Below are 55,750 nucleotides of genomic sequence, written 5' to 3'. Positions count from 1 at the left end.
GCTATGCCATCAAATTCCTGGGCTTCAACGCCCCGGACGATGGCATGGACGAATGGGACAACGAGCTCGACAAGGTTTTGCAGAACCAGGCGAGCACCTATGTCGAGTTCGACGATGACGACGATGGTTGTGTCTGGAACGTCCGCGTCGACTGGCAGAACTATGACGAGACCGTGCTCTGGAAGAACGTCAACCTCTGCAAGTTCACGGCGCTTCGGCTGCGCTACGATTCCGGCACCAAGACCACCTCGTTCATTGCCGAGTAACTTGACCTGACATGGCCCGAGGAGGGGCCGCGTGCCCTTCCTCGCCGCAATGCGCAAGATAGCGAATTCGTCCTTTGCAAGCGCAAGCGGCTTTGTTATACGCAGCCGCGCGCGAACGACGAGTTCGCCCTTTTCCTCGGTAGCTCAGCGGTAGAGCATCCGACTGTTAATCGGATGGTCGCAGGTTCGAATCCTGCCCGGGGAGCCATTCCATCGCAAATTCAATGGGTTATGTCCGCGCCTTCGCGCGATTCGTGATCGCGTTGCGACGATCTCTGAACACCATTTCCTCGATCTCCGCGCGGAATCACGTTCAATCAGATGTGTGCGATGGCACGGACGCGCCATCAGGGCGGCGCCAAATCGACTCAATTGGAACCGAGCTTCGCCAGTGCCGGATTTTTACGGAGCTGATTCCCATGCCAGACATCCAGGTCGACCGTTACCAAATGGCTCCCTCGATTCTGCCGGCGGACATCCCTGAACTCAGCGACGATGAATGCCTCGCCTGCCTGGCGCGTGCGGTCGAGACACACGATTCGGCGCGGCTGGATGAAGTCGCCGCATTGATCGGCCGGCTCGCGGTCACGATCGAATAAGCCTCGCGTTCGATGTTGCGAGTTGCGGAAGGCCCCGGTCTGCGGGGCCAACGGCCATGTTGCGTTTTTGCCGGGCATGTTCCAAAGATGCCGCAACTTTCGTCCGCGGCATCGTCCGCCTTGCAGGGTCCGCAAATGTCCGGTTTCTCCACCGCGCGCCTAAAAATGGTCGATGGCCAGGTGCGCACCAGTGATGTCACCGACCGTCGTGTTCTCGACGCCATGCTCATGATTCCGCGCGAGGCCTTCGTGCCGGTGGCCCGGCAGGCATTGTCCTATCTCGACCTCGATCTCGACGTCAGCGAGGGCGGCGCCAAGCGCTTCCTGATCAAGCCGCAGCTGACCGGCAAGCTGCTCCAGGCCGCCGAGATCGGCGAGGGTGACAACGTGCTGGTCGTCGGTTGCGCCACGGGCTACCTCGCCGCGCTGACCGCCAAGCTCGCCCGCCAGGTCACCGCGACGGAATGCGATTCGGCCTTGGCCGCGAAAGCCAAGGACACATTCGCCGCCCTCGGGCTTGCCAACGTCGCCTGCAAGGCTGCGGCCTGCAGCGAGGGCGATGCCGCTGCTGCTCCCTATGATGTTATCGTCCTCAACGGCTCCGCCGAGGTGACACCGGCAGAGCTGCTCGGGCAGCTCAAGGAGGGGGGGCGACTGCTGGGGGTCTCTGCCGAATCCAGGCCGCCGCGCGCCATGATCGTGACCCATACCCACGGGGAATTTGGCCATCGGGCGCTGTTCGATGCCGCTGCCCCGGTCCTTCCGGGGCTGGAACGGGCCGCCGCCTTCGTCTTCTGACGGCCGTTTGGCGGCTTTGGCCTGTTAAAATCCCGTTCTGAATCAGAAGTGTGGCCGGGATGCTGCACGTGAAGAGTTTCCACCGGGAACCACCCTCAGGTAGTTCCGTCGCGCTTGACCGCGTCCTATGTTGCGACGGGGCAACGACTCCACTCGTAGACGGTAACCACGCTCGCGGGCACGAGCTTGGCGTTAGAATGAACGGAATTTTTGGATGCATGGGGTGAAGCTCTTCACCGGAGCTGCGATTTCGGTCCTGTTGCTCGCGCTTGCCGGGCCGGCGCCCGCCTTGGCGGATACGATCGAGGCTGCGCTGGTGCGCGCCTATCAGAACAATCCGCAGCTGAACGCACAGCGCGCCCAGGCGCGCTCGACCGACGAGAACGTGCCGCAGGCGCTGTCAGGTTACCGTCCCAAGGTCAATGTGACCCTCGGCACCGGATATCAATATCAGGAAATCCAACAGTTGCAGAGGGTGCCGCCGATCAATGGCGTCCTTCAGCCCAACAGCGCCAGCCTGACCGTCAACCAGACGCTCTACAACGGCAATCAGACTGCCAACAGGACGCGCGCGGCGGAGAGCCAGGTCTCGGGGTCCCGCGAGGCGTTGCGTGTGCTCGAGCAGACGGTCCTGCTGCAGGCCGCCACGAGCTACATGGACTTCCTGCGTGACTCGGCAACTCTCGAAGTTCAGCGCAGCAATGTGCGCGTACTCGAACAGACGCTCAAGCAGACACGCGATCGCTTCAATGTCGGCGAGGTGACGCGCACCGACGTGGCGCAATCCGAAGCGCAACTGGCTGCCGGCAGGACCCAAGCCCTGACTGCCGAATCGAATCTCACGACGACGCGCGCGAATTTCCGCCGAATCATCGGAAACGAGCCGACGAACCTTGCGCCGGGCTCGCCGGTCGATCGCTTCCTGCCCGCGGGCATTGCCTCCGCGGTTAATCTCAGCCTGGTGGAGAACCCAAGCGTCACGGCTGCGATGTACGGCATCGACGTCAACTATCTCCAGGTCAAGATCAACGAGGGTGCGCTGCTGCCGACGGTCACGGTCCAGGCTGGTGTCAGTACGGCGTACCAGCAGACCCTGTCGGTTTTTCGAACGAATACCGCGTCCGCCATCGCGACAGCTTCCATCCCGATCTATCAGGGCGGCGCGGAATATTCGCTGATCCGACAATCGAAAGAGAACCTGGCGCAGCAGCGCCTGAATCTCGAAACCACCCGCGATCAAACCCGCGCCAACGTTGTGCAGGCCTGGGGTCAGTTGGAAGCGGGCAAGGCGCAGGTGCAATCCGCGCAGGCGCAGGTCACGGCCTCCGAGATCGCGCTGAACGGCGTGCGCGAGGAAGCCAAGGCCGGCCAGCGCACCACGCTCGACGTGCTCAACGCGCAGCAGGCGCTTGTGAACGCGCGCGTTGCGCTCGTCACTGCCCAGCATGACCGCGTGGTGGCGTCCTATTCGGTGCTCAACGCGGTCGGTCGTCTCGCGCCTCAGGTGCTTGGCCTTGCGACCACGGTCTACGATCCCAGCGTGCACTACCAGCAGGTTCGCGATAGCTGGGCAGGCGTGCGTACGCCTGACGGACGCTAAAGTCCCGTAGTCATCCGGTCGGCCTCGCAAACAGCCGAGGCCAACCGGTGCTTTGCTTGCAATCATCAAAACCCCTGACATAGCCTTGCCAAGACGATGCGGGTCGATTCGCTCCGCACCTGATGTCGTGTGCGTAAAGCTTGAGTGCCAAGGGCAGGGGCGCACCGCTGCACGTTGAGCCGTGAACTGGGGACAAGTCGGGCTGCCGCGTCGAAAACGGCGGGTCACCCATCCGGAACCGGCCAATCCTGTCGTGCTTGGTGTAAAACAACGCATGCGAGGGCGTTGATGATGTGGAGTCGGAGATGACGCAGCCTGCAAAGGTCACAGAACCCTCGATGGAGGAGATTCTGGCCTCGATCCGGCGCATCATTGCCGACGATGAGGCCAAGCCGCCGCCGGCTGACGCCGCCAAGCCCGAGAAAGCTGCCGCCCCCGCCGCGCCGCCGAAGCCGCAGGCGATCAGCGACATTCCGCCGTCCAAGGTCGCGCCGGCCAAACCGGCGGCCGAGAAGCCCGTACCGCCTCCGGCCGCAAAGCCGGCACCGGCGCCACCCCCCGCCGCCGCCGCCGCGGCGGATGCATCCAACAATCAGGACGATATCGACGCGCTGCTGGCGGGCCTCGACACGGCCACGGCTGCGCCAGAAATCCGCGCTCCCGAGCCGGAGCCCGAACCTGAGCCCGACGTGCTGGAATTGACCGACGATATGGCGATGGCGATGGAGCCGACGCCGCCTCCGCCGCCGCCGAGCTTCCGCAAGGTCGAGCCGCGCGACGACCTCGAATTCGCCGAATCGCCGCCGCCGCGTCCAACGCCGGCCTCCTATGCGCCCGTGGACTACGATGCGCCGCCAGTGCCGCCCCAACAGCCGATCCTGGCCCAATCGACGGTCTCGGCAGTCGAGTCCGCCTTCAATTCCCTGGCCCACACAGTGCTCAGCAGCAATGCGCGAACGCTGGAGGACCTGGTCAAGGAGATGCTGCGTCCGATGCTGAAGTCCTGGCTCGACGACAATTTGCCCGGTCTCGTAGAACGCATCGTGAAGGCCGAAATCGAGCGGGTATCGCGCGGCGGCAGGTAGATCGGGCCGCAGGACCCTCGTAAAGCCCTGCTTGTGCGTCATATTCGGTCTCCCGACCGCACCGGAAAGCCCTGTTGCCGCCTGGCTTTCCTTTGAGCTTTCCGTTGACTTGGACCCCGCGCGCGGCTTTCTAGCAGCCCCATGATCGAAAAAAATTACCAACCCGCCGATATCGAAGCCCGCATGTCCGTCGTGTGGGAGGACAGCCTTGCCTTCAAGGCCGGCCGCCCCGACCGCCGCGACGCCGTGCCCTTTACCATCGTGATCCCGCCGCCGAACGTGACGGGCTCGCTGCACATGGGCCACGCCCTCAACAACACGCTCCAGGACATCCTGTGCCGCTTCGAGCGCATGCGCGGCCGTGACGTGCTGTGGCAGCCCGGCACCGATCATGCCGGCATCGCCACCCAGATGGTGGTCGAACGGCAGCTGATAGAGCGCCAGCAGCCCAGCCGCCGCGAGATCGGCCGCGAGAAGTTTCTGGAGCGGGTCTGGCAGTGGAAGGCCGAGAGCGGCGACACCATCATCAACCAGCTCAAGCGGCTCGGCGCCTCCTGCGACTGGTCGCGCGAACGCTTCACCATGGACGAGGGCCTGTCCAAGGCCGTGGTCAAGGTGTTCGTCGAGCTGCACCGCGATGGCCTGATCTACAAGGACAAGCGGCTGGTGAACTGGGACACCAAGCTGCTCACCGCGATCTCCGATCTCGAAGTGCAGCAGACCGAGGTCAAGGGCAGCCTCTGGTACCTGCGCTATCCGATCGAGGGCAAGATTTTCAGCCCCGAAGATCCCTCGAGCTTCATCGTCGTTGCCACCACGCGCCCGGAGACCATGCTGGGCGACACCGGCGTGGCCGTGCATCCCGACGACGAGCGCTATCAGAAGCTCGTCGGCAAGCACATCGTCCTGCCGCTGGTCGGCCGCAAGGTGCAGATTGTAGCCGATGACTATTCCGATCCGGAGAAGGGCTCGGGCGCGGTCAAGGTGACGCCGGCGCATGACTTCAACGATTTTGAAGTCGGCAATCGACACGGTCTGCGCCGCATCAGCGTGCTCGACAAGGAAGGCTGCCTCGATCTCCTCGACAACGAGGATTATCTGCGCGACCTGCCGGAAGGCGCCGCGCATTTCGCCGAAGAGTTTCACAAGGTCGATCGCTTCGCTGCGCGCAAGCGCATCGTCGAGCGGCTGGACTCGTTCGGCTTCGTCGAGCGGATCGAGCCGCACACCAACATGGTGCCGCATGGCGATCGCTCCGGCACCGTGATCGAGCCGTACCTGACCGACCAATGGTACGTCGACGCCAAGACACTCGCAAAACCCGCGATGGCGGCGGTGCGTTCGGGCGAAACCACCTTCGTGCCGAAGAACTGGGAAAAGACCTATTTCGAATGGATGGAGAACATCCAGCCCTGGTGCATCTCGCGCCAGTTGTGGTGGGGCCATCAGATCCCGGCCTGGTACGGCCCTGACGGCAAGGTGTTTGTCGCCGAGACCGAGGAAGAGGCCGTCAGCCACGCGCTGGGCTATTACGTCGAGCAGGAAGTCATCACGGTCGAGCAGGGCCGCGAGATGGCGCTCGACCGCAACAAGCGGGACGGCTTCATCACGCGCGACGAGGACGTGCTCGACACCTGGTTCTCCTCGGCGCTGTGGCCGTTCTCGACGCTCGGCTGGCCCGAAGACGCGCCGGAAGTACAGCGCTACTATCCCACCAACGTGCTGGTGACCGGCTTCGACATCATCTTCTTCTGGGTCGCCCGCATGATGATGATGGGCCTGCACTTCATGAAGGAGGTGCCGTTCTCGACGATCTACATCCACGCCCTCGTCCGCGATGAGAAGGGCGCCAAGATGTCGAAGTCGAAGGGCAACGTCATCGATCCGCTCAATTTGATCGACGAATATGGCGCGGACGCGCTTCGCTTCACGCTGGCCGCGATGGCCGCGCAGGGACGCGACATCAAGCTCGCCACCAGCCGTGTCGAGGGCTACCGCAATTTCGCGACAAAGCTCTGGAATGCGTCCCGCTTCGCGGAGATGAACCACTGCGCCGTGCCCGAGGGTTTCGAACCGGCGAAGGTCAAGGAGACGCTGAACCGCTGGATCGCGCATGAGAGCGCGCACACCACGCGCGAGGTGACCGAGGCGATCGAGGCCTATCGCTTCAACGATGCCGCAGGCAGCATCTACCGCTTCGTCTGGAACGTCTATTGCGACTGGTATGTCGAGCTCGCAAAACCCGTGCTGCTCGGTCCCGACAGCCCTGCCAAGGCCGAGACCCGCGCCATGGTGGCATGGGCGCGCGACGAGATCCTGAAACTGCTGCACCCCTTCATGCCCTTCATCACCGAGGAGTTGTGGGAGGTGACGGCCAAGCGCGACGGTCTGCTCGCGCTGGCACCATGGCCGCTGAAGCCGTCCGCGCCGACGCCGGAGCAGCTTGCGATGCTTGCGGCAACGACGGGGCCGACCGATGCGCTCGTCTCTCCGGCCTGGGTGCTGCCGATCTTCGACCATGCCGACTTCACCGATCCCGCGGCCGAGGCCGAGATCGGCTGGGTGATCGACCTCGTCACCCAGATCCGTTCGGTGCGCGCCGAGATGAACATCGCGCCGGCGACTCTGACGGCACTGGTGCTCGCAGGCGCCTCGACCGAGACGATGGATCGCGCGCCTCGCTGGAGCGACGTCATCAAGCGCATGGCGCGGCTGTCCGACATCTCCTTCGCCGACCACGCGCCCGACGGCGCGGTTCAGCTGCTGGTGCGCGGCGAGGTGGCCGCGCTGCCGCTCAAGGGCGTGATCGACGTCGCCGCCGAGCGTACGCGCCTCGACAAGGAGATCGCGAAAGCCGACGCCGACATCAAGCGCGCCGAGTCCAAGCTGGCCAACGAGAAGTTCGTCGCCAACGCGGCCGAGGAAGTCGTCGAGGAAGAGCGCGAGAAGCGTGAGGCCGCGCTCGCTCGCAGGGCCAAGCTGCTGGAGGCGCTGGAGCGGCTGAAGCTGGCCTCGTAGCCCTATTTCGGGAACGGCTTGCTCAGAAACTTCGATCCCCTGACGCCATAGCGCCAGGGCAGCTCGACGGCCTTGGTGATGCCGATCCGGATTCCGGCCACCACTTCCAAATCCTCCGTCCGCGCATGCAACGCGATCGGGGGACGGTCCAGCGGCAGGGCGTTGTGCGCGATGGTGATGCCGAGCGCTTCGGTCAGCTTGCCCGGGCCCGAGCACAGCGCGTGCACATCGACCGCATGGCGGCGGCGGCGCATCGTTGCCAAGCCGTGCGTGGGCTCCAGCGCGCGGATCAGCACGGCAGCGGCCGAGCCTTCGTTCTCGCAGACGAAGTTCACGCACCAATGGATGCCGTAGGAGCGGTAGACATAGGCAAAACCGGGTGGGCCGAACATCACCTGGTTCCGCGGCGTCGGTCCGTTGTAGGAATGCGCCGCCGGCTCGGTATGATGATAGGCCTCGACCTCGACGATGATCCCGCCGACGCCGTCGACCAGCATGGTCGCACCGATCAGGTCGTGCGCGACCTCGCGGACGCTGCGGCCGAAGAAGGCGCGCTTCAGCGGCTTGCCGAGCCGCGGTGTAGAGGCTTTCGAGGTTGGAGCCATTCGAGGTGAAAATCGCCTGAGAACAGAGCAGGATAATGCCCATATCTGCCATGTTCCCTGAAGCAGGGCGAGCCGGGTTGCGATGCCCGGCGAGACCGACTAGGTAGGACCTGAACAGACCGGACACCCCATGGTCGTTATTGTCGATACCATCTCGAACCCGCTGCGCCCGCGTCACCCCGAAAAGGTGAACCGGCCCGATTCCGCTTCGCCGCCGAAGCCGGACTGGATCCGCGTGCGCGCGCCCAATACCCGTGGCTATGCCGACACCCGCAACATCGTGCGCGCCAACGGCCTGCATACGGTGTGCGAGGAAGCGGGCTGCCCGAATATCGGCGAGTGCTGGGACAAGAAGCACGCGACCTTCATGATCATGGGTGACACCTGCACCCGCGCGTGCGCGTTCTGCAACGTCAAGACCGGCATGCCGAACGCGCTCGACGCGACCGAGCCGCAGAACGTCGGCGAGGCCGTGGCCAAGCTCGGCCTTGCCCATGTCGTCATCACCTCCGTCGACCGCGACGATCTCACTGATGGCGGCGCCGAGCATTTTGCCCAGACCATCCGCGCGATCCGCGCCGCGTGCCCCTCGACCACGATCGAGATCCTGACACCCGATTTCCTGCGCAAGGAGGGGGCGCTGGAGGTCGTCGTCGCGGCGAAGCCCGACGTGTTCAACCACAATCTCGAGACCGTGCCGTCGTGCTATCTCACGGTACGGCCCGGCGCGCGCTATTTCCATTCGATCCGGCTGCTGCAGCGGGTCAAGGAGCTCGATCCCACCATCTTCACCAAGTCCGGCATCATGGTCGGCCTCGGGGAAGAGCGCCACGAGGTGCAGCAGGTGATGGACGATCTGCGTTCCGCCGACGTCGATTTCCTGACCATCGGGCAATATCTCCAGCCGACCCGCAAGCATCACGCCGTGATGCGCTACGTGTCGCCGGACGAGTTTTCGTCCTACGAGAAGGTCGCCTACACCAAGGGCTTCCTGATGGTCTCGGCGAGCCCGCTCACCCGTTCGTCGCATCATGCCGGCGAGGATTTTACGAAACTGAAGGCCGCGCGGGCAGCAAGCGCCCGCTGAACCGCCATGCCCAAATTTTCGAGCAAGCGCCGTGTCGATCACAGCGCGTCCGAGATGTTTGATCTGGTCGCCGACGTCGAGCGCTACCCGGAATTCGTGCCGCTGTGCAGCGCGCTGAAGGTCCGTCAGCGCATGGCGAAACCCGACGGCACCGAGGTGCTGGTCGCCGACATGACGGTGTCGTTCAAGCTGGTCAAGGAGACCTTCACCAGCCGCGTGACGCTCGACCGCGCCAATTTGAAGATCCTGGTCGAATATCTGCAAGGTCCTTTCAGCAATCTGGAAAACCGCTGGACGTTCGAGCCCAAAGGTGAGGGCGTCTGCGATGTCGGTTTCTTCCTCGCCTACGAATTCAGGAGCCGCATGCTGGCGCTGCTGATGGGCTCGATGTTCGACGCCGCGTTCGCGCGGTTCTCCCTCGCGTTCGAGAAGCGTGCGGACGCGATCTACGGACGGCGGAAGCTGGCATCGTCGTAGGATCTCCGGCGGGGGCACGAACTCCTCGCTTCAATCCACCGCCTTCACCACATCCGGCGGCTGCGAGGCGTAATACGCGGCGGCCTGCTCGATCTCCTGCGGCGTCACCGCACGCGCAATGTTGCGCATCTGCTGGCTGATGTCGTTGCGGCGCTCGCCGGAAGCGAAGGCCTGGAGCTGCACCTTCAGATAGGCCTCGGACTGGCCTTCCAGCCACGGGCTGCCGGTCTTGTTGTCGAGGCTGCCATGGCAGGCGCCGCAGGGCGCGATGCCGCGCATCGGCGCGCCGTAGATGACGATGCTGGGTTTTGGGAGCTGCGGAGTCGGGTGATAGGCCGGCAGCCGCGGCAGATAGGCGTAATAGTTCGAGAGATCGGCGATCTCCTGGTCGGTCAGGTTGACGGCGAACGGCGACATCACGGCATTGGTGCGCGCGCCGGAGCGGAAATCATGCAGCTCCTTGTAGATCACGGCGGCATACTGGCCGGCGAGATTGGGCGAGTCCGCACGGCTGATACCGGTTGGGCCATGACAGATCGCGCAGCGCTGCGCCAGCGTGGCGCCGTGGCCGATCGCTTCCTGGCTCGGCCGTGACAGCGTGCGCGAGGTCAGCACGACCTCCGACAACCGCTTGGTCTGCTCCGGCGTCATCACGCTGGCGGCGCGCTGCGGTACGCCGGCGGCGCTGCAGATCGCGTCCCAGACGTTGGCGAACTGAACCCAGGGCTGCGCGAAGGGCAGCACGATAAAGCCGGTGACAACAGTCACGATCAGCATGCCGGCGACGATGCCGACGCCTGTCGTGAAGTGGCGATTGCGGAACGTGAAGAGGTCGCGCGCACCCATCACTGCGCTCCCACATAGACGGCCGGCACCGACGTGCCTTCGGTCAGCGCCAGCGTCAGGATCGGGTACCCGTAATTGGTCAGGGTGAGCACGATCATCAGCGCCACCCACAGCGCGTGCGTGTTGAGCGCGACCGGGACCGTCGTGGACTGGTGCACGGCCAGCGCAAAGCGATATGGACCGGCATCGACCTGCGGCGCACGCATGCCGCGGGCCAGAATGACCAGGCACAGGATGCCAGACGCCAGCAGGATGAAGCCGCCAATCACGGAGAGGGTGACCGAGAGCGCCTGCGGCGCGATCGCGGGATCGCCGAAGTCGAAATAGGCCATGCGGCGCGGCATGCCCAAGATACCGACCCAGTGCCAGGGGAAAGTCGTGACGATCATGCCGATGAACCACAGCCATAGCTGGGTGCGGATCAGGCGAACGTCGATCAGCTCTCGCCCGGTCAGATGCGGCCACAGATCATAGGCGATCGCAAAATACATGATCACGATGGCGCCGCCGAAGATCAGGTGGAAATGGCCGGTGATCCACTGCGTGTTGTGGATTGACGCATCGAGCTGGTAGCTCATGTTGATGAGGCCGCCGGCACCGCCGAAGCCGAGCATGATGAAGGAGAAGGCGAGCGCCAGCATCATCGGGTTGTCCCACGGCAGGGCCCTGATCCAGCCGAACATGCCGCGGCCGCCGCGCAGGCGCGCGGCGATCTCGACCGACGCGCAGATGGTGAACACGGTCAGCAGCGTCGGAAGCGCCACCAGCGCGGTGAAGGCGGAATGGATGAACTTGAAGCCGGCGCCGACCTGCGGATCGGCGAAGGTGTGGTGCATGCCGATCGGCATCGCGACCACCAGGAACAGGATGAAGGAGATCCGCGCCATGCTGTCGGAATAGACCCGGCCGCCGATCGCGCGCGGCACGATGGTGTAATAGGCGATGTAGGTCGGCATCAGCCAGAAATAGACGATGGCGTGCAGCGTCCAGGAGAAGAACACGCGGGCAAGGCCGGCGTCGATGGTGGCCTTCAGCCCGGCCGCGACCGGAATGATCTGGAGCAATAGCTCGAGCGCGGCGCCGACCGCAGTCCAGGCCCACAAGTAAGAGCCCGCGACATTGGCGAACATCGCCAGCGGCACCGGCGCGCCGGGATGGGCCTTCCGCCAGACGCGCAGATTGATCGACATCAGCGCGACCCAGAACCACGAGCCGACCACGACCAGCACAACGCCGAGGTAGTAGAAGACGTTGCCGATCAGCGGCGGATAGAACGTGTAGAGCACGGAGGCGCGCCCAAGCCCGACCGGGACCATCGCCATGATCGCGCCGACCACGATCAGCCAGAACCCGGCCCAGGCCCAGCGGACGCCGACCAGCCGCTGCTCCAGCGCGGACTCGCTGATGGCATAGCCAAAACCCATCGCGACCAGGGTCGGGAAGACGTAGCCCATCACCGTGCCGTGCGCGGTGAGCGAACGGTAATAGAGCTCGGGATTGGACAGCCATGTGCCGATCGGGCTGCGGATGAACATCTGCCAGGCGCCGAGCGTCAGCGCGATGCCGAACACGGCGAAGGCCAGCCAGAAATGGGCGAGGATGAGCTTTCTATTGACCAACACAGCTCAGCCTCCCGCCACCCTTCGCGCGATCAGCGAATTCGGTCTTCTCGATCACCTTGACCTTGCCCCACATGCCCTCGTGGCCGAAGGAGCAAAATTCCTGGCAGGGCATCAGATAGTCGCCGGCCTTGGTAAAGCGCATGAGCTGCTCGGAGATGTAGCCCGGCACCAGCATGGTGTTGACGTTGGTGCCCTGGATCAGAATGCCGTGGACGACGTCGGCGCTGGTGGCGCGCAGCGTGATCGGCGTGTCCACGGGCACCACGATGCAGGCCGGCGTGAATGAATATTGCTGCCCGATCGCGCGCACGGTGACATTGCCGTTCGCCTCGAGCACGCTGCCGAGATTGCTCTCGACGAATTCGCCTGAGAGGTGCAGCCGCGACGGATCGGTGGTCTCGACGCGCGGCTGCGGCATGGTTGCGCGATGGATGCCGGCGAACGCCGCCAGCAGCGCCATCATCACGATGATGATCACGGCGACGATGGCCCAGCGCCGCTCGACGCGGGCCGCGACCTCGGCGCTGGCGCTGCCGCTGCTGTGGGTTTGCTCTGTGCTCATTGCAGCGACCCGCGCGGCAGGAAGACGAACAGATAGAAGGCGAGCCACATCGCGACCACGCAGGCCGTGGCGATGCCGGCGATCACGATCGCACCCGATGGTCCCTGGGCAACGACCTCCTCGATGGCCTGTTCGGCGGCGGCTGGGCTGGTCGGCGGATCGGAATTGAACATGGCGGCCCTCAGTTCAGCGGTGCCGAGCGCAGCTCGTTGGCCTCGCGCGCCGAGACCGGCGTGCCGCGATTGCCCCAGGCGGTGCGGATGTAGGAGACGACGGCGGCGACCTCGTTGTCGGAGAGGAGGCCGGCGAAGGGCGGCATACCGTAGGGCATCGGATTGCCCTTGGTGCCCGGCGGATAGCCGCCATTGAGCACCATGCGGATCGGATTGACCGCCGACTGCATCTCGATCGACTGGTTATTGGCGAGCGGCGGCCAATGCGGCGGCTTGCCTTCGCCCTGCGCGCCATGACACCTCGCGCAGTTCTTGTCGTAGACGGTCTTGCCGAGGCTGACCAAGAGGCTGCTCTCGGTGGTCGGCAGTGCCGAACTCGCGGCCGGCGGAGGCGAGGGCTCCGCGATGCTCTTGAGGTACACCGCCATTGCCCTGGTGTCCTCGTCGTTGAGGTATTGCAGGCTGTTATGCACGACCTCGGCCATCGGGCCGTAGACCACGCCCCGCATGGAGACACCGGTCTGGAGCAGATCGGTGATGTCCTTGATGCTCCAATCGCCGAGCCCCGCCTCGCGATTGTTGGTGAGAGACGGCGCGTACCAGTTCTGCATCGGGATCAAGCCGCCCTTGAAGGTGTCCGCTTGCGAGGTGCCGCCGAGCGCATTGATCGGCGAATGGCACATGGCGCAATGACCGAGACCCTCGACCAGATAGGCGCCGCGATTCCATTCCACCGACTTGGTCGCATTGGGCTTGAACTCGCCCTCGCGGAAGTACAGCGTACGCCACCCGAGAATGAGCTGGCGGTTGTCGTAGGGGAAGCGCAGCTCGTGCGGCTTGTTCTTCTGGTTCACCGGCGCGATCGAACGCAGATAGGCGAAGATCGCGTCGCTGTCGGCACGCGTGACCTTGGTGTAGGAGGCGAACGGCATCGCCGGATAGATCAGCCCGCCATCCGGGAAACGGCCATTGTGCATGGTCTTGTAGAAGTCGTCGGCGCTCCACTTGCCGATACCGGTATCCGCGTCCGGCGTAATATTGGAGGTGTAGATGGTGCCGAACGGGGTCGGCATGGCGTGGCCGCCGGCGAACAGGCGGCCTTCCGGCGCAGTATGGCAGGCGGTGCAGTCGCCGGCGCGGGCAAGATACTCGCCCCGTGCAATGACATCGGTGCTCTTGTCCTGCGCCTGCGCGACCGTGGTGAAGGTGGCGAGAGCGAGCAGCGTGGTCCAGAATTTCGAGCCCATCATCCGCCTCGTCAGTTGGGCTGGCTACCGCAGCCGAACGGCAGCGCGTAGGTGCCTTTCGGCACGGGGACCGGGTTTGCAGGCGCCGGCCGCGTCGCGAGCCAGGCCGCGACGGCGGTGACGTCTGCCTCGGTCAGATGACCGGCGACGAGCTGCATGCAGTCGGGTGCCTTCGCGGTGCGGGTGCCGTAACGCCAGGCGCCGAGCTGGGCACTGACATAGGCCGCGCGCAAGCCGAGCAGGCCGGGGATACCCGGCTGCATGCCCGTGAGACCCGAGCCATGGCAGCTCACGCAGGCCGGAATGCCGCGGTCCGCATCGCCGCTGGTGGCGAGCATCTCGCCCTGGGCCAGGACGTCCTTGCTGATCTCACTCGGTGCCGGCTGCGGCAGCGGCGGGTGCTCGCTGGCAAAATATTCCGCCATTGCCTCCAGATAAGGATCGGGCAGAAACTCCAGCAGATAGTTCATCGGCGGGTATTTGCGCCGGCCGCTGCGGAAGGCGAGCAGCTGGTTGTAGAGATAACCGGCCGGCTTGCCGGCAAGCCGCGGGAAATAAACGTCGCTGGTGCCTTCGCCCTTGTTGCCGTGACAGGGCGTGCACGCCTCCACCCGCGCCGCCATGGAATCCGGCGGCTGGTTGGCCGTCTGTGCGGCCGCGCCATGAATAGCGGCGAAGGCGGCAATGGCGATTGCCAGGGCAGTACCGCGAGCGAACACTCTCGTCGCCCTCCAGGAGGCTGGGCCGGGTTGATTCCCGGTCACAACGTAGAGCAGCATTATTGCGCCAATATAGCCGCGCGCAAGATGGCAGGGAGCGATGACGTTTGGTCGCGGATGCAGATTTGCGATCCCGATCGGTTTCGACAAAATTTGCGTGCATTTTGACAAGCAAACACAGGTTTGCAGTCTCGCGACGTTTCTCGCCCGAGCTTTGCTTTTTGCCGTGGCCCTCAGGTATCGGAGGGCACAGGGAAGACCGGGTGCCGGCTGGCACCCACGGTCCACTGTGCGAAGGTTGCGCTACAAGAATCTGCACAGCGGCATACAGGTGAAGCCAAACAACCGGCCTTCCCTGCGCAGTGGCTTTACGGCTTATGCCGAGCTCTCCCCGGGGAGCGATGCACTATTGCCCCCGTCGCCTTGCGGATGGCTGATGCGCGTGCCCTGTTGGGCAACCCACATCACCACAAGACTTGACACACAGACCCCGGGCGTCAGGACGACACGGTTTTGCCGTACGCAGACTGCACCGGTCGTGTGCGCGACGCCCTCGCTCACGGTTTCCCGCCCTGCGAGGCCCTACGCGCCGATGCTGCCTGCGTCCACCACAACTCATCCCGCGTTTCGTGACGATCGCGATACGCCCCTCTGACAGGGATGAGGTGGCGGGACGATGCGACAAATCAGAATTTCTGTAAAGACGAATATTTTGAGGTGAGCCGATTGACCCGCTGTTTGTGTGTTTTGCCCGTCGGGCAACACAACGGATCGTGGCCCGCGGATTGCGCTTCTCCGTCCGCGCTACGGGATTTGTGTTCCCTCTGCGGCAAGGGGATCATTTCGCGCCGCCACGAGTTCTCTTCGGATTGCCCCCGGGGTGAGAACTCATGACCATCAATTTCGACACGCTGAAAGCATCGCTGGTTCTGTACGGGCTGAATGCGATCTACGCGATCCTGCTGCTCGCTGTGGGCTGGTATCTGTCCGGCGCGATGCAGCGCTTCGTCACGCGCGTCCTCAACGTCGCGCATCGGGTCGATCCGCTCGTGACCTTGTTCGTCTCGAGCGTCACGCGCTACGGCGTGCTGGCTGTGGTCGGCATCGCCGTGCTTCAGCTGTTCGGCATCCAGACCGCGAGCCTCGTTGCCGTATTGGGCGCGACATCACTCGCCATTGGTCTCGCGTTACAGGGCACGCTCTCCAATCTCGCCGCCGGCGTGATGCTGCTGTTGTTCCGGCCCTTCCACATCGGTGATGACGTCGAGGTCGCCGGCAAGGCTGGAAAGGTGAAGTCGCTGTCGCTGTTCATGACGGAACTGGTTGCGCCTGACAACACGCAGATCCTGTTGCCGAACGGGCAGGTGTGGGGCGCAGCCATCGTCAACCACAGCGCCTATCCAGGCACCGGCGAGGTCAAGGTGGCGTTTCCGGTCCCGGCAGGCGCCGCCAATGCGCTAGCGGACCGGATCCTGAAGGAGCTGCGCAACGACTCCCGCATCGACGATCAGGCAGAGCCTGCCGTCCGCGTCTCCAAGGTCGTCGACGTCGCCAATCCGGCAGCGCCGATCCTGGAATTGACGGTCAGCGCAAAGGCGAAGCCGTCTGAAGCCGATGCGGTGAAGCAGTGCGTGCTCGACCATGCGAGTGCGCTGCTCGCGGCTGCGTGAGGGGTCTCACCCCCGCGGCGACCGCGGAGTCCTGCGCTTCGCGGCGTGCCGGCGCGGCGAGCGTGTCACGCGAGGGCGCAGGCGGGTTACCGCGGCTTCACGGCGCGGCTTGGCTTGAACTGGGCCGCGGGCGAGGTCCATCAGCATGCGCAGCGCCTCGACCACCGAGCGCTGGCGCACTGCGGTGCGGCCTATCGCACCGAAGCGATGCTCGCGGTGGACAATGCGGCCGTCGCGCGCGGCGACGGCGAAATGGACGAGGCCGATCGGCTTGCCGGGCGTGGCGCCGCCGGGGCCGGCAATGCCGGTGATGGCGACCGCGAGATCGACGTCGGCGCGTTCCAGCGCACCGACCGCCATTGCGGTCGCGGTCTCCTTGCTGACGGCGCCGAAATTGGTGAGCGTACTCGCCTCGACCCCCAGCATCGCGCGCTTGGCGTCGTTGGAATAGGTGACGAAGCCGCGATCGATGACGTCGGACGAGCCGGGGATGTCGGTCAGTGCGCCGGCGACCAGGCCGCCGGTGCAGGACTCGGCGGTCGCGATCGTCAGCTTGCGCATCCGGCATAGATCGAGCAGCGAGCGGGAGAGGGCGCGTGCGTCGCTGCTGCCCATGACCTTACACGCTCCAGGGCAGGCGGATGGTGGCGCTCGCGGTGGCCGCGATGCCTTCTTCGCGGCCGGTAAAGCCGAGTCGCTCGCTGGTGGTCGCCTTCACCGCGACGCGCGAGATGTCGACGCCGGAAATTTCGGCGATACGCGCGCGCATGGTGTCGCGCAACGGGCCGATCTTCGGCCGCTCGCAGATCATCGTGACCTCGAGATTGGCGATGCGGCCGCCGCGCTGGGTAACGCGCTCGATGGCGTATTTCAGAAATTGGTCCGAGGAGGCGCCCTTCCATTTTGCGTCGCTGGGCGGAAAGTGCGAGCCGATGTCGCCGTCGGCGAGCGCGCCGAGGATGGCGTCGACCAGCGCATGCAGGCCGACATCACCGTCGGAATGGGCGAGGAAGCCTCTGGTGTGCGGCACGCGCACGCCGCAAATCATGAGATGGTCGCCGTCACCGAAAGCGTGCACGTCGTAGCCCGTGCCGGTCCTGATGTCGCCGAGCAGGCTGGCCAGCCGCGCTTCCTCGCGCACGAAATCCTCGGGGGTGGTGAGCTTCATATTGGCAACATCGCCTTCAAAGGTTGCGACCGTCAATCCCGCCCATTCGGCAATCGCGGCATCGTCGGTGAAATCGCTGCGCCCGTCCTTGGCCGCGCGACGATGCGCCTCGAGGATGACGTCAAAACGAAAGGACTGCGGCGTCTGCGCAATTCGCAACCGCGCGCGGTCCGGCGTGTCCTCGACATTGCCGTTCTCGCCGGTGACCTTGATGGTATCCGTGACGGGAACAACGGGGATCGCAGCGCCAGTGCGGCTGGCCGCATCGATCGCGCGCGAGATCACGCCTTCCGAGACGAAGGGCCGCGCGGCGTCGTGGATCAGGACGATGTCCGGCTTGTGCTTGGCGAGCGCTTCGAGACCGGCGAGCACCGAGGCCTGCCGCGTGGCCCCGCCATTCGTTGGCGCCTCGTGCTTTAACCCTGCGACCGCCGCGGTGAAGATGGCGTTGTCGTCGGGGTTCACCACCGGCTGCACCGCAAACACGTCCGCATGCCGGCTGAAGGCTTCCATGGCGCGATAGATCACGGGCACACCGCCGATCTCGCGATATTGCTTGGGACCACCGGCGCCCGCGCGCAGGCCGCGTCCGGCCGCGACGAGAACGACTGCGGTGCGCTGTGATTTCGCCATAGGACTCAAATACCCAGTTGGTGATGACGAGAGTTGGGAGTGGGGAGATGCCGCATGCCTCTAGCACGGCAGGCCCGCAAAAAAAGGGGTTTCCCCGGATTGTGGGATTCAGCATTTTGCTGCACTGCACTTGAAAGTTCTGCAGAACTGTCTAAACTGTAGGCATGACGCTTGACTGCACAAGAATTGTGCGCAAGATGGGTCATGGCAGGCGCGATGAGGCCCCTGCCAACGGAACGGAACTCCTGTGACCGGCTCAGCAGTATCAGACTCTAAGCTGTTGAAAATAGGCGATATTGAAGTCGCCACCCCGGTCTTCCTGGCACCGATGTCGGGGGTGACTGACTCGCCCGTCCGCCGGCTCGCCGCCGAGTTGGGGGCCGGTTTGGTCGTGTCCGAAATGACCGCCAGCGATGAGCTCGCCAACGGCCATCGGATGTCCCGGTTGCGCTGCGAAGCCACCGGGATCGGTCCGCACGTGGTCCAGCTCGCCGGTTGCGAGATGCATTGGATGGCGGAGGGCGCCCGGATTGCCGAAGCCGAAGGCGCCGACATCATCGACATCAACATGGGCTGTCCCGCCCACCACGTCACCGGCGGCCAGTCCGGCTCGGCCCTGATGCGCGACCTCGACCATGCCGTCAGCCTGATCGAGGCGACGATCGCGGCGGTGAAGGTGCCGGTGACGCTGAAGATGCGGCTCGGCTGGGATGACCGCACCCGCAACGCACCGGAACTGGCGCGGCGCGCGCAGGCATCAGGCATCAAGCTGGTCACCGTGCACGGCCGCACCCGCTGCCAGTTCTACAAGGGCGAGGCCGATTGGGACGCGATCCGCGCCGTGCGCGATGCCATCTCCATTCCGCTCGTCGTCAATGGCGACATCACCACTTTCGAGAAGGCGCTCGCGGCGCTCGAAGCCTCCGGCGCCGACGCCGTGATGATCGGCCGCGGCGCGCAGGGCCAGCCCTGGCTGCCCGGTGAGATCGGCCGACGCCTGAAAGGCGGGGCGGCGGAAGCCACGCCGTCGCTCGAGACGCAGCTGCATTATGTCCGCACGCTCTATGAAGGCGTCTGCGCGCTCTATGGGCTGCGCGTTGGTCTGCGGCACGCGCGGAAACATCTCGGCTGGGCGCTCGACGTCGCGGCCGATGTGAGCCGTGCGCCGGCCGAGAAGCTGAAATCCTGGCGCCAGAAGATCCTCACCTCGGAGGATCCCCGGCTCGTCCATCAATCACTGCAAGATGCCTTCGAGGACTTCGCATGGAGCGCTGCTGCATGAGCTCAGCTGCTGAACATCGTCGGCCTGTTCCGTCCGACAACGACGCGATTTTGGATGCCTTGCCCAATCCCGTGCTCATGATCGGGCCGGACGGCAAGATCGTCGCCGCCAACATCGCAACGGAAGCCTTCTTCGATATCTCGACGCAGTTTCTGAAGCGGCAGTCGCTGAAAGAGCTGGTGCCGTTTGGCAGTCCTTTGCTGGCGCTGATCGATCAGGTGCGCTCGTCGAACGCGGCGGTCAACGAATACAAGGTCGATCTGGGCACGCCGCGCATGGGCGGAGACCGCCAGGTCGATCTGCACGTTGCTCCGCTCACGGAACGGCCCGGTCATATCGTGGTGATGCTGCAAGAGCGCTCCATCGCCGACAAGATGGACCGCCAGCTCACCCATCGCAGCGCCGCGCGCTCGGTGATCGCGCTCGCCGCGATGCTGGCCCACGAGATCAAGAACCCGCTCTCGGGCATCCGCGGCGCCGCGCAGCTTCTTGAGCAGCAGGCCTCTTCCGAAGACCGCATGCTGACGCGGCTGATCTGCGACGAGGCCGACCGCATCGTGACGCTGGTCGATCGCATGGAGGTGTTCGGCGACGAACGTCCCGTGGTGCGCGGTCCCGTCAACATCCATTCGGTGCTCGATCACGTCAAACGGCTGGCCCAATCCGGCTTTGCCCGCAACATCCGCTTCGTCGAGGATTACGATCCGTCGCTGCCGCCGGTGCTGGCGAACCAGGACCAGCTCATCCAGGTGTTCCTCAACCTCGTCAAGAACGCCGCCGAAGCGCTGATTGACGTTCCCGACGGCGAAATCCAGCTCACCACCGCGTTTCGTCCCGGCGTGCGCCTTTCAGTCCCCGGTCAAAAATCCCGTGTATCCCTGCCGCTGGAATTTTGCGTGAAGGACAACGGACCAGGCGTGCCGGACGATCTCCTGACCAACCTGTTCGATCCCTTCGTGACCACCAAGCAGACCGGCTCGGGCCTCGGCCTCGCGCTGGTCGCAAAGATCATCGGCGATCACGGGGGCATCATCGAATGCGAATCTCAGCCGCGCAAGACCACGTTCCGCGTGCTGATGCCGATGTATTCCACATCGGTGAAACATGCCGATCACAGCAGTCGCGACGGCTCTGCCGGGAAGTCGTCGTCTGCATCTCAGGGGGCAAAATGAGGATCAACGATGCCCGCAGGTAGCATTCTCGTAGCTGATGACGACACCGCCATCCGCACGGTTCTTAATCAGGCCCTGTCGCGGGCCGGATACGAAGTCAGGCTCACCGGCAATGCCGCGACGCTGTGGCGCTGGGTCAGCCAGGGAGAGGGCGATCTCGTCATCACCGACGTGGTGATGCCCGACGAGAACGCGTTCGACCTGTTGCCGCGGATCAAGAAGATGCGGCCGAATTTGCCTGTTATCGTCATGAGCGCACAGAACACCTTCATGACGGCGATCCGCGCCTCCGAGCGCGGCGCCTATGAATATCTGCCAAAGCCCTTCGACCTGAAGGAGCTGATCGCCATCGTCGGCCGTGCGCTGGCCGAGCCGAAGGAACGGGTCTCGACGCCGAACGAGGACGCCGAGATGGAGGCGATCCCGCTGGTCGGCCGCTCGCCGGCGATGCAGGAAATCTATCGCGTGCTGGCGCGCCTGATGCAGACCGACCTCACCGTGATGATCACGGGCGAGTCCGGCACCGGCAAGGAGCTGGTGGCGCGCGCGCTGCATGATTACGGCAAGCGCCGCAACGGCCCGTTCGTCGCGGTCAACATGGCGGCGATCCCGCGCGACCTCATCGAGTCCGAACTGTTCGGCCATGAGCGCGGCGCCTTCACCGGCGCCAACACCCGCGCCTCCGGCCGGTTCGAGCAGGCCGAAGGCGGCACGCTGTTCCTCGACGAGATCGGCGACATGCCGATGGAGGCGCAGACCCGCCTGCTGCGCGTGCTCCAGCAGGGCGAATACACCACCGTCGGCGGCCGCACCCCGATCAAGACCGATGTGCGCATTGTCGCTGCCTCCAACAAGGACCTGCGCGTCCTGATCCAGCAGGGCCTGTTCCGCGAAGATCTGTTCTTCCGCCTCAACGTCGTGCCGCTGCGGCTGCCGCCCTTGCGCGAGCGCATCGAGGACCTGCCGGATCTCATCCGCCATTTCTTCGCGCTCGCCGAGAAGGACGGCCTGCCGCCGAAAAAGCTCGACACGCTGGCGCTGGAGCGGATGAAGCAGCACCGCTGGCCGGGCAACGTGCGCGAGCTCGAAAACCTGGCGCGGCGCCTCGCGGCGCTCTATCCGCAGGACGTGATCACCGGCTCCGTCATCGACGGCGAGTTGGCGCCACCCACGGTCAGCCCGGGTGCCGCAGTCCAGCATGGCGTCGACAATCTCGGCGGCGCGGTGGAGGCGTATCTCTCCTCGCACTTCCAGGGCTTCCCGAACGGCGTGCCGCCGCCGGGCCTCTATCACCGCATCCTCAAGGAGATCGAAGTGCCGCTGCTCACGGCCGCGCTCGCCGCCACCCGCGGCAACCAGATCCGCGCCGCCGATCTGCTCGGCCTCAACCGCAACACGCTGCGGAAGAAGATCCGGGATCTCGATATCCAGGTTTATCGAAGCGGGGGCTAGCCTTCCGGGAACGGACGGTGGCTCAGCTCCCCCTACCAAAGAGAGCTGAGCCTGTCCGGATCGCGCTGGCCGTTATGGCTGACGCGGTGGGCAGAAGTCCTGATTGGACTGAAATGTTCCGCTGGAACATTGAAAATGGTCATTCAACCGCGGGACGCGGCCTCACACACTATCTGACAAGCCGGCCTGTCATCGGCATCATGCTGGCGACATTCGCCGGCGGCACCTGCAGACCGGGCCCGTTGACCAGAAGGTCAGCGGCCACAATCAGCAGCAGCACGGCCGAGACCATCATTGCGAGATAGAACTTGTCCATGCCCGGTTAAGCCGCTGGGCCGGAAAACCGTTCCCGCAAGGAGGTCTTGCGACAGCGGCCTGTGGATGCGCCGGTCGGTTGCGGCCTGGACGCCGCGGAATTGTCGCAATTCGGCAACAATGTGGTACGAATACATCAGTATCCGCCCGCGGCGGATCCCGTTTTCAGCACCCATTGCCGGAATGACCAGCGCAGAGACCTCGGCCGCATCCTTTGACACGGCCCCAGCGGAAGAGCCCCGGCGTTGGTCGGCGCGACGCTGGCTGGCGCCGTTCGCCGTGGCGCTGGCGCTGCTGTCGGCGTTCCTGACCTTCATGGTCCTGACCGGCCTCACGTCAATCGAGCCAACGCCGGCGGTTGTCCGCTCGTTCTATCTGATCAATGCGGGCACGATCCTGCTGCTGGTCGGCATCATCATCCGCGAGCTCTGGCAGCTGATCCTGGCGCGGCGGCGAGGCAGGGCGGCGGCGCGACTCCATGTCCAGATCGTCAGCCTGTTCTCGATCGTGGCGGTGCTGCCGGCGGTGCTGGTCGCCGTCGTCGCCAACGTCACCATCGAGCGCGGCCTCGACCGCCTGTTCTCCGGACCGACCAAGGAGGTGATCCAGAACTCGCTGACGATCGCGCGGGCCTACATGCAGGACCATGCGCAGCTGATCCGCGGCGACATCCTCGGCATGGCCAACGACATCGCCCACGCCCGGCCGCTCTACGATCAGGATCGCCGCTCGTTTCGCGAGCTGCTGACGTCCAGCGCCGCCTCGCGCAACCTGCCGGGCGCGATGATCATCGACAAGAACACCAACATCCTCGAATCCGCCGACACCGGCATGCGGCTGGCCTATTCGCCGCCGGCGCCGGACTTCCTCAGCAACGTCAACGAATCCGAGCCCGAGATCGCGGTGCTGCCCGATGCGAGCTTCGTCGCCGCGGTGGTTCGCTTGCGTGCCTTCAGCGACACCTTCCTCTACGTCGCGCGGCCGCTCGATCCGAACGTCGTCAACCAGCTCAAGCAGACCGAGCTCAGCGTCGCCGAATACGCCCAGATCGAGTCGCGCCGGCTCGGCATCCAGGTCGCCTTCGCACTGATGTTCGCGGTGATCGCGCTGACCATCCTCATGGCCTCGGTGATCATCGGCCTCAACTTCGCCAACTCGCTGGTCTCGCCGATCCGGCGGTTGATGAACGCGGCCCAGACGGTCTCGACCGGCGATCTCCATGTGAAAGTGCCGGTGCACCAATCGGAAGGCGACCTCGCCCAGCTGGGTGAGACTTTCAACAAGATGACGCAGGAGTTGCGCAGCCAGCGCGACGAGCTCGTCAATGCCAGCGACCTCATCGACAGCCGCCGCCGCTTCATCGAAGCCGTGCTGTCCTCCGCAAGCGCCGGCATCATCGGCGTCGATACCTCAGGCAGCGTCGGCATCCTCAACCGTTCCGCCGAAAAGCTGATCGGGCACTCCGAAGCCGAGACGCTCGGCCATCCGCTCTCCGACGTGCTGCCCGAGCTCGAAGAGATGATGAAGACGGCGCGGGAAGGGACCCAGCGCCTGGTGCAGGGCCAGATCACGATTACGCGTGACGGGCAGGAACGCAATCTGTCGGTCCGCGTCAGCGCCGAGAAGACCAGCCAGCCGCACGACAGCTACATCATCACGCTCGACGACATCACCGATCTGGTCTCGGCGCAGCGCACCTCGGCCTGGGGCGACGTCGCGCGCCGCATCGCCCACGAGATCAAGAACCCGCTGACGCCGATCCAGCTCTCCGCCGAGCGCATCCGCCGCAAATTCGGCAAGGACATCACCGAGGGCAAGGACAAGCAGATCTTCGAACAGTGCACCGACACCATCGTGCGCCAGGTCGACGATATCCGCCGCATGGTCGACGAGTTCTCGCGCTTTGCGCGGATGCCGAAGCCGGTGATGGAGGGCGAGGACGTCGTGGACACCGTGCGGCAGGCGGTGTTCCTGATGAAGGTCGCCCATCCGGAGATCGATATCGAGGCCGAGTTCAAGGAAGACCCGCTGCGCGCCCAGTTCGACCGGCGGCTGATCTCGCAGGCGGTCACCAACATCGTCAAGAACGCCACCGAGGCGATCGAGCAGGTCCCCCTGGAGGAGCTCGGCAAAGGCCGGATCGACGTCGTGGCGTCGCGCGAGGGCGAGGACGTGCTGATCGACGTCGTCGACAACGGCATCGGCCTGCCCAAGGTGGCGCGCTCGCGCCTCCTCGAGCCGTATGTGACGACACGCGCCAAGGGCACCGGCCTTGGGCTCGCGATCGTCGGCCGCGTGCTGGAAGACCATGGCGGGCGCATCGAACTGAAGGACGCTTCCGACTTCCGCGAGGGCCAGCGCGGCGCCTGGATGCGGATGCGTTTTGCGGTCTCCGGCACTCCCGCGAAAAGCGAGGGGGCCGAACCGGTGGCCGAGGCAACGACCAAGCCGGACATCAGGGAAACGGTCACGGAATCCGTCAAGGATCTGGAAACAAAAGAGCCGGGCACCGAAACCAAAGAGCCGGCTGAAAAGACCAATGATTCAACGAAAACCGAAGCCTCAACAGGCAGCTGAGAAAACAGGCGCGACCCATGGCAAGTGAAATTCTGATTGTCGATGATGAGGCCGATATTCGGGATCTCGTTGCGGGCATCCTCGAAGACGAGGGGTTCGTGACCCGGACCGCGCGCGACAGCGATACGGCGCTCGCCGAGATCGCCAACCGCAGGCCGCATCTGGTGTTTCTCGACATCTGGCTGCAGGGCTCCAAGCTCGACGGCTTGCAGTTGCTGGAGCAGGTCAAGAAGGACAACCCCGATCTGCCGGTCGTGATGATCTCCGGCCACGGCAACATCGAGACCGCGGTCGCCGCGATCAAGCGCGGCGCCTACGATTTCATCGAGAAGCCGTTCAAGACCGACCGGCTGATCCTGGTCGCCACCAGAGCGCTGGAGAACTCGCGGCTCAAGCGCGAGGTCAAGGAGCTGAAGCAGCTCGCGCCGAGTGCAAGCTCGCTCGTCGGCCGCTCGCCCAGCATGAACCAGCTGCGCCAGACTATCGAGCGTGCGGCCAAGGCCAACAGCCGCATCCTGATCGTCGGCCCCGCCGGTGCCGGCAAGGAACTGACCGCACGCACACTGCACACGGCCTCGGGCCGTGCCGAAGGCCCCTTCGTCGTCATCAACGCCGCCGCGATCACGCCCGAACGGATGGAGCACGAGCTGTTCGGCATCGAGCAGTCCAACGGCGAGCACGCGCGCAAGTCCGGCGCGCTCGAAGAGGCCCATGGCGGCACGCTGTTCATCGACGAGATCGCGGACATGCCGCGCGAGACCCAGAACAAGATCTTGCGCGTGCTGGTCGAGCAGTCGTTCCAGCGCGTCGGCGGCAACGGCAAGGTGCAGGTCGACGTCCGCATCATCTCCTCCACCGCGCGCAATCTGGAAGAGGAGATCGCGGGCGGCCATTTCCGCGAGGACCTCTATCATCGGCTCTCGGTGGTGCCGATCCGCGTGCCCGCGCTGTCGGAGCGGCGTGAGGACATTCCGGAGTTGATCGACTATTTCATGGAGCAGATTTCGGCGGGCAGCGGCCTGCCCAAGCGCCAGATCGGGCAGGACGCGATGGCGGTGCTGCAGTCGCATGTCTGGCCCGGCAATGTGCGTCAGCTCCGCAACAACGTTGAGAGAGTCATGATTCTGGCCGGGGGCGGCCCGGAGGTCATCATCACCGCCGACATGCTGCCGCAGGACGTCGGCTCCATGGTTCCGGCGATGCCGACCAGCAACAATGGCGAGCACATCATGGGCCTGCCGCTGCGCGAAGCGCGCGAAGTGTTCGAACGCGACTATTTGATTGCACAGATCAGCCGTTTTTCAGGAAATATTTCTCGCACGGCCGAGTTTGTCGGCATGGAACGCTCGGCGTTGCACCGGAAATTGAAGGCGCTCGGTGTCGGCTGACGCCAGAACGTGGCGGAGATAGGCGAGGAAAATCATCGATTTCCGTAGTTTTTCGGGGCCATACGGCGTGGGCTGGCGCGTGAAGCGGCTTGCCTAATAAGCCCACCTGTCCTCTAATCGCACCGCTGTTCCTTCCGAGGGGGATCTCATGAGGGACGGCAACCGGGAGAGGCGCCGAATTTCAGAAAGAGGGCCGCAACCGGCGCAATAACAACCGGCGCAATAAAAAGAAACTCAAAGCGAGAAAAAAACAATGGCGGCAGACCGCGCACAAAACCTGCAGGACACCTTCCTTAATCACGTTCGCAAAACGAAAACGCCACTGACGATCTTTCTGGTCAACGGAGTGAAGCTCCAGGGCATCGTGACCTGGTTCGACAATTTCTGTTTGCTGCTTCGGCGCGACGGTCACTCGCAGCTCGTCTACAAGCACGCGATCTCGACCATCATGCCGGGCGCTCCGATCCAGTTGTTCGAAGGCGGCGAGGAGCCGGCTTGAGAGTGATCTGATTGGAACCCCGGAATTTCGACGGGGATGCCGACCGTCCGCGGTCGGCAGGGGCCAAGCAAACGGGGCGGGTGCTTGTCATCGGCCCCTACTTGCGAGTGCGCGCGGGTAGTGCCGAAGCGCAATCGGAAAGCCATATCCTGCGTGACGCCCAGGCCCGGCTCGATGAAGCCGCCGGCCTCGCGCGCGCGATCGATCTCGTCGTTGCCGACGCCATCATCACGCCGGTCAACCAGATCAGGCCCGCGACTTACATCGGCAAGGGCAAGGTCGAGGAGATGGCCGGGCTGATCAAGAGCCTTGATGTCGAGCTCGTGGTGATGGATTGCGCGCTGGCGCCGATCCAGCAGCGCAATCTCGAGAAGGAATTGCAGGCCAAGGTGCTCGACCGCACGGGCCTCATTCTGGAGATCTTCGGCCGCCGCGCCAAGACCAAGGAAGGTTCGCTCCAGGTCGAGCTCGCGCATCTCAACTACCAGCGCTCGCGTCTCGTCCGCTCCTGGACCCATCTCGAGCGCCAGCGCGGCGGCTTTGGATTCATGGGCGGTCCCGGCGAGACGCAGATCGAAGCTGACCGCCGCCTGATCCAGGAGCGCATCTCCAAGCTCGAGGGCGACCTGAAGAAGGTGCAGGCGACGCGGCGTCTGCATCGTGCAGGACGCCAGCGCGTGCCGTATCGCGTGGTCGCGCTGGTCGGCTACACCAATGCCGGCAAGTCGACGCTGTTCAACCGCCTGACCCGCGCCGATGTGCAGGCGGCCGACATGCTGTTCGCCACGCTCGACCCGACCCTGCGCGCGCTCACCCTGCCGCACGGCGGCAAGGCGATGCTGTCCGATACCGTCGGCTTCATCTCCAATCTGCCGACGCAGCTCGTCGCGGCCTTCCGCGCCACGCTGGAAGAGGTGCTGGAGGCCGACGTCATCCTGCATGTGCGTGACATCTCGCACGACGACGCCGAGGCGCAGCAGAGCGACGTCGACGCCGTGCTGCGCCAGCTTGGCATCAATCCGGATGACTCAGGCCGCATCATTGAAGTCTGGAACAAGATCGACCGCTACGACGCCGAGCAGCGCGAAGAGCTTTTGAACATCGCTGTGCGCAGACCGGAAGACCACCCGGCGATGCTGGTCTCGGCCGTGTCAGGCGAGGGCGTCGACGCACTGCTCGCCGCGATCGAGGAACGGCTCGCCTCAAAACGCACCACGCTCGACCTTTCGATCGACGCGGCCGATGGCGCCGGCATCAGCTGGCTGCACCGCAATGCCGAGGTGTTGGTGAAGGAGCTGCACGACGGCCGCTTCGACATGACGGTGCGGGTGGACGAGACCAAGCGGGACATCGTGGTGAACCGGTTCGACGCCGTGCCGCGCGTGGCGTGATTTCTCCCACGTCGGCCCGGACAAGGGCGCCCCAAGCGCGCGCAGATCCGCGGCCCTTATCCACAGGAAGCAATTTGGTGCGCGGCATCAGTCGCGTCGTATCTCGAACGATGTGCGATCCCAAACACGACATTGGACTTAGCGGCTGGCTTCCTTGCGTCCCTCTGACGCCGGCTTCTCCTCGGCCTTCGCCGCATTCCACAGCGCGTCCATCTCTTCCAGCGACGCCTGCTCCAGCGCTCGCCCCTGCGCTTCCAGCGCCCGTTCGATATAGGCAAAGCGCCGCTCGAACTTCGCGTTGGTCGCGCGCAGCGCGGCCTCCGGGTCGGCATCGACATGGCGGGCGAGGTTGACCAGCGCAAACATCAGGTCGCCGGTTTCCTCCGCGATCTCATGCTTGTCGTTGCGGTCGAGGGCGGCCTCGATTTCGTCGGCTTCCTCGCGGATTTTTGCCAGCACCGCGCGCGGGTCGTTCCAGTCGAAGCCTACAGTAGAGGCCTTGCGCTGAAGCTCCATGGCGCGCGTCAGCGCCGGTTGGCCGGCCTTCACGCCTGACAACAGCGATTTGTGCGAAATCTCTTCCGGTGGCCGGCGTGCGGCGCGCTCGGCCTTCTCCTCGTCCTTGATGCGGTCCCAGACTTCCTTGACGTGGGAGGCGGCGAGGTTGCCGTCCTTGTCTACGAAGACGTGAGGATGGCGCCGGATCATCTTGCGGGTGATGGCCTCGACGACATCTCCAAAAGCAAATGCGTTCTGCTCCTCGGCCATCCGGGCGTGGAACACCACCTGCAACAGGAGGTCGCCGAGCTCTTCGCAGAGATCGTCGAGATCGCCGCGGCCGATGGCCTCGACCACCTCATAGGCTTCCTCGATCGTGTAGGGCGCGATGGTCGCAAAATTCTGCTCGAGGTCCCAGGGGCAGCCGGTCACCGGCGTGCGCAGCGCCGCCATGATCTCGATCAGGCGTGAAATGTCGCGGGAAGGGGTCATTGCGGGGCAGTCTCCTAGCTTTCAAGCCTTATGCCAAAAGCGGGCCGCCGTTCCCAGCGTAGCGCGGCGGAACAGGCCGATTTCCACCGATTGGCGGCCGAGGTGCGCAATGCTAAAGCGCGGACCATGAGCGACGCATTTTCATCAGAAACCGCGCTGGTGCTGTTTTCCGGCGGCCAGGATTCCACCACCTGCCTCGCCTGGGCGCTGAACCGCTTTGCGCGCGTGGAAACGCTGGGGTTCGATTACCGCCAGCGCCACGCCATCGAGCTGGCCTGCCGCGACCGGCTGTTCGACGGCATCAAGGGCTTGCGCGCGGATTGGGCCGCAAAACTCGGCGAGAGCCACACGCTGTCGATCCCGACGCTGGCGGACGTGTCCGAGACGGCACTGACGCGCGATGTCGCGATCGCGATGGGTGCCGACGGCCTGCCCAACACCTTCGTGCCCGGTCGCAATCTGGTGTTTCTGACTTTCGCCGCGGCGCTGGCCTACAGGCGCGGCATCACCCACATCGTCGGCGGCATGTGCGAGACCGATTATTCCGGCTATCCCGACTGCCGCGACGACACCATCCGCGCCATGCAGGCCGCGTTGTCGCTGGGCATGGCCCGCAAGTTCGAGCTGCATACGCCGCTGATGTGGATCGACAAGGCGGCGACGTGGCAGCTCGCGCACGATCTTGGCGGCGAGGGGCTGGTCGACCTCATCCGCGAGCAGTCGCACACCTGCTATCTCGGCGAACGCGGCGCGCAGCATGATTGGGGATACGGCTGCGGCGAGTGCCCTGCATGCAGCCTGCGGGCGAAGGGGTGGCGGGAGTATATGGCGGGAGGGTAGCGCGTCTCGCCTCCTCTCGTGCCCCGGACGCAGCGCAGCGCTCCCTCAGCGGTGCGCTGCAGAGCCGGGGCCCATCCATCATAGCTTATCGTGTTGCCATCTGGGTCCCGGCTCTGCGCCGCAACGCTTAGGCGTTGCAGCTTGTCCGGGACACGAAGTCCTCGCAATGACGGGTGTGGCGCGAGCTAGCCAAAATCTTCCTGCTTTAGCTCGATCGGCTTGCCGTGAGGCGTGCGATCCGCAGCGTGATCCCAGGCATCGCGGTAGCGGTGCAGCGTTTCCGCAGACGCAACGCCCTTGCGCGCAACCAGTCCTTCCAGCGTGGCGAGCCAGTGCAGATAGTAGGTCTCGCCGGTGTCAGGATCGCCGGCGACCTGGGCGCGCTTGATTTCGGAGGCCAGGGCTGCGGCCCATTCGGGCCAAGTGAACACGCCGCGGTCATGCAGCGTCAACGCCATGGCGAAGGCGTGCGCCTCCCAGGGGGCGCGGAACACTGGGCCGTCGTCGTCGCGGGGAATGCTCGGGATGGCCGCAGTTGCTGCGGCCGCGGCCGTGCTGCTCATCACGCCGGGTCCAGATAGGGCTCGAACGCGTCGATCGACACCTTCAAGGTCGGATCACCGTCCGCGCCCCAGAGATCGCGGCCCTCGAACACCACCGTGTAGAGCCATTGCGGATTCTCGCCGAGCTCCATCGCCGCCGAATCCGGAAACACGTGACAGCCGTGGTTCAGCTCGACGACACCGACATGGCCGCGCACGTAGCGCGGCAGCCGCGTGTGCGTTGCCGGATGAATGTTTTTCGCGCGCACGCGGTCGCCGATCCCAAATCTCTCCGGCGCCGGAGCAGGGCGGGCGAACTTGCCGCGCACCATGGTGCGCTCGACATTGTCGCGCTCCAGCCTGCCGTGCTTGAGCGCCTTTGCGGGTTGCATCGCATGGCCGGCGGCGACCTCCTCCCTTGTGAGGTAGCCCTTCTCGATCAGCATCGCCTCGAGCCCGAGGAACCATTTCTTGTAATAGGAGCTCGACAGGTACACGTGCGGCGGCAGCGTCTCGCGATAGAAGCGCGAGGTGTCGATATTGAAGGCACCGGCCGCGCCCATCGCGCGCACCATCGCCAGCACCCGCGACTCCCATTCCGCATGGAACACCGGCTCGTTCGGTTCGGGCTCGACCTTGCCGAATCCGTCCATGCCGCCCATGTCGTGCACGCCGTTCATGACGGCGCTCCCGGCGTTTTGGGAAAGCCGGTGCCGATCATGGAATCGCGCGTGACGAGTTCGGCGAGTTGTTCCTCGCTCCAGCCGTCCGTGCCGTCGGGGCGCATCGGCAACACCAGGAAGCGTGTTTCGGCGGTGGAGTCCCATACTCGAATTTCCATGTCCTTCGGCAGCGTGACGTCGAAATCGGCGAGCACGCCGCGCGGGTCCTTGACCGCGCGAGAGCGGTAGGGCGCGGCCTTGTACCAGACCGGCGGCAGCCCCAGCATTTCCCAGGGGTAGCAGGAGCACAGCGTGCACACGACCATGTTGTGACGCTGCGGCGTGTTCTCGACCACGACGAGATGGTCGCCGACGCGGCTGACATGGCCGAGCGTGCCGATCGCCTGCGAGCCGTCCTCCAGCAGCGCCGTCTTGAACGCCGGATCGCTCCAGGCCTTGGCGACGACGCGCGCGCCATTATGCGGACCGATCCTGGTCTCATAGGCCTGGATGATGGCGTCGAGCGCTGCCGGCTCGACATAGCCTTTTTCGGTCAGGATGGTTTCGAGCGCGCGCACGCGCAGCTCGGTCTCCGACAGCTCGGAATGGTCGTGATCGTGGTGATGATGATGATCGCTCATGGGGCAAAGATAGTCCCAGAATCCGGGCGTTGTCGAGACGAAGACCCTGCTAACATCGCACCATGGGCTGGGCTGCGAGAACCGGAATAGCCGCCGCAATCGCGGCTTTTAGCGCATTCGCGGCGCAGGATGCGCGCGCCGCGAATGGCGCCTATGCAGTCGATGCCGCCGACATTTCCGAGGTCGGCTCCTGCAAAGTGGAAAGCTGGATGTCGACTGCTTCCAACACGGATTTTTCGGCGGTCGCCAATCCCTCCTGTGTCGTCGATCCCTTCAGGCCGATCGAGCTGAGCCTGCAGACCATCCGGGCCCGGAGCGATGGCGACTGGAGCACGACGGTCGCTCCAAAAGCCAAGACGAACTTCGTCCCGACCGGAATAGGCCGGTGGGGCTTGTCAGCGTATGGCGGCGGATCATTCGACGCGGCGAGCGGCGATGCCATGTCCGCCTTTGTCGTCATCCCCGCGACCTTCCGCCTGTCGGAGACCATGCGCATCAACGTCAATGGCGGCTGGCTGTGGGATCGCACGGTCGATCGTCATTACCTGACCTACGGCGTCGGCTTCGATTGGAAATTCACCGACACGTTGCAATGGACGATCGAGGCTTACGGACAAGCTGGCGCCTCCGAGATCGCAAGCGTCGTCCAGCCGCGTTTCCAGACCGGCGTCCGCTACCGGCCGAACGAGATATTCTCCGTCGACGTGATCTACGGCCGCAACATCACCGGCGAAAGCGGCAACTGGATCACCATCGGGACCACGGTCCGGTTTCCGGTCCGCGGCAGCGAGCCCGAGCACCACCGCACCGGGCATTTGTGAGCACGAGGAAAATCAGTGCCGGGAAGGCAGGACGCCGGCCAGGGCATTGATCGCGCCGCGGACAATCCGTATACGCCGCGCTGGGACAAAAGCGGCCCGATCAACGGGCCGGCAGACTACAATGACAATCGAGGGGGAGGGCCCATGACCGCTAGCTCGCAGGCGCCTGAGGCGAAAGGGTTTCGCTGGAAGCTGATCGCGCCGATCGCGGTGTGGCTGGTGATCTATCTGTGGCCGGTGCCGGCGGGGCTCAACGTCAATCAATGGCACTATTTTGCCGTCTTCGCGGCCGTCATCACCGGGCTGATCCTGGAATCGATGCCGGTCGGCGCGGTCGGCCTGATCGGGCTGACGGTCGCAGGCGTCAGTGGCTATATCGATCCCGATCCGACAAAATCGCTGCGCTGGATGCTCGCTGGCTTTGCCGAAAGCACAGTCTGGCTGATCGTCGGCGCCTTCGTGTTCTCGATCGGCTATCGCAAGAGTCACCTTGGCCGGCGCATTGCGCTCGTGCTGGTGCAAAAGCTTGGCCGCAACACGCTCGGCCTCGGCTACGCGGTGGCGATGTCGGACTTCCTGCTGGCGCCAGCGACGCCGTCGAACACCGCGCGCAGCGGCGGCATCGTCTATCCCATCATCAGCAACATCCCGCGCATCTACGGCTCCGAGCCGGGACCGACCGCCGGCAGGATCGGCACCTACGTGATGTGGACCGCATTCGCGTCCACCGCCGTTACCAGCTCGTTGTTCTTCACCGCGCTCGCGCCCAATGCGGCGGCGCTGGCCATCGCCAAGAAGACCGTCGGGGTCGAGGTGAGCTGGGCGCAGTGGTTCATCGGCTTTGCGCCGCTCGGCATCCTCCTGATGGTGCTCGTCCCACTGCTCAGCTACGTGGTCTGCCGTCCCGAGGTGAAGCGCAGCCCGGAAATTTCCGAATGGGCGGGAAGGGAGCTCGCGGAGATGGGCCCGATGTCGCGAAACGAGTGGATCATGCTGGCGCTGATCATTCTCGCGATGTTCCTGTGGATCGCGGGCTCGAGCCCGGACATTCGCGTGCCCGTGCTCGGCTCGAACTTCGTCAACGCGACCACCGTCGTGTTCATCGTGATCTCGCTGATGCTGGTGACCGGCGTGATCGAATTTGCCGATATCGTCAGCGAGAAGAGTGCCTGGGAGGTGTTCTTCTATTTCACCTCGCTGCTGACGCTGGCCTCGGGCCTCAACGAGATCGGCTTCATCAAATGGTTCGCCACCGAATACGCAAAGCCGCTCGCCGGGCTGTCGCCGTTGACTGCGATGCTGCTGTTGGTCGCGCTGTTCTTCTGGATCCACTATTTCTTCTCGAGCATCACCTCGCATGCCGCCGCGGTGCTGCCGGTGGTGCTCGCGGTCGGATCCGGAATCCCTGACCTGCCGGTCACGACGCTCGCCATGCTCTGCATGTATTCGCTCGGTCTGATGGGCGTGATCTCGCCTTACGCGACGGGACCGGCGCCGATGTATTTCGGCAGCGGCTATATCGGGAAAGGCCAGTTCTGGGGTTTTGGGCTGATCTTCGGAGTTCTCTATTTCGCGGGGCTCCTGCTGATCGTCCTGCCCTGGTTGCAGGTCCATTGAGCCAGGCCGGAGTCCCCCGGCAGATGAATTTTCTTCGGTGGGGCGGGATTTGGAAAACTTCGTCCAATTCCCCGCAAATATGTGACATTGCAAGAGCGACCTGAAAGGGCGATGGTGCGTGCTGCGGTGCAGCGCGCTCCACGCGAGCCCTCATCGCGGTTTCATTCTCGGTCGCTTGATGCGACCCGGTTCCCGGATGCCCCAGAGGCAAGCGGAACAATTGTGCATGAAGGCGCCTCCATGAACGCCCACCCATCGCTCGCGATCGGACGGCCGATCGAAGAGCTTGACGCGATCTCACGTGACGCGGTCTCACCTGCCGCGACTGCGCCTGACGCGATGGTCCGTTTCGAGGGCATCTCCAAGACCTATCCGGCCTATCGCGGCAAGCCCGGCGTCGATGCTCTGCAAAATATCGATTTCGCGATCCCACGCGGCTCGATCACAGGCGTCATCGGCCGCTCTGGCGCCGGCAAATCGAGCCTGGTCCGGCTCATCAACGGACTGGAGAGGCCGACCACCGGCCGCGTCGTCGTTGACGGCCGTGACATCTCGGTGCTTGCGGGCCGCGATTTGCGGCTGGCGCAGCGCTCGATCGGCATGATCTTCCAGCACTTCAATCTGCTGTCATCGCGCACCGCAGCCGCCAACATCGCGCTGCCGCTGGAGATCGCCGGCTGGGCCAAGGCCGACATCATCGCACGCGTGGCCGAGTTGCTTGCGCTGGTGGGCATCGCCGACAAGCACGACCGCTACCCGTCAGAACTCTCCGGCGGCCAGAAGCAGCGCGTCGGCATCGCGCGGGCCTTGGCAACGCGGCCGAACGTGCTGCTGTCGGACGAGGCGACCTCGGCGCTCGATCCGCAGACCACGCGGGCGATCCTCGATCTGCTCGCCAACATCAATCGCGAGCTCGGGGTGACCATCGTGCTGATCACCCATGAAATGTCCGTGGTGCGTCAGCTCGCCAGGGACGTCGTGGTGCTCGACGCCGGCCACGTCGTCGAGAGCGGCCACGTCGCGGATATCTTCACCCATCCCGAACATCCGATCACGCAATCATTCCTGGCTGAAGTCATCGGCGACAGCTTGCCGGTGTCGCTGGCGAGCCGGATCGTTTCGGAGCTGCCTGCGGGTGGACAGGCCGTGATCCGCATCCAGGTGCGTGGGGCAGGAGCCGGCGACACGCTGGTGGCGCGTCTCGCGCGCGAGCTCGGCCTCGACGTCTCGCTGCTGTCGGCCCGCATCGACGAGATCGGCGGCCAGCATGTGGGCTCGCTGACGTTGGGTATTCCGCTCGGCACTTCTTGCAGCGACGACGCGATGACGCGGACGCTGGCCTGGCTCTCACAATATCAATTCCCCGCGGAGCGTCTCGGCTATGTCGCCTGAACTCATCAACCTGATCATCCAGGCCACCGGCGAGAGCCTGTACATGGTCGGGCTCGCGGCGCTGATCGGCACCGTCATCGGCCTGCCGCTCGGCGTCTTTCTCGCGACCAGCCGGAAAGGGGAGCTGTTCTCGGCACCCGTCGTCAATCGCGTGCTCGGCATCGTCGTCAATGCGACGCGGTCCACGCCCTTCATCATCCTGGTCGTGGCCATCATCCCGTTCACGCGCCTCGTTGCCGGCACCTCGATCGGATCGACGGCCGCGATCGTGCCGTTGACGATCGCATCGGCGCCGTTCATCGCGCGCCTGGTCGAGGCCGCGATCCGCGAGGTCGATGGCGGCCTCATTGAAACGGCGTCCTCGTTCGGGGCCTCGCCGATCCAGATCGTGCTCAAGGTGCTGATCCCCGAAGCGTTGCCGGGTCTTCTGCTGGCGCTGACGCTCGCGGTGGTCAGCCTGCTCGGCTATTCCGCCATGGTCGGCGCCGTCGGAGGTGGCGGGCTCGGCGATCTCGGCATCCGCTACGGCTATCAGCGCTTCATGCCGGAGATGATGCTGGCCGTCGTCGTGGTGCTGATCGCGCTGGTGCAGCTCGTCCAGAGCGCCGGCGATTATCTCGCGCGCCGGGTCAACCGCCGGCTGCGGCATCGCTGACATCGGTTGGGGGCGGCCCTCACATCGGGTATTTGATGTGGTTCTGAATATTGATCTCCGTACCTGTCTTTGCTGAATTCAAACGTTGCTGACGCCGCCGTCGACGAGCATGTCGGAGCCTGTCATGAACGCGCTCTCGTCCGAGGCGAGGAAGACCGCCGCCGCCGCCAGCTCCTCGGGACGCCCGAGTCTCAGCATCGGAACGTAGTTGGCGTACATCTTGCGAATGGCGGCGGCCTCCTCGGGCGTCGACGCTTGGGAGTCCATGATGGGCGTGTCGACGGGGCCGGGGCTCAGCAGGTTCGCGCGGATGCCGCTGTCTTTGAACTCGGCCGCCCAGGTCCGCACATACGAACGCACCGCCGCCTTGGTGGCCGCATAGGTCGAGTGGTTCGCCAGGCCCATGGAGTGCATGGCCGAGGACACCAGGATGATCGATCCTCCGCCGCCCATCATCGGCAGCATCTTCTGCACCAGGAACAGAGGACCCTTGGCCATCAGGTTGAACGTGCGGTCGTAGTGCTCCTCCGTGATGTCGCGCAGCGGCACCTGCTCGGTGATGCCGGCATTGGACACGACCACGTCCACCTTGCCCTTCGTGCTTCGGACGATGTCCGCAACGCGGTCGAGATCCGCAAGGCTGGATGCGTCGGCCTGGATCGCGGTGACGTTGCCGCCGATGAGCTTCACCGCCTTGTCGAGCGCTTCCCGGCGACGGCCGAAGATGAACGCGTGCGCGCCTTCCTTCACGAACCGCTGGGCGATGGCAAGCCCGATCCCGCTGTTGCCGCCGCTGATCACTGCGACCTTGCCTTCCAATCTCGACATGACACGTCCCTTGGCTTGCGTTCCCGGCTCGTCCGGAGAACCTCAACTAGGTCGGTTCGTGTCAGCCGTTCAGTGCGGGACTACGCACAAGGGTGGTGCGTTTTTCGACCGGTCGGATTGTGGCTTTTCACCCAGGGCCAGGCGCGCAAGACCAAGCGCACATACGTCGCACGCGCTGCGCGCACCTCTGGAGAGATTCTAATGCCCCGCCGGTCGCCCCCAGAATCCCGGGATGTGCATGGTGTAGTGCAGCTTGTAGAGCAACGAGACGAAGTTCTCCCGCGTCACCGGCCACACCGCGCCCCAATACCGCCGGCCGCGCTCTCGGTCACCGGAATCGTGATCTGGTGGCGCAAGCGCCGCATCCGCATCCGCGTGCGCGAGACGGCTGCGATGCGCCTCGACCGGCAGCTCACGCCAGCGGAGTAGGGCGCAGCGCACCTCGCAGGATGAACCTTCCCGGCCGGCACCGGCACAAAGACTGGAGATCGCACCCAGCCGGAACTTGCAATGAGATCGCTCGCCTTGCTCTGCCTGCTCGCCTTGGCCACGCCCGCTTATGCGGCGACGCCCGAGCAGCATTATCTCGACCTGCGCGATCGCTACATCGCAAAGTTCTCGAAGGCTCCGGAAAACGACGAGACCAGCAAGCAACACGATGCGGCGCTCAGGGAGCTGACAACTGTGCTGCGCAGCCTGGTGGGCCCCGTCGCGATCAAGGGACTTCCGGCCGACGGCAAGACGAACGCGGACACGCTCTTCAAGGGCGACTCCGGCTTCGGCCACCTCGACGGGCTCGGCTTCGTCTCCGAAGGCGACAGGATGCAAGCCGTCGTGACCACCATTGCGCTGCTCAAGCACTGGCTGCGCGAGCACAGCGAGGACGGCATGCCCGAGGGCATCGACGCGGCCTTCAAGTCGGACGGCTTCTACTATCAGGCGATCCAGGACTCGACCTTCGCCAAATATGCCGAGCTGCCGATCACGAAGCCCGCGGGAGTGAGCGCGGCGGTCGCCGTGCTGGGCGTGCGTGGCAATGGCGACCTGAAGGGACCGCCGCATGAAATCGACGTGGTCGCGATTCAGGGCGAGAAGGTCTTCTTCATCGCTGCAAGCGACGCGGTGAAGACGGCTGAGATCCCGGCCTGCGAGAAAGTCTGGAAGCAGGTGATGGCCAGGCCCATCGACAAGGAGGATCCGCGCGGCGACATCACCCGCGAAGACAATGCGATGACGGCTTTCACCAAGTGCTTCGCCAAGGCGGCGCCGAGCCAGAGCTGGTTCGCAGCGGTCGTCAAGAAGGCGCAAGCCCAGCTCGACCTGCTGCCGCTGCGCTAAAGCGCACTGCTCCCCAAATTCCAGCCGCGGCCGCCTTCGCCAAAGATCTCGTACCCCGTCGCCGTGACTGCAACCGTATCCTCAAGCTTGATAAACCCGCGCTTGGGATGCTTCATCGTGGTCTCGATCGACACCACCATGCCTGTTTCGAGCGGCAGGCGGGCGTCGGGGTCGTCGTAGGGGATCGGGCCCTTGGCGGTCAGGCGAGGGGCCTCGTGGCTGACGAGGCCCATGCCGTGGGCCAAAAACTCCGTGCAGTCGCGCTGGCTGATCTGTGCAAGCTGCCGCTCGGCCGCGACGTAGATGTCGCCGCCCATGGCACCGGGCTGGACCGCGGCGAAGGCGGCGCGCTGGACCGCTTCGATCTCGGCCAGGCAGCGTTTCAACTCGGCATCGGGATCGCCGAGCACCGCCATGCGCGCGAGATCGCCGATATAGCCGTGATAATTGCCGCCGGAGTCCAGCGACAGCACCTCGCCTTGCTCCCAACGCTGCGCTGACGGCGCCCGGTTGTGGCTGTTGCCGCAGGCGAGCAGGCAGTATTCGAAGGTCAGCCCGCGATTGGCCTCGGCAATCCGCAATGCGTCCGACAATTGCTGCTTGGTGGTGCCCGGGCCGTGCCCGGCGATCACCTCCAGCATCGACGCGATGACGAGCTCGGACGCGGTCTTGAGTTTTGCGAGTTCCTCGGCCGACTTGACCGAGCGCAGCCGCTCCAGCACCAGCAGCGCGTCCTTGAGCTCGGCGCCGGGCAGGGCGTCCACAAGCGCCCGGCCCGCATCCATCGGCAAAAACGCCATCTCGACTCCGACCCGCTTCAAGGGCACGCCGGCGTCGCGGATCAGGCTTGCGGCCCGCGTGATCGCATCGATCGAGCCGTTGGACTCGGTCCGGACCTGTGCGACCCATGGCGGCGCAACGGCGCGCTGATGGGTCTCCAGCCTGTGCCCGACATAGACGGCGTGCTCCGGCGCGCCCTTCGGATAAACCAGGACCGGCAGATAACGGCTGACGCCCAGCGCATCCATGTAGTCGAAGAAGATCGCGCGCTCGGCACCCAGCAGGTACTGCACATTGTGCTTGGAGGTCGCGACCAGCACGTCGAGGCCGGCGGCCTCCATCAGACGGTCGAGCTTGGCGGCATCGAATGGAATGGCGCGCGAGCGGTCTGCGCGGGCGACGTTCTCCTGCATGACGAACCTCCCAATGTCTGGCGCATCCGTAATTCGCATAAGGTATATTATGGAATATATTTATATACAATCAGATCAGTCAGTTAGCTAGAATTCCTCTCATTGCACCTTCGCTCCTCGTCTTTTCCGGCCCGGCCGTCGCATATCGTCCCAGCTCTCGACAGCTACTGTGCAGCATGGGGTTGTTTTCGCAGTTTAGATTCCGGTCTATGCATCCGAAAGCCGATATTGCCGTGACGATGTCCGGCTGCAATAAGCGAGTCTTCGCGAGATCGCAGATGACCTTCTGACCCGACGTCCGTATGGTTTGCATCTCAGAACAACAACAAACCTTCCGAGGAAGCAGACCCATGAGCTTTTCCCGACGCACGCTTCTCAAGGCCTCCGCCGCGACCGCGGTCCTGGGCGGCATCGGTGCGCCCCATGTGGCCCGCGCCCAGAGCGCCGAGTTCACCTTCAAATATGCCAACAACCTGCCGGACACCCATCCGATGAACGTGCGCGCCAAGGAGATGGCGGCGGCGATCAAGGCCGAGACCAAGGGCAAGTTCGACCTGCAGATCTTCCCGAACAACCAACTCGGGTCCGACACCGACATGCTGAGCCAGATCCGCTCCGGCGGCGTCGAGTTCTTCACGCTGTCGGGTCTGATCCTGTCGACCCTGGTGCCTGCGGCGTCCATCAACGGCATCGGCTTTGCGTTCCCGGACTACGACACGGTCTGGAAGGCCATGGACGGCGATCTCGGCGCCTTCGTCCGCGGCGAAATCAAGAAGTCCGGCCTCGAGGTCATGGACAAGATCTGGGACAACGGCTTCCGCCAGACCACGTCGTCAAGCAAGCCGATCACCGGTCCTGACGACCTCAAGGGCTTCAAGATCCGCGTGCCGGTATCGCCGCTGTGGACCTCGATGTTCAAGGCGTTCGATGCGGCGCCCGCCTCGATCAATTTCGCCGAGGTCTATTCCGCGCTCCAGACCAGGATCGTCGAGGGCCAGGAGAACCCGCTGGCGATCATCTCGACGGCCAAGCTCTACGAGGTGCAGAAATACTGCTCGCTGACCAACCACATGTGGGACGGCTTCTGGTTCCTGGCCAACCGCAAAGCCTGGAGCAGCTTGCCCGAGGATGTGCGCACCGTCGTCGCCAAGAACATCAATGCCGCAGCGGTCAAGGAACGCGAGGACACCGCCAAGCTCAATGCCAATCTCCAGCAGGAGCTCGCGGCCAAGGGCCTGACCTTCAACCAGCCCGCGGTCGCGCCGTTCCGCGACAAGCTGCGGTCCGCCGGCTTCTATGCCGAGTGGAAGGGCAAATATGGCGACCAGGCCTGGGACCTGCTGGAAAAGGCCGTCGGCAAGCTGTCGTAACGCGTTGGGGCCGTCATGGCTCATATCGAGGTCGGGGTGAGCGGCGTGGCGGGCGAGGCGACTGTTCAGTCCCCTCGCCGACCTTCGCTGCTGGCCTCGACGGAGCGCGCACTCGGCCTCCTCGTCGAAATCCCGGCGGCGATCCTGGTTGTCGCCGAGATCGCGATCCTGTTTGCCGGCGTGGTTGCGCGCTACGGACTGCACCGGCCGCTGATCTGGTCCGACGAGCTCGCCTCGATCCTGTTCCTGTGGCTCGCGATGCTGGGCGCGGCCGTTGCGTTCCGCCGCTCCGAGCACATGCGCATGACGGCGATCGTCGCCAGCGCCAAGCCTGCGATGCGGGCCTGGCTCGATCTGGTGGCGACCTGCGCGGCGCTGGCCTTCCTGGCGCTGATCGTCTGGCCGTCCTGGGACTACGCCTACGAGGAAAGCTTCATCACCACGCCGGCGCTGCAGATCTCCAATATGTGGCGCGCCGCGGCGCTGCCGGCCGGCATCTGCCTGATGACGGTGTTCGCGCTGTTGCGGCTGCTGCGCGCAGTCGATTACCGCATGGTGCTGACGGCCGCGATCTCCGTTGCTGTCGTTGTCGGCCTGTTCTGGCTGGCGCAGCCTTATCTACGGCCGCTCGGCAATCTCAACCTCGTCATCTTCTTCGTCGGCGTCGCCGGCTTCTGCGTCTTTGCCGGCGTTCCCATCGCGTTCGGCTTCGGCCTCGCGATCTTCGGCTATCTGGCGCTGACCACGCGCACGCCGGTCATGGTGCTGGTCGGGCGGATGGACGAGGGCATGAGCCACCTCATCCTGCTCTCGGTGCCGCTGTTCGTATTTTTGGGGCTCCTGATCGAAATGACAGGCATGGCACGGGCCATGGTGGCGTTCCTGGCGAGCCTGCTCGGCCATGTCCGCGGCGGACTGCATTACGTCCTTGTCGGTGCCATGTACCTGGTTTCCGGCATCTCCGGCGCCAAGGCTGCCGACATGGCGGCGGTCGCGCCCGTGCTGTTCCCGGAGATGAAGCAGCGCGGCGCCAAGCCGGGCGATCTCGTTGCGCTGCTCGCGGCCACCGGCGCGCAGACCGAGACCATTCCGCCTAGCCTCGTGCTGATCACGATCGGCTCGGTCACGGGCGTCTCGATCGCCGCGCTGTTCACCGGCGGCCTCCTGCCCGGCGTGGTGCTCGCGATTACGCTGTGCATGCTGGTGTGGTGGCGCTATCGTCACGAGGACATGAGCCATGTCCGCCGCGCCACGGGTGGCGAGATCGGCAAGACCTTCATCATCGCCCTGCCCGCGCTCGCGCTGCCCTTCGTGATCCGCTACGCCGTGGTCGAGGGCATCGCCACCGCCACCGAAGTCTCCACCATCGGCATCGTCTATGGCGCCCTGGTCGGCCTGCTCGTCTACCGCCGCTTCGACTGGCGGCGGCTGTTTCCGATGCTGGTCGAAACCGCGGCGCTGTCGGGCGCGATCCTGCTGATCATCGGCACTGCGACCGGCATGGCCTGGGGCCTGACCCAGTCCGGTTTCTCGCGCTCGCTGGCGTCGGCCATGACCGGATTGCCCGGCGGCGCCGGCACCTTCATCGCCGTCTCGATCCTGGCCTTCACCATCCTCGGCAGCGTGCTGGAGGGCATCCCGGCGATCGTGCTGTTCGGGCCGCTGTTGTTTCCGATCGCGCGCGCGGTCGGCGTGCACGAGGTGCACTATGCGATGGTGATCATTCTCGCCATGGGTATCGGGCTATTCGCCCCGCCCTTCGGCGTCGGCTATTATGCCGCCTGCGCTATCGGACGCGTCGATCCGGCCGAAGGCATCCGGCCGATCTGGGGCTATCTGCTGGCGCTGCTGGTGGGATTGATTGTCGTCGCTGTCTTTCCGTGGATCTCGATCGGATTCCTGTAAGCCGGCGCGTGAGGGAGGTGTCGATGAGCGAGCGGCAGAACCAGTACAATATCGGCCTCGACAAGACGCCCGCCAACTACGTGCCGCTGAGCCCGTTGAGCTTCCTCGCGCGAAGCGCCGCGGTCTATCCCGATCACGTCAGCACGGTCTACGAGGGGCGCAGCTTCACCTGGCGCGAGACGCATGAGCGCTGCAAGCGTTTTGCGTCCTGGCTCGCGAACAAGGGCATCGGCGCCGGCGACACCGTGGCGGCAATGCTGCCGAACATTCCGGCGATGAACGAGGCGCATTTCGCGGTGCCCATGACGGGTGCCGTGCTCAACGCGCTGAACATCCGCCTCGATGCGCCCTCGATCGCGTTTCAGCTCGACCATGGCGGCGCCAGGATCATCCTGGTCGATCCGGAGTTTTCGGGCGTGATCACCGATGCGCTCGCGCAGATGACCGGACCGAAGCCGTTCGTGATCGACGTCGACGACGCCGCGTTCAAGGGCGGCAGGCGCATCGGCGAGATCGAGTATGAGTCCGCCGTCGCGCAAGGCGATCCTGACTTCGCGGCGATCCCGCCGGGCGACGAATGGGACGCCATCGCGCTAAGCTACACGTCGGGCACCACGGGCAATCCCAAGGGCGTCGTGACCCATCATCGCGGCGCATATCTGAATGCCGTCAGCAATATCCTCGCGGGCAATCTCGGCCAGCATCCGGTCTATCTCTGGACGCTGCCGATGTTCCACTGCAACGGCTGGTGTTTCCCCTGGACCATTGCGGCCGCCGCCGGCATCAATGTCTGCCTGCGCAAGGTCGAGCCGACCAAGATCTTCGAGCTGATCAAGCAGCACGGCGTCACCCACATGTGCGGCGCGCCGATCGTCTACAACACGCTGATCAACGCACCCGATGCACCGAAGGGAAATGCCGCGCGCCATGTCGTCGGTCTGATCGCCGGCGCCGCGCCGCCCGTCGCAGTGCTCGAAGGCGCGGAAAACATCGGCATCAAGCTGACGCATGTCTACGGCCTGACAGAGGTCTACGGCCCCGCCTCCGTCTGCGCCGAGCAGCCCGGCTGGGACGAACTCCCCGCCTCCGAGCGCGCCAGCCTGAAGCGGCGGCAGGGCGTGCCCTACCCGCTGGAGGAAGGCGTCACCGTCATCGACCCGCAGACCATGAGGCAAGTGCCGCGCGATGGCGAGACCATCGGCGAGGTCATGTTCCGCGGGAACATCGTGATGAAGGGCTACCTCAAGAACGAGAAGGCGACCAAGGACGCCTTCGAAGGCGGCTGGTTTCACACCGGCGACCTCGGCGTGCTCGACGCGCATGGGTATGTCATCATCAAGGATCGCTCGAAGGACATCATCATTTCCGGCGGCGAGAACATTTCCTCCGTCGAGGTCGAGGACATCCTCTACAAGCACCCGGCCGTGCTGTTCGCCGCCGTGGTCGCAAAGCCCGATCCGAAATGGGGCGAAGTGCCCTGCGCCTTCGTCGAACTGAAGGACGGCGCGAGCGCAAGCGAAGCCGATATCATCGCCTTCTGCCGCTCGCATATGAGCGGCTTCAAGACGCCGAAGGCTGTGATGTTCGGGCCGATCCCGAAAACGTCGACGGGAAAGATCCAGAAATTCCTGCTGCGCAACGAAGCCGGATCGGCGAAGGCGATCTCGACCTAAGTCTGTCCGGGCTCGGACGCCCGCCGCCGGATGGCGACGGGCGAAAGGCCTCTCCGTCGCTACATCTTCTTGTAGGCGTCAATCAGCGCCTGGCCGTCGGGCCCTGCTTTCTTGAGCCAGTCGGCGGTGAGCTGCTCGCCGATCTTCTGGAAGCCGGCCTTGAGGGCCGGGCTCGGCGGCTCGACCGTCATGCCCTTCGCCTTGAGCTGGTCGATGTACCAGGTGCTCTTGTCCTCCCAAGCCTTCCAGCCGCGCGTTTCCGCGGTCGCGGCGGCCTTGAGAATGGCCTCCTGGGTCGGCTTGTCGAGCGCCTCGAACGCAGCCTTGTTGACGAAGGTGTAGTCCTTCGGGATCCAGGCCTGCACGTCATAGAAGTACTTCAGCGACTCCCATGCCTTCGCATCGTAGCCCGTGCCGCCGGACGACATGAAGGAGTTCACGACGCCGGTCGCAAGTGCCTGCGGCAGCTCGGCGGCCTGGATGGTGACGGACTGCGCGCCGACCAGCTCGCCAATGCGCGCGGTTCCAACGTTATAGGCCCGCCATTTCAGGCCCTTCATGTCTTCGATCGTCGCAAGCGGCTTGCTGACATAGACGCCCTGCGGCGCCCACGGCACGACGAACAGCAGCTTGAGACCCTGCGCATCGAGCTTCTTCGCAATCAGCGGCTTCGACGCTTGATACAGTTTCATCGCAGCCGGGAAGCTGGTCGCCAGAAACGGCACCACGTCGATCCCGAATACCGGATCCTCGTTCTCGTGGATCGACAGCAATACTTCACCCATCTGCGCCTGCCCGGTCATCACCGCGCGCTTGATATCGGGTGCCTTGAACAGCGAGGCGCCGGGATGAACCGTGATCTGGAGCTTGCCGGATGTCGCGGCATCGACGTCCTTGGCGAACGCGACCAGATTCTCCGAGTGTGGATTGTCGGCGGGATACGCTGCCGGCAGATTCCATTTGGTCTGAGCCAAAGCGGGTGTCGCAGCCAGCACGGCGCCGGCGATCAGGGATGCGCGGAATAAACGAGAGATCATCGGGCTTCTCCTCACAGTCAATTTGAAAGCGGTACGCTCAGTCTGGGAAGGCGAGCTTGGGCAAAAACATCACGATCTGCGGATATTCCGTGATGATGAACACGGCGGCGAGCAGCAGGACAAAGAAAGGGAATGCAGCCCGGGCGACGGTCAAGGTATCGCGCCCGCTCATGTTCTGGAGCACGAACAAGTTAAAACCGACCGGCGGCGTGATCTGAGCCATCTCGACGTGAATGATGAGGTAAACGCCGAACCAGACCAGGTCGAGGCCGGCCTGCCTGACCATCGGCAGCACGATCACGGCAGTCAGAACGATCATCGAGATGCCATCGATCAGGCATCCCAGGATGATGTACATGATGCTCAGATACAGCGCGAGCATGCCCGGCGTGAGCTGTTGGCCCTGGACCCAGGTGGCGAGTGCCGCCGGAATGCCCGTATAGGCCATCGCTGCGGTCGTGTAGGCAGCGCCTGCCAGGATCAGCATGATCATGCAGGTCAGGCGCGTCGCGCTCATGATGCTCTCGATGAAGTTCTTGCGTGTGAGCGTGCGGCTCCACCAAGCCAACAGCAGCGCGCCGGAAACGCCCCAGGCGGCACATTCGGTTGCGGTCGCAAAGCCGAGTACGAGCGAGAGAAAGACCGCCAGGATCAGCAATAGGCAGGGTGCAAGCCTGGCCGACTCGCGCAGCTTCTGGCGAAACGACATCGGCGGGTCGCGCGGCGGAATCTTCTTCGGATTGAGCAGCGACCAGATGATGATGTAGCCGGAATAGAGCACCATCACGAGCACCCCCGGCAGAAAACCGCCCAGGAAGACCTGAAGCACGGAGACATTCGCCGTGACCGCATAGACCACCATCGGGATCGACGGCGGGATCAGCAGGCCCAGCGTGCCGGAGCCCGCCAGCGAGCCGAGACTGAGGCCCTTGTCGTAGCCACGCTTGTCGAGCTCGGGCAGCGCGATCTTGCCGATGGTCGCACAGGTCGCCGCCGACGAGCCCGACACCGCCGCGAAGATGCCGCAGCCGATCACGTTGACATGAGTCAGGCGCCCGGGCAGCCACTGAACCCAGGGCGACAGGCCTCGGAACATTTCTTCCGACAATTTGGTGCGGAAGAGGATCTCGCCCATCCAGATGAACAGCGGCAGCGCGGCCAGTGTCCACGACGAGCTGGCGCTCCAGGTCGTGGTGGCGAGCACCGCGCCGAGCGGCAAACTCGTCGTCAGCGCCATCGCCACGAAGCCGACGAGGCCGAGCGAGACCGCGATCCAGACGCCGCTTCCCAGCAGCAGGATCATGACGCCGAGCAGGACGAACGACAGCTCGATCATGCCGAGATTGGCCATCGTCAACCTCCGCCGCCCTGCGAGATGCGCTCGATGAATTCGTCCGGGGTCTCGTCCGGCGAGCCCTTCTCGTAGCTCGGCCGGTTGCCGCCGGCGACACCGACCATTTCATCAATGAGCGCGATCGACAGGATCACAAGACCGCCGGCAAATCCGAGCTGCGGAATCCAGAGCGGAAGCGCGACGACGCCCTGCGCCACGTCGTTGAAGCGCCAGGAATCGTAGGTCATCTGCACGGCATGCCAGGTGAAATAGAGAACGAAGGCGGTGGCAATGCCGAGCGCCACCACCTCCGCAACCTGCTTGGTGCGCCCGTGCAGACGCTCGAGCAGCAGGCCGACGCGGATCATCTCTCCGCGCTTGAAGGTGTGTGCGAGGCCGAGGAATGCCATCGCGGCCATGCACCAGGAGGCGAAATCATCGCCGGCGGGAATGTTGACCGCAAACTGGCGCCCGACCGACATGATCATCATGATTGCAAAGATCGCAACCATGAAGGTGCCGGCGGCGTAGCCCGCACCGAGATAAAGGAGATCCAGCGCGCGTCGCACCAGTCCCCGGCTCGTTACATCGTTGCCTGCCAACGCGATCCTCATCCTCACACGAGGCGATTCAAACGGTCCCGGCGATCGCACGTCCTGTGCCGGTCCTGCATGAATATCGCCCCTGCCCAGCGCCTGTCTTTCAGACGTTAGATCAACATGATGGCGTCCACGTAAGCAAGGAGTATGCCGGCCTGTGCCCGAATTTCCACCGCAGGTTCAGCGAGTCTCCAGCCGCAGCCCGTCGTAGGCCGGCACCACACCCGCGGGCAGCGACTGCCGGATCACTTCGTAGTCGACGTCGGCGGTCATGTTGGTAATGACGGCGCGCTTCGGCTTGAAGCGGTCGATCCAGGACAACGCGTCGTTGATGCTGAAATGGCTGACATGGCTGGTGTAGCGCAGGCCATCGACGATCCAGAGGTCCAGATTTTCCAGTGCGCCCCAGCTCTCGGGCGGGATGTCGTTGAGGTCCGGCGTGTAGGCGGCATCGCCGATGCGGTAGCCGAGCGCGGGAATGTGGCCGTGCTGCACCAGGAAGGCGGTCATCGTCACCGCGCCGCCCTTCCCAAGGATGATCTGGCTTTCACCGGCCTCGATCGAATGCGCCGTCAGGATCGGCGGATAGTCGCTGCCCGCCGGCGAGACGAAGCAATAGGAGAACCGCGACATGATGTCGTTCGCAGTCGTCTGATTGAGATAGGTCGGAATCCGCCGGCGCATATGCATCACGATCGAACGCAGATCGTCCATGCCGTGGGTCTGGTCGGCGTGCTCGTGAGTCAGGAACACCGCGTCGATGTGGTCGACATCGGTCGAGAGTAATTGCTCGCGCAGGTCCGGCGAGGTGTCGATCACGATGCGCGTGGTGCCGTCGCCCGATGTCTGCTCGACCAGCAGCGAGCAGCGGCGACGGCGATTCTTGGGATTGTTGGGATCGCAGGCGCCCCAGCCGAGCGCCGGGCGCGGCACGCCGGCGGAGGAGCCGCAGCCCAGAATCGTCAGCGTCAGCGTCATGCGGCTCCCAGTTCTAAGCTTTCACCCTGGAAAACAGGCGAAAGAAGTTTTCGCTTGTCTGGCGCGAGATCTCGTTAAACGATACGCCGCGGGTTTCGGCGAGCACTTTTGCGACCTCGACCACATAGGCCGGTTCGTTGCGTTTGCCCCGGAACTTGCCGGGCGCAAGGTAGGGCGAGTCTGTTTCAACCAGAATACGGTCGGACGGCAGTTCGGCTGCGAGCGCGCGCAACGCCTCCGACTTCTTGAAGGTCAGGATGCCCGTGAAACCGATATAGAGCCCGAGCGACACTGCTTTCAACGCCAGCTCGCGTCCGCCCGTGTAACAATGCAACACGGCGCGAAACGATCCCTTCGCCGCCTCCTCTTCCAGGATGCGGCCGCAATCCTCGTCCGCCTCGCGGGTGTGGATCACCAGCGGCAAGCCGGTGACGCGGGCGGCGGCGATGTGGGCGCGAAAGCCCCTCGCCTGCGCCTCCGGCGAACCGTCGTCGTAGAAATAGTCGAGCCCGGCTTCGCCGAGTGCAACGACCTTCGGATGCTGCGTCAGTGCGATGAGCTCGTCCGGCGCGATGCCGTCTTCCTCATCCGCGTTGTGCGGATGGGTGCCGACCGAGCAATAGACGTCGTCATAGCGCTCGGCGATGGCGAGAAGCTGGTTCAGCTTTCGCACCCGCGTCGAGATCGTGACCATGCGGCCGATGCCGGCCGCTCGCGCGCGCGACACGATCCCGTCGAGATCTTCGGCAAAGTCCGGAAAATCCAGATGGCAGTGACTGTCGACCAGCATGGTGCGAACGCCTTCAGGCTGCCGGCTCGATGTAGCGTGGGAAGGCAGGCGTCGGCGCGGGCAGCGTCGAGCCTGGCGCGATGCGGCTGGCGCCCCCGAGCGCGGCAAAGCTGCGCTCTCCTTCGGGAATACCGAGGCTGTCGAGCAGCAATCCCGAGGCCGTCGGCATCGCCGGCTGGGCCAGGATTGCGATCTGGCGCACGACTTCGGCGGTGACGTAGAGTACCGTCCTTTGCCTGACAGGATCGGTCTTGGCCAACGCCCACGGGGCTTCGCCCGCGAAATAGCGGTTGGCTTCCGCCACCACGGCCCACACGGCGTTGAGCCAGTGATGGATCTGCTGACCCGCCATCGCTTCGCGCGACGCGGCGAGCATGCCGTCGGCTTGTGACAGGATCGCCTTGTCGTTGTCGCTGAACTCGCCGGGTTCCGGCAGCACGCCGCCGAGTTGCTTGGCGATCATCGACAGCGAGCGCTGCGCGAGGTTGCCGAGATCGTTGGCGAGATCGGCATTGATGCGCGCGACGATGGCCTCGTGATTGTAATTGCCGTCCTGCCCGAACGGCACCTCGCGCAGGAAGAAATAGCGCATCTGGTCGACGCCGTACTGGTCGGCGAGGTTGAAGGGGTCGACCACGTTCCCGATCGACTTCGACATCTTCTCACCCCTGTTGAACAGGAAGCCATGCGCATAGACCCGCTTCTGCACGGGAATGCCGGCCGACATCAGGAACGCGGGCCAGTACACCGCGTGGAAGCGGATGATGTCCTTGCCGATGATGTGCACGTCGGCCGGCCAGTAGCGCCAGTTCTTATCGCTTTCGTCGGGGAAGCCGACACCGGTGATGTAGTTGGTGAGCGCGTCGACCCAGACATACATCACGTGCTCTTCGTCACCGGGCACCTTGACGCCCCAGTCGAACGTGGTGCGCGAGATCGAGAGATCGCGCAGGCCACCTTTGACGAAGCTCACCACCTCGTTCTTGCGGGAATCCGGCCCGATGAAATCGGGACGATCCGCGTAGAGTTTGAGCAGCTTGTCCTGATAGGACGATAGGCGGAAGAAGTAGCTCTTCTCCTCGACCCATTCGACCGGCGTGCCCTGCGGTCCGAGCCGCACGCCGTCATCGTTCAGGCGCGTCTCGTCCTCGGCGTAATAGGCTTCGTCGCGCACGGAGTACCAGCCGGCATAGGTGTCGGCATAGATGTCGCCGTTCGCTTCCATGCGCCGCCAGATCTCCTGGCTGGAGCGATGATGCTGCGCCTCGGTGGTGCGGATGAAGCGGTCGAACGACACGTTCAGACGTTCGTCCATCTCCTTGAAACGGGCGGCATTGCGGGTGGCGAGCTCCGAGGCGGACATTTTTTCACTGGCCGCTGTCTGAACCATCTTCTGGCCGTGCTCGTCGGTGCCGGTCAGGAAGAACACATCCTTGCCGTCGAGCCGGGCGAAGCGCGCCAGGGTGTCGGTGGCGATCGCCTCATAGGCGTGCCCGATATGCGGATGGCCGTTGGGATAGGCGATCGCGGTCGTGATGTAGAAGACGTTGTCGCGCGCGGGGGCGGCCACGGGCGTGGTGGCTTGCGGCGCTGCGATGGGCTTCGGTGCGCGCGCCGCCTTGGGTTTGGCAACTTTCGGCGGCGTGGCGATGGGAGCCAGTGCTGCGATCGCGGGAGAAGCAGTCACCCTCGCGCTCTTCATCACCTGCTTCGCTGAAGTCTTGTTTTTCGAAGGAGCCTTGTTTTTTGAAGGAATCTTGTTTTTCGAACTAGCCTTGGTTCTTGAAGGAGTCTTGGCTGGCTTTTTGGCTGCTTTCTTCACCGCCTTCTTGGCAACGGCCTGCTTCTTCGCAACCCTCTCGCCGGCTTTCTTTGCCGTCTTCGCAGCGCTCTTCTTCATGCCCTTCTTGGCGACCGTCTTTTTGGTCTTAGCGGCTTGCTTGACCTTCTTGGCGGCTTTGCGCGCGAGCGCCTTTACAACCTTCTTCGCGGCTTTCTTCGCAGTCTTCTTCTTGCTGCTCTTGCCTTTAGCGGTTTTCTTAGCTCGCGCTGCCACGACGAATTCCTTTACCGGCTTCTCGAAATTTGGAAACGAACCTGCGCCTAGCGCGTTGCGTCCGCCAGCCAGCCGAACACCGAGAAAACCAAGGGCTTTCGCTCCAGATTGTAGGTTTCGGTGTCACGCGCGGCGCGGACGATCTTTTCCCATACCTCAGCTAGGCGCGCAAGGCGCGGCAGGTTCTGGTTGGCATTGGCTTCGTCGGCGTGCAGCCGTTCCGCGATCCAGCGATCGATGCCGTCGATGAAGGCGGCAAGCGCAACCCGGTCGCTGGTGCCAAGCGAATCGCCGAGCGTGTGCAATTCGCGCGGATCGACCTGCGGCAGTCGTGCAAGCAGCGCGGCCGTTCGTTGCTGGAGCTTCAGGGCATCACCGCCGAGCAGCGTCAGCGCCCGCGCGACGCTGCCCTCGGAGGCCTCTGCCGCCTCGCGCAACGCCGGATCGTTCGGGTCGAGATCGGCGGTGGCGGCGGCTGCACCGATCACATCGTCCGTTGCGAGCGGGCGCAGGCGCAGCTTGCGGCAGCGCGACTGGATCGTTGCGAGGACGCGGGCCGGCGCGTGGCTCACCAGGAGGAACAGCGATTGCTGCGGCGGTTCCTCGAGAATTTTCAGCAGCGCGTTGGCGGCATTCGGATTGAGCTCGTCGACGGTGTCGACGATGCAGACGCGCCAGCCTTCGGCCGCCGCGGTCGAGCCGAAGAAGCCGATCGTCTCGCGAGTCTCGTCCACGGTGATCACGGTGCGCATCACGCCGCGGTCGTTGGCGGTGCGCTCCAATGTCAGCAAGCCACCATGCGAGCTCGCCGCAACCTGCCGCGCCACGGCGTTATCAGGATTGATGGCGAGATCTTCGGCGCGTTGCACGGAAGGCGCCAACGGCTGGCCGTGAGCGAGCACGAAGCGCGCCATCCGATACGCCAGCGTCGCCTTGCCGATGCCTTGTGGCCCGCCGATCAGCCAGGCATGCGGGATGCGCCCGCTGCGATAAGCGGCAAGCAGCGCGGTCTCGGCCTCGCGATGGCCGAACAGAAGACTCGTCTCGCGCGGATGAGGAATGGCGGATTCGCGCTCGGTCTGACGCGGGCTCATAGGGACACCACTGATGCCGGCGTCGGAAGCAGACGATCCCGCAGCGCGGTCCAGACGCGTCCGGCAACCGTATCGGGATCGGAATTGGCGTCGATCAGCACGCAGCGCGCGGGATCGTCCGCCGCGATCTTGCGATAGGCCTCGCGCAGCCCTTGATGGAAACCGAGTTTCTCGGCCTCGAACCTGTCGGGCGTGCCGCTGCCGCGGCGTGCGGCCGCGCGCTGCAAGCCGATCTCGACCGGCAGGTCGAGGATGATGGTGAGGTCCGGCTTGAGATCGCCGATCGTGACCCGCTGCATCGCGTTGATCAGCGCCGTCGGCACGCGGCCGAGGCTGCCTTGATAGGCCCGCGTCGAGTCGGCGAAGCGGTCGCACAGCACCCAGGTGCCCTGGTTGAGCGCGGGCTGGATCACGGTGCGGACATGGTCGTCGCGGGCGGCCGCGAACAGCAGCGTCTCGGCCTCGGGTCCCAGCAGCTTGCCCATGCCGGACAGCACCAGATGGCGCATGATCTCGGCGCCCGGCGAGCCGCCCGGCTCGCGCGTGACGAGGATGCGCATCCTTGCCGCCTTGAGACGATCGGCGAGATTCTTGATCTGGGTCGACTTGCCCGTCCCCTCGCCGCCTTCAAAGGTGACGAAGCGTCCGCGTCCGGACGGCCACTTTACCGCGCTTTCACTCATGATCAGAGCTTCTCGGCGCCCGTGCGGAACATGCCGATCACGAGCTCGCTGGCACCGTCGATTGCACGCCGCATGGTCGACCCGGTGCCGATCGCGTCAGCGGCATAGACCGGCGTCTCCACCGCGATATTGCCGCTGCGCCAGACCCTGATCACGCCGACCTTCTGGCCGGCCTCGATCGGCGCGCGCACCGGGCCGCTATAGACGACACGCGCGATCAGCTTGTCGCCGCCGTTCTTGTGCACCATCACTTGCACGGGCGACTTGGCGACCAGTTTCACCGAGCGGCTCTCGCCGCCGAACACCTTGGCGTAGCCGACCGGCTGATCGGCCGCCATCAGTGTGCGGGTCTCGAAATTGCGGAAACCCCATTCCAGCATCTTCTTGGCTTCCGTGGCGCGATCTTCAGCGTCTTCCAGCCCGTTGATGACAACGATCAGCCGCGTGCCGTTCTGCACCGCCGAGCCGACCATGCCGTAGCCGCCTTCCTTGGTGTAGCCGGTCTTCAGACCGTCAGCGCCTTCCATGGAATTGAGCAGCGGATTGCGGTTGGGCTGGCGGATCTTGTTCCAAGTGTACTCCTTCTCGCCGAACAGTTGGTAGAATTCGGGGAAGTCGAGAATGATGTGCCGGGCGAGGATGCCGAGCTCGCGCACCGTCATCTTGTTGCCGGGGTCGGGCAAGCCGTTGGAATTGCCGAAGGTCGACTTCGTCAGGCCAAGCTCGCGGGCGCGCTTGGTCATGAAGTCGGCGGCAAAGATACGCTCATTGCCGGCGATGCCTTCGGCCAGCGCAATGCAGGCGTCGTTGCCGCTCTGGATGATCGCGCCGTGCAGGAGGTCGTCGACGGAGACCTTGCTGTTGATGGCGGCGAACATGGTCGAGCCGCCGGAGGGCGCCCCACCCTTGCGCCAGGCATTCTCGCTGATCCGGTATTCGTCGGTCAGCTTGACGTCGCCCTTCTTGATGGCGTTGAAGACGACTTCCGCCGTCATCAGCTTCATCATGCTGGAGGGCGCGCGCAGTTCGTCGGCGTTCTTCTCGAACAGCACGCTGCCGCTGGAGGCTTCGATCAGGATCGCGGTCGGGGCGTCGCCGTCGAAGCCGGAGTCTTCCGACTTCTTGGCGCCCTGGACGCTCTGGTTGGCGGCGTAAAGCGCCCCGCCCCAGCCAATGCCCGCCACCACAGCCGCAGCGATCAGACCGCGCGCCAGCGCTCCGGCGCTGAACCGGGTGCGAGCAAACGAAAAAAGACGAAATGCCATGGCCAAGCCCTGAGAGCGGCGTTTTTAACAGCTGGAATCGGTGCGAACAACACGAGGCCGGTCGCGTGTCCCGAGATTGCACGATTCTTGTCGCGCCCCTATCGTGGCACCTCAGATTTTCTGACCAAACCCCTGAAACGAGGCGGAAAAGCGATGTCCTCCACCCGCGTGATCAAGGCCAACGGGATAGACCTGTTCATCCGCGAAGCCGGTCAGGGTCCACTGGTGGTGCTGTGCCACGGCTGGCCGGAACTCTCCTACTCCTGGCGCCACCAGATCGCGGCACTGGAGGAGGCCGGGTTTCACGTCGTCGCTCCCGACATGCGAGGCTATGGCCAAAGCTCAGCGCCGGCTGACGTGGCCGCCTATTCTATCTTCGACACGGTCGGCGATGTCGTCGGGCTCGTGCAGGCACTCGGCGAGAGCAAGGCCGTGGTGATCGGCCACGACTGGGGTGCACCGGTGGCCTGGCACGCGGCGCTGTTCCGGCCGGACATCTTCACGGCGGTCGCAGGCCTGAGCGTGCCGCCACCGTTCCGCGGCCGCGGCAAGCCGCTCGACCTTCTGCGCCAGGGCGGCGTCACCAATTTCTATTGGCAGTATTTCCAGGCGCCCGGCGTGGCCGAGGCCGAGTTCGAGCACGACGTCGCGCGCACCATGCGCGTCGTGCTCGGCGGGCGCGGCCTTGCCGATCCCTCCGGGGCCATGTTCGTGCAGGAGGGCAAGGGCTTTCTCGGCCACGCGACCGCCGAGGAGCCGCTGCCGGACTGGCTCGGCGTGGCGGACCTCGCCTTTTTCACCGAAGCCTTCCGCAAGTCCGGCTTTCGCGGCGGGCTGAACTGGTATCGCAACCTCGACCGCAATTGGGAGCTGACGGCGCCGTGGCAGAATGCGCAGATCCACCAGCCCTCGCTCTTCATTGCCGGTTCGAAAGACGCCGTCATCACCGGCCTGATCGGAGCCAAGCGCGTCAACGAGCTCGAGCGCGTGCTGCCCAATCTGACGCAGAAGCTGATCATCAAGGGCGCCGGCCATTGGGTCCAGCAGGAGCGGCCCGACGAGGTCAACGCGGCGCTGGTCGGGTTCTTGAAGGAAAGCGCGGCCTAGGGTCTGTTGGGATTCAGGATTCTCATCGGGGCTTGGTTGTGATTCAAGCTTGGGATGGACCGATTCGTTTTGACTGACGCCCAATGGGCG

The 55,750-nt window shown here is 64.6% G+C and carries 52 protein-coding genes and 1 tRNA gene (1 of these 53 cut by a window edge); 27 read left to right on the top strand and 26 right to left on the bottom strand.

From position 1 onward, the window contains the following. From ABIB06_RS31640 to ABIB06_RS31610, 7 genes are all read left to right on the top strand, one after another. Positions 1-266: the 3' portion of a hypothetical protein gene (locus tag ABIB06_RS31640; RefSeq protein ID WP_247353421.1), read on the top strand. It extends 103 nt beyond the left edge of the window; the window shows 266 of its 369 coding nt (coding positions 104-369); the start codon falls outside the window, past its left edge; it ends in the stop codon at positions 264-266. Between the two features lie 133 nt (positions 267-399). After that, positions 400-474, top strand: a tRNA-Asn gene (locus ABIB06_RS31635). A 211-nt stretch (positions 475-685) separates the two neighbouring features. Beyond that, positions 686-865, top strand: coding sequence for a hypothetical protein (locus ABIB06_RS31630; RefSeq protein ID WP_247353419.1), 180 nt, complete (start codon positions 686-688; stop codon positions 863-865). A 135-nt stretch (positions 866-1,000) separates the two neighbouring features. Next, positions 1,001-1,663 carry a protein-L-isoaspartate O-methyltransferase family protein gene (locus ABIB06_RS31625; RefSeq protein WP_354050600.1) on the top strand — a complete coding sequence of 221 codons (663 nt, stop codon included), beginning with the start codon at positions 1,001-1,003 and terminating at the stop codon, positions 1,661-1,663. Positions 1,664-1,877: 214 nt separating this feature from the next. Continuing rightward, positions 1,878-3,263, top strand: a complete 1,386-nt coding sequence (locus ABIB06_RS31620; protein WP_354050598.1) for a TolC family outer membrane protein — start codon at positions 1,878-1,880, stop codon at positions 3,261-3,263. A 305-nt stretch (positions 3,264-3,568) separates the two neighbouring features. Further along, positions 3,569-4,348, top strand: coding sequence for a PopZ family protein (locus ABIB06_RS31615; protein ID WP_354050596.1), 780 nt, complete (start codon positions 3,569-3,571; stop codon positions 4,346-4,348). 141 nt (positions 4,349-4,489) lie between these two features. Further along, the gene (locus ABIB06_RS31610) at positions 4,490-7,366 is read left to right on the top strand and encodes a valine--tRNA ligase (protein WP_354050594.1); all 2,877 of its coding nucleotides are present in this window, start codon (positions 4,490-4,492) and stop codon (positions 7,364-7,366) included. Positions 7,367-7,368: 2 nt separating this feature from the next. Here the strand turns inward: ABIB06_RS31610 and ABIB06_RS31605 are convergent, their stop codons facing one another. Continuing rightward, positions 7,369-7,971 (bottom strand): DNA-3-methyladenine glycosylase, encoded by a 603-nt coding sequence (locus tag ABIB06_RS31605; RefSeq protein ID WP_354069816.1) that lies wholly within the window; start codon positions 7,969-7,971, stop codon positions 7,369-7,371. A 130-nt stretch (positions 7,972-8,101) separates the two neighbouring features. Between ABIB06_RS31605 and lipA the strand changes: the two genes are divergently transcribed. Together lipA and ABIB06_RS31595 are read left to right on the top strand one after the other, a co-directional pair. Next, positions 8,102-9,058: a lipoyl synthase gene (gene lipA, locus ABIB06_RS31600; protein WP_354050590.1), complete on the top strand. Its 957-nt coding sequence runs from the start codon at positions 8,102-8,104 to the stop codon at positions 9,056-9,058. Between the two features lie 6 nt (positions 9,059-9,064). Then, positions 9,065-9,535, top strand: coding sequence for a type II toxin-antitoxin system RatA family toxin (locus ABIB06_RS31595; RefSeq protein WP_247353406.1), 471 nt, complete (start codon positions 9,065-9,067; stop codon positions 9,533-9,535). 30 nt (positions 9,536-9,565) lie between these two features. On the opposite strand, the gene ABIB06_RS31590 is transcribed toward ABIB06_RS31595, so the two are convergent. From ABIB06_RS31590 to ABIB06_RS31565, 6 genes are read right to left on the bottom strand one after another with little or no spacing between them, the layout of a single operon-like run. Then, the gene (locus tag ABIB06_RS31590; protein ID WP_354050588.1) at positions 9,566-10,381 is read right to left on the bottom strand and encodes a c-type cytochrome; all 816 of its coding nucleotides are present in this window, start codon (positions 10,379-10,381) and stop codon (positions 9,566-9,568) included. Next, the gene (locus ABIB06_RS31585) at positions 10,381-12,003 is read right to left on the bottom strand and encodes a b(o/a)3-type cytochrome-c oxidase subunit 1 (protein WP_354050586.1); all 1,623 of its coding nucleotides are present in this window, start codon (positions 12,001-12,003) and stop codon (positions 10,381-10,383) included. Before ABIB06_RS31585 ends, ABIB06_RS31590 begins: the two co-directional genes overlap by 1 nt. Beyond that, a complete protein-coding gene (locus ABIB06_RS31580) occupies positions 11,990-12,565 on the bottom strand; it encodes a cupredoxin domain-containing protein (RefSeq protein ID WP_354050585.1) in 576 nt (191 codons plus the stop codon). The genes ABIB06_RS31585 and ABIB06_RS31580 overlap by 14 nt, the downstream gene beginning before the upstream one ends. After that, positions 12,562-12,738, bottom strand: coding sequence for a hypothetical protein (locus tag ABIB06_RS31575; RefSeq protein WP_354050583.1), 177 nt, complete (start codon positions 12,736-12,738; stop codon positions 12,562-12,564). Before ABIB06_RS31575 ends, ABIB06_RS31580 begins: the two co-directional genes overlap by 4 nt. Before the next feature lie 8 nt (positions 12,739-12,746). Then, positions 12,747-13,988, bottom strand: a complete 1,242-nt coding sequence (locus ABIB06_RS31570; protein WP_354050581.1) for a cytochrome c — start codon at positions 13,986-13,988, stop codon at positions 12,747-12,749. A gap of 8 nt (positions 13,989-13,996) precedes the next feature. Continuing rightward, positions 13,997-14,704 carry a c-type cytochrome gene (locus ABIB06_RS31565; RefSeq protein ID WP_354050580.1) on the bottom strand — a complete coding sequence of 236 codons (708 nt, stop codon included), beginning with the start codon at positions 14,702-14,704 and terminating at the stop codon, positions 13,997-13,999. Positions 14,705-15,594: 890 nt separating this feature from the next. Between ABIB06_RS31565 and ABIB06_RS31560 the strand changes: the two genes are divergently transcribed. Beyond that, positions 15,595-16,374 (top strand): mechanosensitive ion channel family protein, encoded by a 780-nt coding sequence (locus ABIB06_RS31560; protein WP_354050579.1) that lies wholly within the window; start codon positions 15,595-15,597, stop codon positions 16,372-16,374. Positions 16,375-16,380: 6 nt separating this feature from the next. On the opposite strand, the gene ABIB06_RS31555 is transcribed toward ABIB06_RS31560, so the two are convergent. Both ABIB06_RS31555 and ABIB06_RS31550 read right to left on the bottom strand, forming a co-directional pair. After that, a complete protein-coding gene (locus tag ABIB06_RS31555; protein WP_354050578.1) occupies positions 16,381-16,989 on the bottom strand; it encodes a CinA family protein in 609 nt (202 codons plus the stop codon). Positions 16,990-16,993: 4 nt separating this feature from the next. Continuing rightward, on the bottom strand, positions 16,994-18,175 hold the full coding sequence (locus ABIB06_RS31550; RefSeq protein ID WP_354050576.1) for a bifunctional 2-C-methyl-D-erythritol 4-phosphate cytidylyltransferase/2-C-methyl-D-erythritol 2,4-cyclodiphosphate synthase: 1,182 nt from the start codon (positions 18,173-18,175) through the stop codon (positions 16,994-16,996). 280 nt (positions 18,176-18,455) lie between these two features. On the opposite strand from ABIB06_RS31550, the gene dusB reads away from it, so the two are divergent. The 3 genes from dusB to ntrC are packed head-to-tail and all read left to right on the top strand — an operon-like array spanning position 18,456 to position 22,081. Continuing rightward, positions 18,456-19,457, top strand: a complete 1,002-nt coding sequence (gene dusB / locus ABIB06_RS31545; protein WP_354069818.1) for a tRNA dihydrouridine synthase DusB — start codon at positions 18,456-18,458, stop codon at positions 19,455-19,457. Next, positions 19,454-20,629, top strand: a complete 1,176-nt coding sequence (locus ABIB06_RS31540; protein ID WP_247353395.1) for a two-component system sensor histidine kinase NtrB — start codon at positions 19,454-19,456, stop codon at positions 20,627-20,629. Before dusB ends, ABIB06_RS31540 begins: the two co-directional genes overlap by 4 nt. 9 nt (positions 20,630-20,638) lie before the next feature. Continuing rightward, positions 20,639-22,081 (top strand): nitrogen regulation protein NR(I), encoded by a 1,443-nt coding sequence (gene ntrC, locus ABIB06_RS31535; protein WP_007610301.1) that lies wholly within the window; start codon positions 20,639-20,641, stop codon positions 22,079-22,081. A 169-nt stretch (positions 22,082-22,250) separates the two neighbouring features. Here ntrC and ABIB06_RS31530 read toward each other — a convergent pair whose 3' ends face one another. Further along, positions 22,251-22,397 carry a hypothetical protein gene (locus ABIB06_RS31530; protein ID WP_247353393.1) on the bottom strand — a complete coding sequence of 49 codons (147 nt, stop codon included), beginning with the start codon at positions 22,395-22,397 and terminating at the stop codon, positions 22,251-22,253. Between the two features lie 182 nt (positions 22,398-22,579). Here ABIB06_RS31530 and ABIB06_RS31525 point away from each other — a divergent pair, with 182 nt between their 5' ends. The 4 genes from ABIB06_RS31525 to hflX all read left to right on the top strand — a co-directional run bounded on the left by ABIB06_RS31525 (position 22,580) and on the right by hflX (position 28,251). Then, the gene (locus ABIB06_RS31525; protein ID WP_354050528.1) at positions 22,580-24,973 is read left to right on the top strand and encodes a sensor histidine kinase; all 2,394 of its coding nucleotides are present in this window, start codon (positions 22,580-22,582) and stop codon (positions 24,971-24,973) included. 17 nt (positions 24,974-24,990) lie between these two features. After that, on the top strand, positions 24,991-26,361 hold the full coding sequence (gene ntrX / locus ABIB06_RS31520; protein WP_354050526.1) for a nitrogen assimilation response regulator NtrX: 1,371 nt from the start codon (positions 24,991-24,993) through the stop codon (positions 26,359-26,361). A gap of 253 nt (positions 26,362-26,614) precedes the next feature. Continuing rightward, positions 26,615-26,860 (top strand): RNA chaperone Hfq, encoded by a 246-nt coding sequence (gene hfq, locus ABIB06_RS31515; RefSeq protein WP_247353387.1) that lies wholly within the window; start codon positions 26,615-26,617, stop codon positions 26,858-26,860. An 11-nt stretch (positions 26,861-26,871) separates the two neighbouring features. After that, positions 26,872-28,251, top strand: coding sequence for a GTPase HflX (gene hflX, locus ABIB06_RS31510; protein WP_354050524.1), 1,380 nt, complete (start codon positions 26,872-26,874; stop codon positions 28,249-28,251). 138 nt (positions 28,252-28,389) lie between these two features. Here hflX and mazG read toward each other — a convergent pair whose 3' ends face one another. Continuing rightward, positions 28,390-29,241: a nucleoside triphosphate pyrophosphohydrolase gene (gene mazG, locus ABIB06_RS31505; RefSeq protein ID WP_354050523.1), complete on the bottom strand. Its 852-nt coding sequence runs from the start codon at positions 29,239-29,241 to the stop codon at positions 28,390-28,392. A gap of 126 nt (positions 29,242-29,367) precedes the next feature. Between mazG and queC the strand changes: the two genes are divergently transcribed. Beyond that, the gene (gene queC, locus ABIB06_RS31500; RefSeq protein ID WP_354050521.1) at positions 29,368-30,081 is read left to right on the top strand and encodes a 7-cyano-7-deazaguanine synthase QueC; all 714 of its coding nucleotides are present in this window, start codon (positions 29,368-29,370) and stop codon (positions 30,079-30,081) included. A gap of 185 nt (positions 30,082-30,266) precedes the next feature. Here queC and ABIB06_RS31495 read toward each other — a convergent pair whose 3' ends face one another. The 3 genes from ABIB06_RS31495 to nthA are packed head-to-tail and all read right to left on the bottom strand — an operon-like array spanning position 30,267 to position 31,926. Beyond that, on the bottom strand, positions 30,267-30,644 hold the full coding sequence (locus ABIB06_RS31495; protein ID WP_354050519.1) for a nitrile hydratase accessory protein: 378 nt from the start codon (positions 30,642-30,644) through the stop codon (positions 30,267-30,269). Further along, positions 30,644-31,303, bottom strand: coding sequence for a nitrile hydratase subunit beta (gene nthB / locus ABIB06_RS31490; protein ID WP_354050517.1), 660 nt, complete (start codon positions 31,301-31,303; stop codon positions 30,644-30,646). The genes ABIB06_RS31495 and nthB overlap by 1 nt, the downstream gene beginning before the upstream one ends. Then, a complete protein-coding gene (nthA, locus tag ABIB06_RS31485) occupies positions 31,300-31,926 on the bottom strand; it encodes a nitrile hydratase subunit alpha (RefSeq protein WP_354050516.1) in 627 nt (208 codons plus the stop codon). Before nthA ends, nthB begins: the two co-directional genes overlap by 4 nt. Before the next feature lie 62 nt (positions 31,927-31,988). Here nthA and ABIB06_RS31480 point away from each other — a divergent pair, with 62 nt between their 5' ends. From ABIB06_RS31480 to ABIB06_RS31465, 4 genes are all read left to right on the top strand, one after another. Then, complete coding sequence (locus ABIB06_RS31480; protein WP_354050515.1) at positions 31,989-32,747, top strand: PA4824 family protein; 759 nt, start codon at positions 31,989-31,991, stop codon at positions 32,745-32,747. A gap of 144 nt (positions 32,748-32,891) precedes the next feature. Then, positions 32,892-34,364 carry a DASS family sodium-coupled anion symporter gene (locus tag ABIB06_RS31475; protein ID WP_354050514.1) on the top strand — a complete coding sequence of 491 codons (1,473 nt, stop codon included), beginning with the start codon at positions 32,892-32,894 and terminating at the stop codon, positions 34,362-34,364. Positions 34,365-34,604: 240 nt separating this feature from the next. Further along, complete coding sequence (locus ABIB06_RS31470) at positions 34,605-35,756, top strand: methionine ABC transporter ATP-binding protein (RefSeq protein ID WP_354050512.1); 1,152 nt, start codon at positions 34,605-34,607, stop codon at positions 35,754-35,756. Beyond that, positions 35,746-36,411, top strand: a complete 666-nt coding sequence (locus ABIB06_RS31465; protein ID WP_354050511.1) for a methionine ABC transporter permease — start codon at positions 35,746-35,748, stop codon at positions 36,409-36,411. The genes ABIB06_RS31470 and ABIB06_RS31465 overlap by 11 nt, the downstream gene beginning before the upstream one ends. A gap of 78 nt (positions 36,412-36,489) precedes the next feature. Here the strand turns inward: ABIB06_RS31465 and ABIB06_RS31460 are convergent, their stop codons facing one another. Together ABIB06_RS31460 and ABIB06_RS31455 are read right to left on the bottom strand one after the other, a co-directional pair. Continuing rightward, complete coding sequence (locus tag ABIB06_RS31460) at positions 36,490-37,239, bottom strand: SDR family NAD(P)-dependent oxidoreductase (RefSeq protein WP_354050510.1); 750 nt, start codon at positions 37,237-37,239, stop codon at positions 36,490-36,492. A 198-nt stretch (positions 37,240-37,437) separates the two neighbouring features. Continuing rightward, on the bottom strand, positions 37,438-37,680 hold the full coding sequence (locus ABIB06_RS31455; RefSeq protein ID WP_354050646.1) for a hypothetical protein: 243 nt from the start codon (positions 37,678-37,680) through the stop codon (positions 37,438-37,440). Between the two features lie 69 nt (positions 37,681-37,749). Between ABIB06_RS31455 and ABIB06_RS31450 the strand changes: the two genes are divergently transcribed. Then, positions 37,750-38,577, top strand: coding sequence for a hypothetical protein (locus tag ABIB06_RS31450; protein ID WP_354050508.1), 828 nt, complete (start codon positions 37,750-37,752; stop codon positions 38,575-38,577). On the opposite strand, the gene ABIB06_RS31445 is transcribed toward ABIB06_RS31450, so the two are convergent. Further along, positions 38,574-39,770 carry a M24 family metallopeptidase gene (locus ABIB06_RS31445; protein WP_354050507.1) on the bottom strand — a complete coding sequence of 399 codons (1,197 nt, stop codon included), beginning with the start codon at positions 39,768-39,770 and terminating at the stop codon, positions 38,574-38,576. The genes ABIB06_RS31450 and ABIB06_RS31445 overlap by 4 nt on opposite strands. A 350-nt stretch (positions 39,771-40,120) precedes the next feature. On the opposite strand from ABIB06_RS31445, the gene ABIB06_RS31440 reads away from it, so the two are divergent. The 3 genes from ABIB06_RS31440 to ABIB06_RS31430 are packed head-to-tail and all read left to right on the top strand — an operon-like array spanning position 40,121 to position 44,718. After that, positions 40,121-41,140, top strand: coding sequence for a TRAP transporter substrate-binding protein (locus ABIB06_RS31440; RefSeq protein WP_354050506.1), 1,020 nt, complete (start codon positions 40,121-40,123; stop codon positions 41,138-41,140). 15 nt (positions 41,141-41,155) lie between these two features. Continuing rightward, positions 41,156-43,045, top strand: a complete 1,890-nt coding sequence (locus ABIB06_RS31435) for a TRAP transporter large permease (RefSeq protein WP_354050504.1) — start codon at positions 41,156-41,158, stop codon at positions 43,043-43,045. 23 nt (positions 43,046-43,068) lie between these two features. After that, positions 43,069-44,718, top strand: coding sequence for an acyl-CoA synthetase (locus ABIB06_RS31430; RefSeq protein WP_354050502.1), 1,650 nt, complete (start codon positions 43,069-43,071; stop codon positions 44,716-44,718). A gap of 59 nt (positions 44,719-44,777) precedes the next feature. On the opposite strand, the gene ABIB06_RS31425 is transcribed toward ABIB06_RS31430, so the two are convergent. The 9 genes from ABIB06_RS31425 to ABIB06_RS31385 form a co-directional block, all read right to left on the bottom strand. After that, positions 44,778-45,755: a TRAP transporter substrate-binding protein gene (locus tag ABIB06_RS31425; protein WP_247353354.1), complete on the bottom strand. Its 978-nt coding sequence runs from the start codon at positions 45,753-45,755 to the stop codon at positions 44,778-44,780. Between the two features lie 37 nt (positions 45,756-45,792). Then, positions 45,793-47,106 carry a TRAP transporter large permease gene (locus ABIB06_RS31420; protein WP_354050500.1) on the bottom strand — a complete coding sequence of 438 codons (1,314 nt, stop codon included), beginning with the start codon at positions 47,104-47,106 and terminating at the stop codon, positions 45,793-45,795. A 2-nt stretch (positions 47,107-47,108) separates the two neighbouring features. Continuing rightward, positions 47,109-47,702, bottom strand: a complete 594-nt coding sequence (locus tag ABIB06_RS31415; RefSeq protein WP_354050499.1) for a TRAP transporter small permease — start codon at positions 47,700-47,702, stop codon at positions 47,109-47,111. 165 nt (positions 47,703-47,867) lie between these two features. Next, positions 47,868-48,665: an MBL fold metallo-hydrolase gene (locus ABIB06_RS31410; RefSeq protein ID WP_354050498.1), complete on the bottom strand. Its 798-nt coding sequence runs from the start codon at positions 48,663-48,665 to the stop codon at positions 47,868-47,870. A gap of 13 nt (positions 48,666-48,678) precedes the next feature. Continuing rightward, complete coding sequence (locus ABIB06_RS31405; protein ID WP_354050496.1) at positions 48,679-49,455, bottom strand: TatD family hydrolase; 777 nt, start codon at positions 49,453-49,455, stop codon at positions 48,679-48,681. 13 nt (positions 49,456-49,468) lie between these two features. Then, entirely contained in the window at positions 49,469-51,511 is a 2,043-nt protein-coding gene (metG, locus tag ABIB06_RS31400) for a methionine--tRNA ligase (protein WP_354050494.1), read from the bottom strand. 47 nt (positions 51,512-51,558) lie between these two features. Beyond that, entirely contained in the window at positions 51,559-52,605 is a 1,047-nt protein-coding gene (locus ABIB06_RS31395) for a DNA polymerase III subunit delta' (RefSeq protein ID WP_354050492.1), read from the bottom strand. Continuing rightward, positions 52,602-53,288 carry a dTMP kinase gene (tmk, locus tag ABIB06_RS31390; RefSeq protein WP_354050490.1) on the bottom strand — a complete coding sequence of 229 codons (687 nt, stop codon included), beginning with the start codon at positions 53,286-53,288 and terminating at the stop codon, positions 52,602-52,604. The genes ABIB06_RS31395 and tmk overlap by 4 nt, the downstream gene beginning before the upstream one ends. A gap of 2 nt (positions 53,289-53,290) precedes the next feature. After that, on the bottom strand, positions 53,291-54,553 hold the full coding sequence (locus ABIB06_RS31385) for a D-alanyl-D-alanine carboxypeptidase family protein (RefSeq protein WP_354050488.1): 1,263 nt from the start codon (positions 54,551-54,553) through the stop codon (positions 53,291-53,293). Positions 54,554-54,706: 153 nt separating this feature from the next. Here ABIB06_RS31385 and ABIB06_RS31380 point away from each other — a divergent pair, with 153 nt between their 5' ends. Then, positions 54,707-55,660 (top strand): alpha/beta fold hydrolase, encoded by a 954-nt coding sequence (locus ABIB06_RS31380; protein ID WP_354050486.1) that lies wholly within the window; start codon positions 54,707-54,709, stop codon positions 55,658-55,660. The last annotated feature ends 90 nt before the right edge of the window (positions 55,661-55,750 follow it).

Origin of the sequence: Bradyrhizobium sp. LB8.2, from assembly GCF_040548035.1 — a bacterium.
GTDB lineage: Bacteria > Pseudomonadota > Alphaproteobacteria > Rhizobiales > Xanthobacteraceae > Bradyrhizobium.
Note: the sequence above shows the minus strand (reverse complement) of the source record. Positions and strands in the feature narration are given on the sequence as shown.

Bases quoted from the DNA above. Each gene is read 5' to 3' on its own strand.
- ABIB06_RS31580 (WP_354050585.1), bottom strand. From the start codon at position 12,565: ATGAGCACAGAGCAAACCCACAGCAGCGGCAGCGCCAGCGCCGAGGTC.
- ABIB06_RS31465 (WP_354050511.1), top strand. From the start codon at position 35,746: ATGTCGCCTGAACTCATCAACCTGATCATCCAGGCCACCGGCGAGAGC.
- ABIB06_RS31385 (WP_354050488.1), bottom strand. From the start codon at position 54,553: ATGGCATTTCGTCTTTTTTCGTTTGCTCGCACCCGGTTCAGCGCCGGA.
- ABIB06_RS31625 (WP_354050600.1), top strand. From the start codon at position 1,001: ATGTCCGGTTTCTCCACCGCGCGCCTAAAAATGGTCGATGGCCAGGTG.
- ABIB06_RS31440 (WP_354050506.1), top strand. From the start codon at position 40,121: ATGAGCTTTTCCCGACGCACGCTTCTCAAGGCCTCCGCCGCGACCGCG.
- queC (WP_354050521.1), top strand. From the start codon at position 29,368: ATGAGCGACGCATTTTCATCAGAAACCGCGCTGGTGCTGTTTTCCGGC.
- ABIB06_RS31555 (WP_354050578.1), bottom strand. From the start codon at position 16,989: ATGGGCAGCAGCGACGCACGCGCCCTCTCCCGCTCGCTGCTCGATCTA.
- ABIB06_RS31495 (WP_354050519.1), bottom strand. From the start codon at position 30,644: ATGAGCAGCACGGCCGCGGCCGCAGCAACTGCGGCCATCCCGAGCATT.
- ABIB06_RS31450 (WP_354050508.1), top strand. From the start codon at position 37,750: ATGAGATCGCTCGCCTTGCTCTGCCTGCTCGCCTTGGCCACGCCCGCT.
- mazG (WP_354050523.1), bottom strand. From the start codon at position 29,241: ATGACCCCTTCCCGCGACATTTCACGCCTGATCGAGATCATGGCGGCG.
- ABIB06_RS31475 (WP_354050514.1), top strand. From the start codon at position 32,892: ATGACCGCTAGCTCGCAGGCGCCTGAGGCGAAAGGGTTTCGCTGGAAG.
- ABIB06_RS31570 (WP_354050581.1), bottom strand. From the start codon at position 13,988: ATGATGGGCTCGAAATTCTGGACCACGCTGCTCGCTCTCGCCACCTTC.
- ABIB06_RS31530 (WP_247353393.1), bottom strand. From the start codon at position 22,397: ATGGACAAGTTCTATCTCGCAATGATGGTCTCGGCCGTGCTGCTGCTG.
- ABIB06_RS31415 (WP_354050499.1), bottom strand. From the start codon at position 47,702: ATGAGGATCGCGTTGGCAGGCAACGATGTAACGAGCCGGGGACTGGTG.
- hfq (WP_247353387.1), top strand. From the start codon at position 26,615: ATGGCGGCAGACCGCGCACAAAACCTGCAGGACACCTTCCTTAATCAC.
- ABIB06_RS31620 (WP_354050598.1), top strand. From the start codon at position 1,878: ATGCATGGGGTGAAGCTCTTCACCGGAGCTGCGATTTCGGTCCTGTTG.
- ABIB06_RS31540 (WP_247353395.1), top strand. From the start codon at position 19,454: ATGAGCTCAGCTGCTGAACATCGTCGGCCTGTTCCGTCCGACAACGAC.
- ABIB06_RS31610 (WP_354050594.1), top strand. From the start codon at position 4,490: ATGATCGAAAAAAATTACCAACCCGCCGATATCGAAGCCCGCATGTCC.
- ABIB06_RS31405 (WP_354050496.1), bottom strand. From the start codon at position 49,455: ATGCTGGTCGACAGTCACTGCCATCTGGATTTTCCGGACTTTGCCGAA.
- ABIB06_RS31595 (WP_247353406.1), top strand. From the start codon at position 9,065: ATGCCCAAATTTTCGAGCAAGCGCCGTGTCGATCACAGCGCGTCCGAG.
- ABIB06_RS31525 (WP_354050528.1), top strand. From the start codon at position 22,580: ATGACCAGCGCAGAGACCTCGGCCGCATCCTTTGACACGGCCCCAGCG.
- ABIB06_RS31480 (WP_354050515.1), top strand. From the start codon at position 31,989: ATGGGCTGGGCTGCGAGAACCGGAATAGCCGCCGCAATCGCGGCTTTT.
- ABIB06_RS31590 (WP_354050588.1), bottom strand. From the start codon at position 10,381: ATGGGTGCGCGCGACCTCTTCACGTTCCGCAATCGCCACTTCACGACA.
- ntrX (WP_354050526.1), top strand. From the start codon at position 24,991: ATGGCAAGTGAAATTCTGATTGTCGATGATGAGGCCGATATTCGGGAT.
- ABIB06_RS31430 (WP_354050502.1), top strand. From the start codon at position 43,069: ATGAGCGAGCGGCAGAACCAGTACAATATCGGCCTCGACAAGACGCCC.
- ABIB06_RS31575 (WP_354050583.1), bottom strand. From the start codon at position 12,738: ATGTTCAATTCCGATCCGCCGACCAGCCCAGCCGCCGCCGAACAGGCC.
- nthB (WP_354050517.1), bottom strand. From the start codon at position 31,303: ATGAACGGCGTGCACGACATGGGCGGCATGGACGGATTCGGCAAGGTC.
- ABIB06_RS31630 (WP_247353419.1), top strand. From the start codon at position 686: ATGCCAGACATCCAGGTCGACCGTTACCAAATGGCTCCCTCGATTCTG.
- ABIB06_RS31460 (WP_354050510.1), bottom strand. From the start codon at position 37,239: ATGTCGAGATTGGAAGGCAAGGTCGCAGTGATCAGCGGCGGCAACAGC.
- ABIB06_RS31550 (WP_354050576.1), bottom strand. From the start codon at position 18,175: ATGGCGAAATCACAGCGCACCGCAGTCGTTCTCGTCGCGGCCGGACGC.
- ABIB06_RS31420 (WP_354050500.1), bottom strand. From the start codon at position 47,106: ATGGCCAATCTCGGCATGATCGAGCTGTCGTTCGTCCTGCTCGGCGTC.
- ABIB06_RS31435 (WP_354050504.1), top strand. From the start codon at position 41,156: ATGGCTCATATCGAGGTCGGGGTGAGCGGCGTGGCGGGCGAGGCGACT.
- ntrC (WP_007610301.1), top strand. From the start codon at position 20,639: ATGCCCGCAGGTAGCATTCTCGTAGCTGATGACGACACCGCCATCCGC.
- ABIB06_RS31445 (WP_354050507.1), bottom strand. From the start codon at position 39,770: ATGCAGGAGAACGTCGCCCGCGCAGACCGCTCGCGCGCCATTCCATTC.
- lipA (WP_354050590.1), top strand. From the start codon at position 8,102: ATGGTCGTTATTGTCGATACCATCTCGAACCCGCTGCGCCCGCGTCAC.
- ABIB06_RS31470 (WP_354050512.1), top strand. From the start codon at position 34,605: ATGAACGCCCACCCATCGCTCGCGATCGGACGGCCGATCGAAGAGCTT.
- ABIB06_RS31410 (WP_354050498.1), bottom strand. From the start codon at position 48,665: ATGACGCTGACGCTGACGATTCTGGGCTGCGGCTCCTCCGCCGGCGTG.
- ABIB06_RS31615 (WP_354050596.1), top strand. From the start codon at position 3,569: ATGACGCAGCCTGCAAAGGTCACAGAACCCTCGATGGAGGAGATTCTG.
- ABIB06_RS31605 (WP_354069816.1), bottom strand. From the start codon at position 7,971: ATGGCTCCAACCTCGAAAGCCTCTACACCGCGGCTCGGCAAGCCGCTG.
- ABIB06_RS31395 (WP_354050492.1), bottom strand. From the start codon at position 52,605: ATGAGCCCGCGTCAGACCGAGCGCGAATCCGCCATTCCTCATCCGCGC.
- ABIB06_RS31380 (WP_354050486.1), top strand. From the start codon at position 54,707: ATGTCCTCCACCCGCGTGATCAAGGCCAACGGGATAGACCTGTTCATC.
- tmk (WP_354050490.1), bottom strand. From the start codon at position 53,288: ATGAGTGAAAGCGCGGTAAAGTGGCCGTCCGGACGCGGACGCTTCGTC.
- ABIB06_RS31560 (WP_354050579.1), top strand. From the start codon at position 15,595: ATGACCATCAATTTCGACACGCTGAAAGCATCGCTGGTTCTGTACGGG.
- ABIB06_RS31425 (WP_247353354.1), bottom strand. From the start codon at position 45,755: ATGATCTCTCGTTTATTCCGCGCATCCCTGATCGCCGGCGCCGTGCTG.
- nthA (WP_354050516.1), bottom strand. From the start codon at position 31,926: ATGAGCGATCATCATCATCACCACGATCACGACCATTCCGAGCTGTCG.